A 57,200-nucleotide genomic window follows, 5' to 3' on the forward strand; every position below is an offset into this window, starting at 1 on the left:
TCGGCGGTGAGATCTGGGGTCGGGTAGGGGTCCATGGGCGGGCGAATCACCAGTTCATAGCGATGTGCTTCACTGTTGTACACGCTCAGCACCGGCAGCACTCGAGCTCCGGTCAGTTTCACCAGCTTGGGCAGGGCTGGCAGGGTTGCCTTCATCTCGGCAAAAAAGGGTACAAAAATACTGGCTTCACGGCCGTGATCCTGATCTGGCAGGTAAAAGAAGTGCTTGCCGTCGCGAATGGTCTTGATGATGGCCTTGATACCCGCATCCCGCTCATAAACGATGCCGTTGAAGCGGGTCCGCTGACGGGTCATAAACCAGTCGAATACCTCGTTCTTGGCGCTGTGCATCATGGTGCACATGGGCATGCCAAGGGAGGTCAGGTAGAGGCCGCCGGCGTCGATGGCCCAGGTGTGGGGGATCATAAAGATGATCTGCTTGTTCTCGGCCAGGCAGGCGTCGATATGCTCCCGGCCGTGCACCTTGAAGCGACCCTGCAGGTAATCGCGGCTGCGGGCGGTCCACTCGCCGTAAGCGAAAAAGGCCATCAGCCCGGCGCGAATGGACTGCAGCAACATGGCCTCCACTTCGGCGTCGGACAGGTCGGGAAAACACAGCCGAATATTGGTGCGGGCGATGTAGCACTGTTTTTTGGCGAATGTTACCAGTAGCGGGGCAAAGGCGCTGGCAACGGCATCCCGTGCCCGGGCCGGCATCCAGGCCAACAGCCACAGCAGCGCGATGGCCAGCCAGGTTGGCCAGTAGCGCGGGTGCAGGTAACGGGATTTGAACTGTGTATCGTAAACGGGATCGTGCCCGGACATAATTTCATCCTCTGGGGAATACTGAACATGCTATTGTCGCCGCCGAGGGCGGGTGTTGCGACACCCTAGCCAGTGCAAGGGCGCCAAGTGTATGAAAAAAACCGATTCAAATCACCTTTGCCGGCGCGGGCGAAAGTAGTCGGTGTTGTTATAAAAGGCCGGATCTTCGTTGGCCGGCCACCAGCCGGGAATGCCCAGCAGCGGCAGCGGACGAAGCGGTCTGGGCTGGTCGAACAGCGCGCTAGCCTGCAGCCGTTCGCACAGGTGCCGGTCCAGCACGGGGTACTGTTCGGCACGGGGCAAGCCAAAAAAGCCCTCGGCCATGGGCAGCACCACCGCCTTGGCGGTAAGGCCGATAAAGGGATCCAGCGCCTGCTCATACAGCGCATGGCCAAAAATAAACGGCTGCCAGCAATGACCCCAGCGTGCCCGGTGCTCCAGAAACAGGCGGTGCCAGTCATGGGCCAGCAGCAGATCATCCATGTCGTCGGTGGCGGGCACCGCCAGCACCAGCCCGCACTCGTCGAAATGGGTGACCCTGTCACGGCGGGGGGTGCGCCGGCTCGCGCCGACCTCGGCAATGTGCTCCATGTGCAGCCGGTTCAGCAGCGTCTTGGTTTGTGGGAACAGATGCCAGATAATGGCGCCGAAAAAATCATGCCAGTTAGCCTCTCGCGTGGGCACCAGCCCCCGGGCCACCGCTTCTTCGTAATAACAACCCAGGGTGGCAAAGGCATCATCACCAATAAAGCGCACCGGCAGGTCCGGGGCCAGCCATTGGTTAAGGGTGACGATATCGGGCCAGCCGCTGGCGTCAAGGTCCGGCAGGGTGCCCAGCTGAGCAAGGATGGCATTGCGCGCGGTAAAATCGGGATCCCAGTTCATGCGGTCGTCCAACGGTGAAACCGCCAAGCATACCTGCTGGATGTCGGTGTTCACAAAATTTTGTTTTTCTCCCATTTTCACGGATGTTCGAGCCCGGTTAAAATGGATGACGACAAAAGCCGACGCGTGAGGAGTGCCGATGAAACGGGGCTGTCTGGTAGTATGGTTTACGAGTATGATGTTGTTGCTCCCTGGTTTTTCTGCCCAGGCGGCAAATGGTGAAGACGTGAAAATAGATGAAAAGTGGTTACTTGGCCGTGTGGAATGGCTGTGGTTGCCGGCGCTGGAAGAAAGCGTCAAGGCGCGTATTGACTCTGGAGCCAAGACCTCGTCGCTCTCCGCGACCGAGATTGAGGAGTTCGAGCGGGAAGGTGAGCCCTGGATTCGCTTTAATTTCCATCATGAGCGTCACAGTGCCCGGTTGAAGGTGCCGCTGAGCCGTTATGTGAAAATTCGCCAGGCCAACAGCAAAAAGGCCGATCGTCGCCCTGTGGTGGTGCTGCCGGTGCAGGTCGGCGGGCTGGTGAAAGAGGTGGAATTTACCCTTAAAGATCGCACCCGCATGCTTTATCCGGTATTGCTGGGCCGGGAATTCATGAGCGACGACGTGCTCATCGATCCGTCCCGCCGCTTTGTGCAGCCCAGGTTCGAGCCCGCCGAGCAGTAAGCGTTAATCATATAATGTGCATTAAAAAAGGCAGCCAATCGGCTGCCTTTGTTGGTTTATGGGGGGCTTATTGCCTGGCCTTCATGGCCCGGCGAATGCACAGGGCGGCACCGCCCCAGGTAATGCCCAGCCCTATCAGCATCATGATAATGGCGCCGGTCGTCATGCTTTTACCTCCTGTTTGCTGCTGGCGTTGATGACAATGGCCACCACCAGCATCACCGCAATCATGCCCCAGCCGATAAACAGAATTTCGTTATCGCTGTAGCCACCGTAATTTTCCTTGAAGGCGCCGACAATGTTGTTGAACAGGATCACCGCGAGCATGGCGATGGACAAAAACTTGATGCACAGCTGCCACCAGATGCCAATGCTGAATTCCGACAGCTCATTGGCCCGCTTCTGGTAATCGGACAGCTTGCACAGCCAGCCCACCAGGAACAGTTCAAGCAGACAGGAGCCGAGCAGCGCCATGTTGTTAATAAAATGATCCACCAGATCCAGCAGCAGCAGGCCACCCTGAGTGATGAACAGCAGGCTCACTACAAAGCCGGTGCCACAGAAGAGGGTGGCGGTTTTCTGCCGGCTCCAGCCGGTTTTGCCCATCAGGCCTGTGGTCACCGCCTCGGCAATGGAGATGTGTGAGCTGATGCCGGCAAACACCAGTGCCAGGAAGAACATGGGACCCATGATGCCGGGGGCGGGCAGCAGGTTGATGGCGGTGGGCAGGGTGACAAAGGCCAGTCCCACGCCCGAGCTCACTACCTCGGTCAGCGCCTTGTCCTGAGCCTGGGCCATATAGCCCAGGGCGCCAAAGATCATGATGCCGGCCAGCATGGAGAAGCCGCAGTTCATCAGCACCGTCATAAAGGCGTTGTTGTTGATGTCGGACTTTTCCGGCAGGTAACTGGCGTAAGACAGCATGATCGCGAAGCCCACGCTCAGGGTGAAGAAAATCTGGCCATAGGCGGCGGACCATACCTTGAGATCCCAGATTTTGCTGAAGTCGGGGGCGAACATCCAGTTGATGCCGCTCAAGGCCCCGGGCAGCATGATGATACGGCCGATCAGCACCAGCACCAGCAGGAACAGCAGTGGCATCAGTACCTTATTGATCTTTTCAATGCCACCCTTCACGCCTCGGTAGGTGGCAAAGAAGCTGGCGGTCCAGGCGATGACCAGGGGCAGCAACAGGTGCCATTGCAGGCCGCCCAGGTTGGACGGCGAGTTGTCGCCAAGGCCCAGGAAGTCGCCGAAGAAGAAGGCGTTGCTGTCGTCGCCCCAGCGCTGATCAAGGGCAAACCAGGCGTAGGAAATGGCCCAGGCGATGACCACCACATAGTAAAAGGCGATCACGGCGCAGATCATCACCTGAAACCAGCCCAGCCACTCAAAACGGGCATTCAGCCGGCGCAGGGTGCCGGGAGCACCGGCGCGGTATTTCTGCCCCAGGGTAAACTCCAGGATCATAAAGGGAATGCCGGCGGTCAGCATGGCAAACAGGTAGGGAATAAAGAAGGCGCCACCGCCATTCTCATAGGCCATATAGGGAAAGCGCCAGATATTACCCAGGCCGACGGCAGAGCCGACCGCCGCCAGGATAAAGCCGGTGCGAGAACCCCATTGTTCTCGTTTCATAACCACTCCTTGAATGAAAGTTTACAGCTTGAGGATAGCTGTGCGGCGCGCAGGGTAGGGGCAGGCGAGGGCAAAATCAACGCGGCTATCTGCTGTCTGTTAGGATTTACGCCTTATATCTGCGCGCCTCATTATTCATAAATAGAATTATTTATGAATTTTTGTTGTTAAAGCGGTGTTATCTGCCGTGTATTCATGGTGGCCCCAGCGGAATCTTGTTTTTTGCATTTTGATAAAAATCGATGGCTGGCGCACATTACGGCAGGAGACAGGGTATCTGGGAAATTATGCAGCATGCCGGGCTGCCTTGCCCCTTGCAGGCAGCATATTTTGTCATGGTGCTGCATAATTAATTGTCCGTACTTGCTGCTTATGCAGGTTGGTGAGTTTGGCTTATGGTGATGCCGGATGACTGCCTGGATTGGCTCTGTTAACAAGCTGTTTTTAAGTTGTTTTCTTACTGGTTGTCAGTGATTTGCCATTAGTTTTTGTTATTCGGAAACCCAAGAAAACTCGGTTGAGAGGGGTGTTGAAGGATCATTAAGCTGTGCCCCGAATCATTCTGGAGACGCATCATGACTACCGTACGTTTACCCCTTCGCCGGGCCGGCCAGGCTCAGGCGCACACAGCCGGCCTGCTGGCCACCCTGGAAACCTGGCTGCGTCGCAGCCGCACTCGTCGTGAGCTTGCCGAACTGCCAGCCTATCTGCTGAAGGACATAGGACTGAACGAAGCCGACCGCTACCAGGAGATCAGCAAGCCGTTCTGGCAACGCTAACAGCAAGGGAATGCGCTTCAGTAAAAACGCCGCTGCTCGTCAGCGGCGTTTTTGATCGGGGCGGGCATGGCCGGGGCGGGAGTGTTACTATGCTCGCTCTCACACCGGTGGTTCGGGCGTTGCTGTTGCGCCGGGGCCATGACAGTGTTGTGATGATGACTCATTCGGATCTATTTTTCCCTGCCAGCATGAGGTTGACACACGACATGACGGGGGCCTTCACCCTTGATGCCCGCAAACGGCGCTGGCTGATGCTGCCGGCAATTTTGCTGTTGCTGCTGATTATCAACCACGGTCACCAATTGTTCCGGCAATATCAGGACGGGCGTCAGCTGCTGCGTCACGCCGAGCCCATAGTGGATGAGCTTTATCATATTCATCACCAGGTGATGATGCCCGATGCCGAAGGCGCCGTGCTGCTGGATGACAAGGTGCGCCGCCTGAGCCTGATGCTGGCGCGGTTTCAGTACCATGTGCGCGAGTCCGGACTGACGATGGCGGAAGGGGATCGCCGGCCCGACGCTTACCTGAAAACCCTGCAGGGCCTGCAACAGGCAGAGCTGCATGCCCGCCATAGTCTGGAGTCGTTTGCCAACCAGGCCGAGCTACGACTCAAAGCCGGCGATAATGCCGCGTTAAAGCAATTGCTGCAGCACAGCCGGGTATATCTCTATACCACCAACCCCTTGTTTGTGCGTGAGCTGGAATGGGACGCGCGTGGCCTGGAAATGGCCGGGGACGATCTGTTGCAGGCTCACGGCATTTATACCGCCAACCTGCGGCGGCTTATTGCCATGCGCCACAAGTTTGCCGACACCGACATCGCCGACTTCTATGACTGGATAAGCTGGTGGCATCAGCGTACCGAGCAAAGCCGGGACCGGCTGCTGGCACTGGTCATGCTGCTGCTGCTGGGACTGTTTGGTGCCGGTGTCGGCCTGCTCTACGTCAACAACCGCCGGCTGCGCCAGGCCAGCGACACCGCCCGTGCCCTGGCGCAGGCCAAAACCGATTTTCTGGCCAACATGAGCCATGAAATCCGTACCCCCATGAATGCCATTACCGGCTTTGTTTCCCTGCTGCAGCAAACGCCACTGGATGCGCGGCAGAGCGACTATGTGGCCAAGATCAGAATGTCATCCGACAACCTGTTGCTGTTGATCAACGATATTCTCGATCTGACCCGGGTTGAGGCCGGCAAGCTGCAACTGGAAGACATCGACTTTGATCTCAATGAGCAACTGGAGCGGCTGTCGGGGTTGTTTGCCGACATGTCGGAGCAGAAACAGCTGGAGGTCATTATCGACAAGGCTCCGGATGTGCCGGATCGGTTGCGCGGGGATCCGCTGCGGCTGGGGCAGATATTGGTCAACCTGGTGAACAATGCCCTCAAATTTACCGAGCGGGGCGAAGTGGTCGTGCGAATCGCCTCGGGCAATCAGGGCAATGAACTGCGTTTTGAGGTCAGCGACACCGGCATCGGCATCATGCCCGAGCAACAGCAGCAGTTGTTTCAGTCCTTTACCCAGGTGGATGCCAGCACCACCCGCAAATACGGTGGCAGCGGCCTCGGGCTCAGCATCTGCCGTCATCTGGTGGAGCTGATGCATGGCACCATTACGGTCAGCAGTCAGCCCGGTCGCGGCTCCACCTTTACCGTGGTGCTGCCGCTTCGACCCGCCGGCGAGGCGGTCGCCCTGCCCGAGCCGGCCCTGGCACCGGGCCTGGGGGTGCTGGTGGTGGAAGATAACCCGCTGGCGGCGGAGGTCATGGGCAAGATGTTACGCCGTGCCGGCATGGTGGTGCACCTGGCCCATAACACCGAGATGGCCAGAGAGCTGCTGCAAAAGCGGGGAGGCGATTTGCGTCTGGCCCTGATCGACTGTTGCCTGGGCCGGGACAATGGCCTGGATGTGGCGCGCTTTATTCGCCAGCAACCTCAGCTCGACGACCTTAACATCATAGTGGTCAGCGCCTTTGGCCGGGAGCGGCCCGCTGCCCAGATGAAACAGCTGGGCATCAAGCATTACCTGCCCAAGCCGGTAACCTGGAGCCGGCTGTCGGCCAGCCTGGCCGCCGTGCTTACTCCGCCGCCGTCTTCGGCCCGAGCGGCATCACCGGTAGACAATGATCTGGAATACTACCGACGGCGTCTCGCCGGCTGCCGTGTGCTGCTGGCCGAAGACAACCGGCTGAATCAGCAACTGGTGGTGGAGTTCCTCACTCGGGTCGAGGTGTCGGTCAGCCTGGCCGATAACGGCCGGCAGGCGGTGGAGCAGGCGAGCCGGCATCGCTTTGACGCCATTCTTATGGATCTGCAGATGCCCATACTTGATGGCCTCGAGGCCACTCGGCAGATCCGCAAGCTGCTGCGTCATCATGACGTGCCCATTATTGCCCTTACCGCCAGCGCCATGCGCAGTGACAGGGAAAGCAGCCTGGACTCCGGCATGAACGGCTACCTGTCCAAACCCCTTAACCGCCTTGATCTCTATCTGGCACTGAGTCGTTACTGTGGCGGCCAGCCCGGCTCCGACGACCATGCCGACGCCATGGCGGCCGACAACGACGGCGGCCCGGCTAGGGATGGCATGCTGGCCGAGCGCTGTGGCGATCAGCTGTGGCTGCTGCAGGCGGCCCAGGCCGAAGCCGACTGGGCCGAGGCCACCCGGCTGCTGCAGGAACTGATCCGTTACGCGACTGCAGCCGGGGAATCCAGCTTGGCCGGCCTGGCGGAGGCGGCACTGGTTTGGCCAGAGCGAGGCCAACCTCTGCCCCATGCCGAGCTTAGCCTGTTGCAGCAGCGGCTGAACCGCGCCCTTGAGCAGGATGACGGGCGCTGATTGTCAGCTTTGTGATGTTGGTCACAGCTCGACGGTCTATGGTTTAAAGTTCTGATGATTACGCATAAATGTAGAATTTTGTCCTTCCTCGAAAACCCGATTCAGTTTAACCCTTCACCCCCTTGATAAGCCGGCCTGGCGCCGGCCCTTTGAGCTGCCCCCCATCTTTATTTTTGTTTTTATTGCTCTGGATTTTCGGATTTTTTTGGATGATATTCTTGCCAAAAGCGCATTCGGATAGGGGAGTGTTATGAAAGTTTTGGTATTGGGTAGTGGTGTTGTCGGCGTTACCAGCGCCTGGTATCTGGCCCGTCAGGGGCATGAAGTGGTGGTGCTGGATCGTCAGCCCGATGCGGCCGAAGAGACCAGCTTTGGCAATGCCGGCCAGTTATCCTTTGGCATGACCTCGCCCTGGGCGGCCCCCGGCATCCCGTTTAAGGCGATGAAGTGGATGTTCCAGTCCCATGCACCGCTGAAGGTTCGCCCCGGTACCAACCCGGCGCAGTGGAAGTTTATGCTGTCCATGCTGGCCAACTGCAACGAAAAAGCCTACGGCATCAACAAGTCACGCATGGTACGGGTATCCGAATACAGCCGTCACTGCATCAATGCCCTTCAGGATGAGCTGAACCTGCCCTTTGAGGCCCGCAAGAAGGGTCTGCTGCAGGTATTCCGCACCCAGAAGCAGGTGGACGCCGCCGCCAAGGACATCAAGGTGCTGCAGGAGTTTGGTGTTAACCACGCCATGCTGAGCGTCGAAGATTGTATTGCCCGTGAGCCGGCGCTGGCGCGCGTGAAAGAAAAGCTGGTTGGTGGTCTGCACTTTCCGGACGATCAGACCGGTGACTGCAACCTGTTTACCAAGGCACTGGTGAAGAAGTGTAAGGAGCAGGGCGTGGTGTTCAAATTCAACACCGAGATCAAGGCCCTGGTGCGTGATGGCGATGAAATCCGTGGCGTACAGACCGATCACGGCCTGGAAACCGCCGACCAGGTGCTGGTGTGCATGGGTAGCTACTCGCCCTTCCTGCTGACCCCGCTGGGTATCAGCCTGCCGATCTACCCGGTGAAGGGTTACTCCCTGACCATAGAGGTGAACAAGGACGAGGACGCGCCCCAGTCCACCGTGATGGACGAAACCTACAAGGTGGCCATTACCCGTTTTGACAATCGTATTCGCGCCGCCGGCACCGCGGAGTTGGCCGATTTCAACAAGGATCTGCCCGCTGCTCGCCGTGAAACCATCGCCCATTCGGTAAGCAGCCTGTTCCCGAAAGGCGGCAAGATGGAAGAGGCCCAGTTCTGGACCGGTTTCCGTCCCATGACCCCGGACGGCACCCCCATTATCGGTGGTACCCGTTACAAGAACCTGTGGCTGAACACCGGCCATGGTACCCTTGGCTGGACCATGGGAGCGGGCTCGGCGGCCCTGATTGCCGATCTGATTTCCGGCAAGCAGCCCGATATCGACAGCGACGGTCTGGCCTTCAGCCGCTACGGCTGAGGCAATTAAGACCGCCAAACTCCGGGCATGGCCCGGCGTTTGTGCAGGCTTTCAGCCCCACCGGTCCGGGTGTCGAGCATAGCTCCAACTGGACACCCAACGCCAAAAGACGCACTATGCCGTCTTTTGGCTTTTTCATTTCATGCTGCTTACTCTGCTTAACATAGTGGTGCCGGTGTTTGCCGTGGTGGCGGTAGGCGTTGTCTTTGGCCGGCGTCAGCGCAATCCCGACATGGGCTTTGTCAACCAGGCCAACGTGGCGGTGTTTTGCCCGGCCCTGGTGTTTTCCGCCCTAATCGATAACCCCGTTTCCCTTGGCGACAGCTGGCCGTTGATCCTGGCCGGTGCCCTGTGCATAGTGCTGCCCGGTGTGCTGTTGTGCCTGTTTCGCTTTCAGGGCCTGGAGCGGCGCACCCTGGTGCTGGCGGGCATGTTCCGCAATACCGGCAATATCGGCATTCCGCTGATGATGCTGGCATACGGGGAGGAGCAGCTCGGCGCCATTATCATACTGTTTGTGTTGTCCAACCTGATCCACTTTTCCCTCGGGCTCTTTATTTTATCCAGTGATGCCGGACGCTGGCAGTGGCTGAAAAACCCCATTGTCTGGGCGGCGGTGGCGGGCATCTGGCTGGCGGATCACAAAAGTCTGCTACCCGACTTTGTGTACACCAGTGCGGATCTGCTGGGGCAAATGGCGGTGCCGCTGATGTTGTTTGCCCTGGGTGTGCGACTGTCGTTGGGCGAGGTGGGTAACCTGGGGCTGGCACTGCGGGTCAACCTCGCCTATCTGCTGGTGGGAGCCGCCGCCTTTGCCCTGGTGGCCTGGACACTGCCACTGAGAGCCGAGTGGCTGCAACTGCTTGCGCTGTCGGTGATGTTACCGCCGGCGGTGCTGAATTATCTGCTTTGCGAACAATATCGCTGTCAGCCGGATAAAATGGCCAGCATTGTATTGCTGGGCAATCTGATGTCTGTGATCATTATTCCTGTGGTGGTATACGCCACCCTGCGCATATTTTAACCGTTCGGCGGTGCCAGGCCTGATCCAAATCAAACAAGATAGTGGGCGTGATATTTTTTGAGCGGCTAATCAGGCAAGCCTCTGTTCATTAACTGGTTTTAACTGTTTATACTGATTTTTCCATGTTCCACGCTATTCAGGGTCCGCATGTTCAAATGGTTTAAATCCGCCCGAGGCGGTACTCCCGTGGGCATTTATCTGACACCTTCTGCCCTCTACGCGGTGGAAGAGCAGTACCCACAACAGGTGCTGGAGCGACCGGTGGGCGCCGGAGAAACCATGGCGTCTGCCCTGACCGCCATGATCATCGACCGACAGTGGCAGGGGCGCAGACTACGGCTGGCTTTGGGTCGTCAGGCCTGGCGCCAGGTACAGCTCGACAAACCGGCCATGCCCGATGAAGAACTGGCCCAGGCCCTGCCCTGGTGCATGCGCGAGCTGGTGGATGAGCCGGTAGAACAACTGCTGTTTGACTATATCGATCTGCCGCCGGGGCCCCAGGGGGTGGCACGCATTGCCGTGTACTACAGCCGGCGGGCGCAATTGCAGACCCTGGTGGATGCCGTTACGCCCTTGTGTGAAATCGACACCCTGGGGGTGGACGAGTTGGCCATGGCCAACCTGCTCAACCCCGAGCAACGGGGCCTGATGCTGCATAAAATGCCCGGTCAGGAGTTGACCATGACCTTTATTCACCAGCGCCAATGGCATTTTTCCCGCACCATTCGTGGCTTTCAGGCGCTGGACGACGAGCGCATGGCGGTGGATCAGTTCGTGTTTGACAATCTTCTGCTGGAGCTGCAGCGCAGCATTGACTATGCTACAGGACAGCTCCGTTTGAACCCTCCCGAGCAATGGTTTATGGCCTTGCCGGCCCGGGTTACTCCGGCGGTACAGACGGCCATTCGCCAGGTGTTTGACATTCAGCCAGAGTCGCTCAGCAATGAGCACCTGTCGCCGGTAAGCCTGCCGGCGTTGGGCATGCTGCGGGAGGAATGATCATGAAAACACGCATTGAGTTTTATCAGGCCGCGCTCAAGCCGGTGCGCGAAATTCCCACGGTACGTCATCTCGGGCTGGGTGTACTGGCGGTGGCGCTGTTATGGGCCATGGCTCTGGGCTGGCAGACCTTGCACAACCATCGCCTGAGCAAGAGCAATACGCAGCTGCAATTGGCCCTGGGCAATGCCGAGCAGCATATCACCGGCCTGCAGCAACGGGTGGCCCAGCTGAATCAGCGTCAGGATGACGGCCAGCGCCGTCGGCTGGAGCAGGACATTCGCATTCGCCGTCAATTGTTGGGTGTGCTGGGCCAGGATAACCTGGTTTCCTATGCGGCCACCCTGGATGATTTGGCCCGGTTGTCCTGGCAAGGGGTGGCGCTGACCGGGCTGCAACTTGAAGGCCGTGCCATGACCCTGAGCGGAGAGGCTTCGAATGCCGCCGCCGTTCCCGCCTGGATTCTGGGCTTTGAAGGTCGTGATAGCCTGGTCCGCCGTGATTTTGGCAAGCTCGACATTCATCGCAGAGAGCCCGGTGCCCTGGCCTTTACCCTGCACAGTGACGGAGTAACCCAATGAAGCGCCGGCTGAACGCCCTGAGTGGCTGGTTTATGGCGCGGCCACGGCGGGAGCGCTGGCTGTTGACCGTGGCGGTGTGGGCGGTGACCGGCTGGCTGGGGCTGGTGCTGTTTGAGCAGACCGTCGCGGCCACCGGGCAGCGCCTGGCCGATGAGCGGGCCGGCCTGGAGCAGCGACTGAACGAACAACAAGGGCTGGCGAACGAGTTTGAACGGCGTATTGATGAGCTCACCGCCAGTGATCAGAGCCAGCGCATTGAGCGGCTAAATCGCCAACTCAATCGGCTCAATCAAAATGTGGATCAGCGCATGCGGGCCCTGGTGGGGCCTGAACAAATGGCCGGGTTGCTGGTGTCGGTGCTGGATCAGGGCAGTGGCCTTGACTTGCTTGGCCTGACCAACCTGCCTGCCCAGGTCATTCCCGGTACCGCCGAAGGAGGCCAGGCCCTGTATCGCCATGTATTGGCCATGGAGCTCAGCGGCAGCTATCTGCAACTGCTGGATTATGTCAGGCGGCTGGAGGCCCTCACCGGGCGGATTTTCTGGCAAAGCCTGAGTTTTGAACTGGATACGCATCCGAACGGCCATATTCGGCTGGAGTTTTTTACCCTGAGTCAACATAAGGAGCTGATCCGTGGTTAATGCCAGTGCCCTGGTGCTCGCGCTGCTGAGTACGTCGGCCGGAGTTCAGGATCCCACCCGGCCCCTATCGGGTCCGGCGATGGCGGTGGTACAAGACGAGGCCCAGCCCGCCACGTCGCAGCCCAGCCTGCAGGCCATTTTTACCGGTGGCGGCGTGGCGAGCGCCATTCTTGACGGCCGGCGCTATGTGCAGGGTGATACCGTAGGCGGCTATCGCCTGGTCCGCATTGCCGGCGAACGCGTGATACTGGAAGGGCAGGGCGAGCGCCTGATCCTGAGCCTGTTCCCTTCTTTTGACAATACGGATATACCATGAAACGGAAGATGAGTCCTCTTGCCCTGGCACTGTTGTGCGCCGGCCTGGCCGGGTGCGTGCACGCGCCCGACGGCAGCCTGCCCAAGCGCGCGCTGGATGAGGCGTTACGCACCACGCCGGATCCGGTGCCTGCGGCAGTTGAGCAGGAATTGCTGAGTGTGCCGCGGCCGGTGGCAACTCGCGCGGCCACACCGCAGCGCCGTTTTGACGTTTCTGCCCGGGAGGTGGATGCCCGGGAGTTTTTTGCCGCCCTCGGCAATCAGCACAACGTCAGTATTGCCGTGCATCCTGAGGTGACCGGCACCATTACCCTTAACCTTCGCCGAGTGTCCCTGCCGGAGATCCTCGAGGCCATATCCGGCCTCTATGGTTATGGTATTGAGCGCCGTGGCGGTGTGTATCAGGTGTTTCCCAACGGCGTGCGTACCCGCACCTTTAACGTCAATTACCTGATGCTGGCCCGTAATGGCCAGTCCCAAACTGCCATCAGCGGCAGCAGCCTGGCCACCAGTGAAGAAGGGAGCGATGGTAGCGCAACCCGTATTAATACCGAGTCCAATAATGACTTCTGGCGAGATCTGGAAAGCGCCCTGGGCCGGCTGATTGGCGGTGAGCAGGGGCGGGTGGTGGTGACCAACCCGCAGGCCGGCCTGGTGACGGTGCGGGCGGCCCCCGACGAGCTGGCCCTGGTGCAGGATTTTCTGACGCGTGCCGAGCGTCAACTCAAGCGCCAGGTGATCCTGGAAGCGCGCATCGTGGAAGTGGAGCTGAACGATGGTTATGAGCAGGGCATTGAGTGGAACAACCTGTCGTCCGACGGCGGCCGAGCCACCGGCTCGACCAGCGTGTCTTATCCCGGCTTTTTAAGCCCGCTCTCGGATCTGCTGGGTGGCGGTGCCGTATTTACCTACACCGATGGCAACTTTGATGCCGTGGTCAATCTGCTGCAGACCCAGGGTGAGGTCAACACCCTGTCCAATCCTCGAGTGACCACCAGCAATAACCAGAAGGCGGTGATCAAGGTGGGTACCGATGAATATTTTGTAACCGACTTTTCCCTGACCACCACCACGGGAACCAGCGGCGTGTCGGAGCGGACGCCGGATGTGGAGCTGCGGCCCTTCTTCTCGGGTATTTCACTGGATGTAACGCCACAGATCGCCGACGATAATCGGGTTTTGCTGCATATTCACCCGGCGGTCAGCGAAGTGGAAGATACGAACAAAATCATCGATTTTGGCGATGGTGCCTTTATCCTCCCTCTGGCCAGAAGCACGGTGCGAGAGTCCGATACCGTGGTGGAGGCGGCGTCGGGCGAGGTGATTATTATCGGCGGCCTGATGCAGGAGAAACAAAGCGAGCAGGAAAGCGCCATTCCGCTGATCAGCCAGATTCCAGTATTGGGTAACCTGTTTAAAAACCGCAACCTGTCCACGCAGAAAAGCGAGCTGGTCATCATGCTGCGCCCCGTGGTGGTGGCGGCCAATACCTGGGAGCAGGAGTTGCAGCGTAGCCGGGATTTGCTGGAGAAATGGTATCCGCCTTCCCCTCTTGATGAACTGCACAGTGGAGTGAGGTAATGCACAAGGTCATCGGGACTGTGGTGATGCTGCTGCTCGGCGCCCCGCTGCAAGCGGAAGAGTTTCAGCCCGACTGGCAGGATCCGGTTTGGGCCGAGCTGATGGCGGCGCCACCGGCGGCCAGCGAACTGCATATTGCCGAGATCAAGCCCAGCCGGGAAGATGAACTGCGGGAAAGCCGCCATGCCGCCGAGCTGGCCCTGGTCGCCGGTGACTGGTCTGGTGCCGAGCGAATCCTGATGAGCACCCTCGCCAGTCACCCTGATGCCCATGCCCTGCGGCTGAAACTGGCATCCTTACTCTATGGGCGCGGTGCCCTCGACAGTGCCCGCACATTGTTGCAGCAAGGGCTTAAAGCCGCCCCCGAGCATCCCTCGTTGCGCTTGACCCTGGCCCGCATACTGGCCGGAGAGCAACGTCATGCCGCCGCCTGGAAGGTACTTGACGGTGCCGCCCCCGTGCTTGCCGAACACCTCGACTACTATGCGCTCAAGGCCGAGGCCGGGCGGCGCAGCAATCGGTGTGATGCCGCCATTCCCCTGTACCGACAACTGCTGACCCGGCAGGACAGCGGACCCTGGTGGCTGGGACTGGGGCTGTGCCAGCGCAGCCTGGGTCAGGATTATACCCATGCCTTTGAGCAGGCCAGGGCCAGCGTGGATCTGGGCGTGGCTTCCCTTCAATTCGTAGAGCAGCAACTGGAGCACCATGCCACAACGCAAACTCACTAAGCGCCTGGGTGAGCTGCTGATCGATCACGGCGTTATCACCCCGGCTCAGCTCGACACCGTGCTGCAAAAGCAGCATCAGCAAGGCGGCCGCATGGGTACCCTGCTGGTGCAGATGGGCATACTCAGCGAGCGTGAGCTGCTGGGGTTTGTGGCCGAGCAGCTGGGCATTCCGCTGCTTGATCTCAACAAGGCCAACATTGATCTGCAGGCGGTGAAATTGCTGTCTGAGGTGTACGCCCGCCGCTACCGGGCGCTGGTGATCGATGCCAACGACACCGAGGTTACCGTGGTACTGGCCGACCCGGCGGATCTGGATACGCAGGACGCCATTGGCAACTTGCTGGCGCCACGGGAAGTCCACCTGGCGGTGGCGCCCCACAGCCAGATGCTGGAGTTTTACGACCAGCTTTATCGGCGTACCGACGACATTGCCCACCTGGCCGGTCAGCTGTCGGAAGAGCACGCGCCCAGCCGTAATGTGATAGACACCGCCGGTCTTGAAGACAACGACGCCACCGTGGCGCGGCTGCTGAACTCGCTGTTTGAAGATGCCCTGCAGGTGGGGGCGTCCGATATTCATATCGAACCCGATCACAAGGTGATTCGCCTGCGCATGCGGGTAGACGGCATGTTGCAGGAAACCGAACTCAAGGAAGTGGCCATAGCCCCCGCATTGGTGTCGCGGCTCAAGCTGATGGCCGGACTGGATATTTCCGAGCGGCGCCTGCCTCAGGACGGACGCTTTGAACTCACCGTCAAGGCCAACCCGGTGGATGTGCGCATGGCCACCATGCCGGTGCAGCACGGTGAGGCGGTGGTGTTGCGGCTGCTTGATCAGTCCGGCGGCATTCGCAGTCTGGAGCAGGCGGGCATGCCGTCGTCCCTGCTCAGTGCCTTTCGCCGCAAACTGGCCAGCCCCAACGGCATTATTCTGGTCACCGGCCCTACCGGCAGCGGCAAGACCACCACCCTGTACGGGGCCCTGGCCGAGCTCAATACCCCGGACCGTAAAATCATTACCGCCGAAGATCCGGTGGAATACCGGCTGCCCCGAGTTAACCAGGTGCAGGTGAACGGCAAGGTGGGGCTGACCTTTGCCCGCATTTTGCGCACCAGCCTGCGGCAGGATCCCGACGTGCTGCTGATTGGCGAAATGCGGGATCAGGAAACCGCGGAAATCGCCATGCGCGGCGCCCTGACCGGCCACCTGGTGCTGTCCACCCTGCATACCAACGATGCTCCCAGCTCGGCAATACGGCTGATGGACATGGGGGTGCCCGGCTATCTGGTGGCCAGCACCCTGAAGGCGGTGTTGGCTCAGCGTCTGGTTCGCAAAATTTGCAGTTACTGCAAGGTGGAGCATCGGCTTGATGCGGGCGAGCGCCAGTTTCTGATGCACCTGGATGCCCGCTCAGAAAGCGGCCGGTTTTATCGGGGCCAGGGCTGCGCCAGCTGCAACCACACCGGACATAAGGGCCGGGTGGGGGTGTTTGAATGGCTGGAGATCAACCAGGCCATGGCCGATGCCCTGCGCAAACAGCATATCGAAGGCTTTGAGGCGGAAGTGGCACGCTCGCCGGGCTTTGTGACCCTGGCCCAGGCCGCCCTTGAGCTGGCGCTGCAGGGCGAGATTGCGGTGTCGGAAGTGCTGCGCCTGTCGGAGTGGGTGGACTGATGGCGTTTTATCAGTATCGCGCGCGCGATAGCCAGGGCAAGCTGCACGAGGGTCGCATGGAGGCAACGTCTCTGCGGGCCCTGGCTAGCAACCTGGCTCAGGCCGGGTTGATTCCGGTGGAAATGAAGGAAGCCCGCTCCGGCAGCAAGTCCTGGCTGGCCCTGCGCCAGTTTTTCAAGGGCGGCATCAAGCCCGAGGCACTGCTGATCCTGAGTCGCCAGTTTGCGTCGCTCACGCGGGCCGGCATTCCCATTTTGCGCATTGTGGAAGGCTTGCGCGATACTTCGGACGTGCGCGTGCTGAAAGAGGCGCTGAACGAGGTGGCCCAGGCCCTGAATCAGGGCCAGACCCTGGCCAATGCCCTGGCCAATCATCCCCATCTGTTTAACAGCCTGTTTGTGTCTCTGGTGGAGGTGGGCGAAAGCACCGGCCAGCTGGAGCAGGCGTTTTTGCAGCTGTCCCATTACTATCAGCTTGAGCTGGACACACGGCGACGCATCAAGGCCGCCATTCGCTATCCGCTGTTTGTGACCATTGCCATGGTGGCGGCCATGACGGTGATTAACCTCTATGTTATTCCGGCCTTTAGCGGTATTTTTGCCCGGCTGGGGGCCGAGTTGCCCTGGACCACCCGCTTTCTGATTGGCAGCTCCTACTTCTTTACCCATTACCTGGGGCTGTTGTTGGCGATTCTGGCCGGGGCGGTGGCCGCGGCGCTCTGGTATGTCAGCACGCCGGCGGGCAAACTGCGCTGGCACAAGACTCTGCTGCGCATTCCCATTGTCGGGCCCCTGATAAAGCGTATTTTGCTGGCCCGCTTTTGCCGCAGCTTTGCCATGATGCTGGCCGCCGGGGTACCCATCACCCGTGTGCTGCGCCTGGCCGGCAGCGCCACCGATAATGCCTTTCTGACCCGGGCCATTCATCGTATGGAAGAAGGGCTATCGTCGGGCGAGAGCCTGTCGTCGGTGGCCGCCGGCAGCGGAGTATTTACGCCACTTATTATGCAGATGTTTCGCGTGGGTGAAGAGACCGGCCGGGTCGACGAAATGGTGATGGAGGCGGGCCGCTTCTACGAAGAAGAGGTGGACTACGACATTGCCAACCTCACCGCCCGCATTGAGCCCATTCTTATCACCGCCATTGCCGCCATGGTGCTGGTGCTGGCGCTGGGGATTTTTACCCCCATGTGGGACATGGTAAATGTGGTCAAGGGGGGCTGAGGGGCTCTCCCTTCTTTTCGTATTGAAAAGCATAAATTCTCACATTATTGGGCTGGATTGACCGTGAAAGCCCCGCTATCATAGCCGTCAATGTTTTGATTTCCAGAATAAAAACATTAACTTTGGTGAAAAATCTACAACACGAACAAGCAAGGATACAACATGAAAAGAGCAGCGGGTTTTACCCTGATAGAACTGGTTATAGTGATTGTTATTCTCGGCATACTGGGTGCCGTGGCGGCCCCGCGGTTTTTGAATCTGCAAGATGAGGCATACGAATCGAATATAAAATCATTAAGATCTAACATACAATCAGCAATGACATTGGCAAATACTAAAGCCGTATTGGAAGGTAAGGACAATGCCGGGACCTGGACTGGCACTGGTGAATTCGCTGATGTTGCGTTTGTTTATGGCTATCCTAAAGCTAGTGCTGACGGTATTCTTGATAGTCTGCAGGGATTGGATGCAGGCGCTGAAGGGGCTGATAGTGCAGTATCTGAAAATGCGTTGACATACGCCATTGCTACTGCAGATGGGGACACAACTCTTACATTAAAACCTTCTCAGCGTTACGCTGCCAGCTGTCAAGTTGTTTATACCCAAGCGAAAGACGGAATTCCGGCCAAGGTAGATATGGATACCAGCGGTTGCTGAGTACCCAAGGCGGCTTTGGCCGCCTTTTTTAACACTCTTACTTTATGATTCGCCAACTCGCTTTCACCTTAATAGAAATGGTCGCCGTGCTGGTGCTGGTGGGCATATTGGCGGCGGTAGCGATTCCGCGCCTGCCGGTGAACAGCGACTTTGACGGTTCGCTGCAGGCTCGCAATCTGGCAGGACTGCTGCGCCTGGCCCAGCTTAGGGCCATGAACGACCCACTGGCCCTGCAAAGCGGCACTGAAATGGGCCGCTGTGGTGTGGTGGCCGTAACGACAGATGGTGTTTCATTGTCGTCGGATTGCAACTCAGCCTCTCTGTTAAGCACGAATCAACTCCGTGATCCCGGTCAGTCAATTTGGGTGGGGGCGCAGGAGTTGCCGATAACCGTCAATATTACCTTACCTTTTACACTGCAATTTGGCGACGTGGCATCCGAGCCTGATTACCTCAGCGAAGCCAGCCGTTTGGGGCGGCCTTTTGTGAATGCTGGAGCCGGGTATCAGCCGCTGGCCAACACTCTGCAAATTACCCTTGCCGGGAAAACCGTACTGATAGAACCCGAGGGCTATATTCATGTTGCGCCGTAATGCCGGGCTCAGCCTGCTGGAATATGTGGTGGGGCTGGCGGTGCTGGCCATTATATTGGTCGGCACGGGCCTGTTTATTTCAAGCCAGCCCCGGCAACTGGACCCGGTGTTTCAGTTTCGCGCCGTGGCCCTGGCTGAAGTCCTGTCCGAGCAGGTGCTGGCAGTAAAGTACGATGGCCAAAATGACCCTTATGCCGATGAGCATAAGCGATGTGGCATTGGCTCGGCTCCTGCCTGCCGGAATGCCTCCACTGCCGGTGCTGGTGCCGGGATTGAAGATTTTTCCCATGTGGATGATTTTCGTCTGTGGTGTGGCGATGACAATGCCATTACTGGCAATGTGCTGGCAGACCAGCTCAAGCTCACCAGAGCGCCCCTTTACGCCCGTTACACAGTGCAAACCTGTGTAACCCTAAATACCGATGATCCTAGCGCAACATTTAAGGAAGTCATTATTTCCATAGCGGATCAAAACGGCAGTGATCTTTCCTTTACCCTGCACAGGTACAATATTCGATGAAGGCGCGCGGCTTTACCCTGCTGGAGCTGGTAATTGTGATGGTGCTGATTGGTATCAGTGCCGTATTTGGCACTCGCTTTATCGCGTACATGGCCGAGGGCTACATGGGGAATACGGAGCGTGCCCAGGCTCTGGCCGGCGCCCGTTTTACCCTGGAACGCCTGCGCCGTGAACTGGCACTGGCTTACGGCCCCAGTGTGTATTTCAGTGATAGCAAGCGCTGTATTTCCTTTGTGCCCACCCTGGCTGCCGGCACCTATCAGGGCTCGGTCAAATCTGCCACTGCCAGCTTTGTGGTGCCTCTCAGCCTGCAGAAGCAGGTGCCTCAAGGCAGTTTTATGGCCATTCGGGCCGCCAGCGGCGAGGCTTTGTGGAGCGACTTTCCGGCCGCCGCGCCCGACGACAATGTTCATCTGGTGCAGAAGGCATACAGTGGCAGCAGTTTCGGCTTTGATGATGTGTTTAATGATCCCACGCTGATCTCCTTTGATCGCGAAGGCTTTGACCTGCGTTATACCCTGATCAGGGCCGAGCAGGTGCGTTATTGTGCAACCGGCGGCAGCCTGTTTCGTCAGGTTAAAACCGGTGCCGATTGGGGGGATGGCGTGCTTATGTTGACCGGACTCACATCAGAGAGACCGTTTTTAGACTACGATGAGTCCAATCAATTGGTTCAGTTGCAACTGATCCTGAGCACGCGGGATGGCGAACTGGTACTGCCAGGACAATTACAGGTGACCTATGCACCCTGACCACAATCAAAAAGGCAGCATGTTGCTTAGTGTGCTGTTTATTCTGCTTATTCTGTCTGCGCTGATGGCTGCCATGGTCACCCTGTCGGGTCAGAGCAGCCGTCAACTTGCCTACGAAACACTGGCTCTCAAGGCGAGGCTCGCCGCCGAGTCAGTGCTGGAGCAAAAAGTATTCGTGTTGCTGGATAAAATCACTGAAAACGAAACCATCACGTCAGACGTCGCCGGTTGTGAAGGAAATGCGAGTGTTCCGAATACCGATACAGTTGCCGGCGTTACCCAGGTTAATGTGATTGCCACCGGTACCTGCATCGGCGGCGGCATTGCCGTGATCCGTAATATTGAAGTTGAGGTGATAGAGTGAAAAAAAATGACTGGCTATGCCTGGCAGCCCTGATATTACCTCTGCCTACTCTGGCGGACGAAGACAGCATTGCCGCGTTGTTTCCCTATGCCGCACAAAGCCATAGCAATAACGGCAAAATTGAGATGCATGCAAGCGCCCGAATTGATGGAACCAAAGACAAGCTCGGCTATCTGGACTTCAAAAACTCGGGGAAAAACAGTCATGACGATGACGATGACGATGACGATGACGATGATGGATATAAAAAGGCGAGCCTGGGTATATGCGATTATGATGATCAGGCTTGTAAACTGAGTTACCGTATTTTCAATCAGGAACTGCCATCTACGGCCGACTTTCGTCGTCAAGAGGTACGCTTTCCTGACTCGGGCGCGTTTAATAAAACCAACTCTTCTCACAAGGTTGATTGTGAAAACGGCAATAGAAAAGACTCAAGGACCCATTTTAAGGAAATAAAGGTTAAAGACAGTTGCAAATTGACTCTGACTAATAATGCCGGGGAATTTCGCATCAAGGCGATGCAGATCGAGGATGGAGGGCAAGTAACGCTGCCTGCTGGTGATTACTGGATTGAAACGCTGGAAATGGATGGCGGGCGCCTGGTGGTTTCCGAAGGGCAGGCCAATGTCTACATTAACGAAAAAATCAGCATAAAAAATGCGGGTAGTCTCGATCGCCTTCATATTTCTGCGCCTTATGATGAAATCAAACTTGATAACTCAACTTTCAACGGTAGTCTACTTACGAATAAAAAACTGACAATTGATGGCTTCGGCTCAACAGTAACAGGAAGGGTTGTGGCGGAAGAGCTCGAACTCGAAGGAACACTGATCCTGAGCAGCGGAGACTATTACTTTAAAAAGGTAAAACTTGAGGATGAGGATAATAAGGTCATCTCAAGACTGACATCTTCAGGAGACGTTCAACTACACATTGAAGAAGAATTGAAGCTGGAAGACAAAGCCCAGCTTGGTGAAGAAAATCAGCCAATCAGTGTGTATGTATATGGTGAACTGGATGCATATCGTAACGACGACGACGACGACGATGACGATGACGATGACGATGACGACGACGATGACGACGACGATGACGACGACGACGACGACGACGACGACGACGACGATGATGATGATGACGGCAGCGACAATGGCCAGAAAGGTAAAGTTCAGCTTTATGACAACGCCAGGCTCTATGGCTTTGTTTATGTGAATGGCAAGCTTGAGTTAAAGAAAAATGCAGGAATTTTCGGTGCAGTTAATGTTGTCGATTTGAAAATGAGTAAGGGCAGTTTCATCAATTATGCCCCTCGTGGCGATTCCGCGGCGTCGGTACATCACTACGAATTACACCTTAATGGCTGTGCCGAGCAACTGACTGTCTATGCCTGTGCCGACGAAAGTTGTAACGAACTCTATGACGGCAAGGCCAAGCTACATGTCAAGGCCAATGGTTCCAACCTGGCGAACTTCAACAATTTCTATGGCAGTGAATCTCAGTCGTTGAAGAAAACGCCGAGCTATCCCTTTACCATGGTGGTACAGAGCGATGGCAAGGGCGGCAATATGGATCCCGACGCTGCTCACCCCCTGGTTTGTTATGTGAACGGTGAAAAAACCTGTACCGTGACCTCAGCCAGTGGTGGGGGGGATGCCGGTACCTTTTCCTTTGATGTGGACACCGCCTACGCTGGTGATGGGGCACCCATTTCCTTTAGCGGTGGCTGTCTCGACACCGAGGGCGAAGTCGAGGTGAAGTTTGGCTTTGACCGCAACGACAGTGGCGATAACAAGAACATTACCGTGTACGGGGCCGATGGAAAGTCGATCGCGACCCTCAGTGCGGGCGAAGCACGCACCATGACCCTGCCGGTGAGTGGCGCTAGGCTGAGCTACCCTCATGCCGACTTGCTGACCTTGAGCGTACAGCAGGTATTGCCGCAGGGTGGTCTGGGTTCTCAGCTCACCGACAAGGCCGCCTTTGTCCCCTTGGCCTGGCAGGTGCAGCGGGATGCAAACTGTGGTGACAGCAGCGGTTTTGTCTATTCTAACCATGCTGGCAGTTGTGTCGTGTTGGGCGCGGCGGGTGAACCACTCGGGTTCTCGGTGGCGGCCCTCGACGCGAACGAGCAACTGCTACCACTGGATTGGCTGGCGGACCGAATGTCGACCGACCTCATTCATGCCAGTCTGGAAAATGGTGCGCTGAAACCGTCCAAGGATTATGCCCTGAATGATAACGGTGCCGAAGCGATCTTCTCCACCCATCGGTTTGCCAGTGATATTGTGGGCCGACTGCAGGTGAAGGTAGACGACTGGCAAGCGGCTTATATTGCAGGTGACGACACCAGACTTGTCACTCAAGGCGACAGTGCCTATGTCGGCCGCACCGTGCCCGCGTCGCTTAAGGTCACTGCCATCTCCGGTGATATTGAAGGTGATGTGATTTATGCAGGTGCCGAAGAGCCCAACTTCAGCACCAAGCCTGCATTTACCGTGGTCGGGCTGGACGCTGATGGTAATACCCTTGCCAGTTATAGCGGTGAGTTTGCCGGCGGGCTTGAAGAGAATGTACTTATTAACCTGAATTCCTCACTGGATTACAACCTGCTTGAATGGGATTTTAGTGAACTCAGCCATGGGCAACACAGCATTACCATAAATACCGACAGCCTGGTATTTCTGAAGAACGTTCCTTTTCAGGAGATGTCACTGGATTTGCCGCTTGAGCTGACCATCAGTGCGCATGACTGCGATAAAAATAATGAGTGTATTGAGATAGAGGAACAACAAACCACCCTTGCTGACGAGGCCGATAAACTGCGCTATGGCTTTATCACTCTCATGGACACTGAGGTGAAAGTGGGCGAGGCGGGCACCATGGCCAGCAAGTTGCATTATTTTGGTGACAACCTCAATACAATAAGGGAAGACACGCAGACTCCCTTTTATCTCAACACAGGTGGTATGGCTCATCACGATCAACCGGATATGGATCCTGCGCTGCAGCTGAGCCTTGCCGAAAAGCTGGTGAGGGTTGACCCCTATGAAAAGCCGTACCGGGATATCGAAGTGACCATTACAAACCTGCCCGACTGGCTTAAGCCTGCGGAAAAAATAGGCAGCGGTCAACTGATCGATCCGTTTGCCATGCTGGATATTCTCGAAGAAACCAGGCTGCGGGCCAGTGACCGAACCTATAACCGGCGCGAGGTCATTCGCTAGGCAGAAGGAAGCTGTACAAATTGTGACATGGATGTCTTCAATGTTGTTCACAACTGTTTATCATGGAGTCTCATAAAAAATAACAAAACACGGTAAGGATACCTAAAGTGCGCGAGGACAATCACACCACGCTGGCGTCTGTCGGATCGGACGCCTTCACCCTGGAGCACAGTCTCAAGTTCAAACGGCAGTTGTTACAGCACGTGTTCGATAATGCCCTGGAGTCGATCATCGTCACCAATGCCGACGGCGTTATCGAACGGGTCAATGCCGCCTTTACACAGATTACCGGCTACCGGGCCGAGGAAGTGTTGGGTAAAACGCCTCGGCTGGTGCAGTCGGCCCGCCACGAGCCCGACTTTTACAAACGCATGTGGCATCAGCTGCTGCTCACCGGCAGCTGGAGCGGTCAGGTCTGGAACCGGCGCAAGTCGGGTGAGGTGTATCCGCAGTGGCTGAATATCAATACCCTCACCAATGAGTTGGGCGAAGTCACCCACAGGGTGGCCATCGGTCACGATCTCAGCGGCCAGCGCAGTGTTGAGCAGGACCGCACCCCCTTTACCTTTAAGGATCCGTTAACCCAGCTGGGCAATCGCCAGTTGCTGACATCGCGGCTTGAGCAGGCGCTGGCCGAGGCGCAACGCAACCGAATTCGAGTTGGGCTCATGGTGGTTGATCTTGGCCGTTTCAAGGCGCTGAACGAGCAGCTGGGCATGACCTGGGGTGACGATGTGCTGCGCCAGCAGGCCCGTACCCTGCAAGCGGCGGTCGACGAGGCCGACACCCTGGTACGGCTGCAGGGCGACATCTTCGCCGTGTTGCGTCACAGCCGTGCGGAAGACACCGCCATGGCCCAGCTGGCCGACAAACTGCTTGGTTTGTTGGCCCGGCCCCTGGTACTGGCCGACAACAATGTCGTGTCCATGCAGCCCAGCATTGGCATTGCGGTGTATCCGCGGGATGCCCGCGAGCCGGAAAATCTGCTGCAGGCGGCGGAGCACGCCCATGCCATGGCCAGGCGCAACGGGCGTAACCGGTTTCAGTTTGTGGATCAGCGCCAGCATGAGTTGCATCACCGGGAGCTGGTGATTGAGCACAGCCTCAGCCATGTGCTCAATACCGGTGAAGCGGACGGGATCAGCCTGCATTACCAACCGCAGATATGCCCGGTCTCGGGAGCCATCACGGGACTTGAAGCCTTGTTACGCTGGACTCATCGCAGCCTGGGCCAGTTGTCGCCCGCCGAATTTATTCCGGTGGCGGAGCAAAACGGGCTGTCGGTGCGGCTCGATCGTTGGGTGATAGAGCAGGTGTGCACTCAGATGGAAGCCTGGCAACGGCAGGGAAGGTGGCCCCCGGTGGTGTCGGTCAACCTCTGCGCCGACCAGTTTAGCCAGCCCGACTTCTGTGACTGGATTAGCGCCACCGTGGCCCGCTTTGGCCTTGCCCCGGCGGCGTTCAAGCTGGAGGTGACCGAGTCCACCATGGTGGAGCAGATGGGCGCCGGGGTCGGCATGCTGCGCCGGCTGCGGGAGCAGGGTTTTTTGCTGTCGCTGGACGACTTTGGCACCGGCTATTCGGCGCTGTCCTGCCTGCACCGCCTGCCCCTGGATGAGCTCAAGATTGACCGCAGCTTTATGGTAGAAGCCTGTGAAAGCCCGCGGGCCCTGACGTTGCTGCACACCATAGCGCAACTGGCCCGGCAAATGTCATTAAGCCTGGTGGTGGAAGGGGTAGAGCTACCCGAACAGCTGGCCCTGCTGAAGGAGTTTGGCCCGCTCACGGTACAGGGATATTACTATTTCAGGCCCATGCCCGCGCATGATGTGTGTGCCTTGCTGCCGGCGGCCCCCTGACGCGGCTTTCAGCGATATTGCACAACCCGACACCTACCCCCCCACCTTGGCGGGGGGGGAGGTGTCTCGCGTCTCATGCTGCTCCATATATGCCGCCAGTCGCGCCTGTTGCTCGGGGGTAAGGCGCAGTCCCAGCTTGCTGCGTCGCCACAGCACATCGTCGGCGCCGTGGGCCCATTCCTGCCGCATCAGGTAATCCAGCTCCCGTTGATACAGGCCGGCACCAAAATGCTCGCCCAGATCTGCGGTGTCTGCGCAGCCCTGTAAAAAGGTCCGGCACAGGGTGCCATAGCTGCGCACATAGCGGTGTATCAGGGCGTCAGCCAGCCAGGGGTATTCCGTGGTCAACTCGGCGGCCAGGCTGTCATGGCTGCTAAAGTCGCCGCCCGGCAGCACCAGTCGCTGGGTCCAGGGTGCGGTGGCCTGGGGGAGGTGCTCGGCCAGTTGATTGACCGCGTCTTCCGCCAGGGCGCGAAAGGTGGTTATCTTGCCGCCAAACACCGACAGCAGCGGGGCATCGTCTTCGGGGGCGTCCAGTAACAGCTTGTAGTCCCGCGAGGCTTTCTGGGCACGGCCATCACCATTGGCCATCAGTGGCCGCACGCCGGCGTAGCGGTAAATCACATCGGTCGGAGCAGTTTGCCGGCGAAAATGGGCGTTGGCCACGGCACACAGATAGTCGATTTCCTTATCACTGGCGGTGGCGTCGGCCGGCTCGCCGTCATGATCCACATCCGTGGTGCCAATCAGGGAATAATCCCGCTCATAGGGCAGTACAAACACGATGCGGCCGTCCTCGTTCTGCAGAATATAGGCTTCATTCCCCTCATGCAGCCGAGGCACCACCATGTGGCTGCCCTTGACCAGTCGCAGGGTGGCCGGTGGCGGGCTGGATAATACGCTGCCAAACAACCGGCTGGCCCAGGGGCCGGCGGCATTAACCAGAGTCCTGGCGTGGAGTATTCGCCGTTGGCCACTGGTGTGTTCAAGTTCTACTCGCCACAGGCCGTTTTTCCGCTCGGCCTTTGCACAACGGGTACGGGGTAAAATGCTGGCGCCGTGCTGCGCGGCGGCCATGGCGCACAGCACCACCAGACGGGCGTCGTCCACCCAGGCATCGGCATATTCAAAGGCCAGCTGAAGATGCGGCTGCAGCGGACTGTGCTCCCCTAAACGCAGGGTACGCGACGCCGGCAGTCGATTCCGCCGAGCCAGGTGATCATAGAGCCATAGCCCCAGGCGAATCATCCAGGCGGGTCGCAGGTGGGGGCGGTGGGGCAGGCGAAAGCGCATGGGCCAGATAATGTGCGGAGCGGCCTGCAGCAAAATCTCCCGCTCGGTCAGGGCTTCGCGCACCAAGCGGAATTCGAACTGCTCCAGGTAACGCAGGCCGCCGTGAATGAGTTTGCTGCTGGCCGACGAGGTGGCCGAGGCCAGATCGTTCATTTCGCACAGGGTCACGGAAAGCCCCCGTCCGGCGGCGTCTAGGGCAATGCCGACACCGTTGACGCCGCCACCGATCACCAGCACATCCACCGGTTCCGTCATGAGGGCTCTGCCCAGTGTTGAGCGCGGGTCACCGCCTTTTGCCAGCCCCGGTAATGCCGTTCGCGGTGCTGGCTGTCCATGTTAGGGCCGAACTCGCGGTCTACCGCCACACACTGCGCCAGCTCGTCGGTGTCTTTCCACAGGCCGGTGGCCAGCCCCGCCAGAAAGGCCGCCCCCAGGGCGGTGGTTTCCAGCAGTTTGGGCCGGACCACTCGGCTGTGGGTGATGTCGGCCTGAAACTGCATTAAAAAGTCATTGGCGGCGGCACCGCCGTCCACCTTGAGAGCCGCCAGCCGCAACCCGGCGTCCTGTTGCATGGCGTCGAGCAGATCCCGGCTCTGAAAGGCGATGGCTTCCAGTGCGGCACGTACAATGTGATGGCGGTTGGCACCCCGGGTCAGCCCCACCAGGGTACCGCGGGCGTAGGGATCCCAGTAAGGCGCGCCCAGGCCAGTAAAGGCCGGCACCAGATAGACGCCGTTGGTGTCGTTCACCTGCCGGGCACAGGCCTCGCTGTCGGCGGAGTGGCCGATCAGCCCCAGCTCGTCCCGCAGCCACTGGATTACCGCACCGCCCATAAACACCGAGCCTTCCAGCGCATAGTTCACGCCGCCATCGGCGCCCACCGCCAGGGTGCTGAGCAGGCCGTGGCGGGACTCCACCTTTTTCTGGCCGGTGTTCATCAGCATAAAGCAGCCGGTGCCGTAAGTGTTTTTGACCATGCCCTTGTGAAAGCACAACTGACCGAACAGCGCCGCCTGCTGATCCCCGGCGATGCCCGCAATGGGCACCTCCACCCCCAGGTTCGCCTGGCCATACACGGCGCAGGATGATTTCACTTCGGGCAACAGGCTGGCGGGAATATTCAGTGCTTTCAGCAGCAGCGGATCCCACTCCAGGGTATTGATATTAAAAAGCATTGTGCGCGAGGCATTGGTGTAGTCGGTCACATGCACCCGGCCTTCGGTCAGCTTCCACACCAGCCAGGTGTCCATGGTGCCAAACAGCAGGTCCCCGGCCTCGGCCTGCTCCCTGGCGCCGGGCACGTTATCCAGCAGCCAGCGAATCTTGGTGGCGGAAAAATAGGCGTCTGGCACCAGGCCGGTGCGGGTTTTTATCTCCTGCTCCAGGCCCTGTGCCTTCAGCTGCTCGCACAGGGGGGCGGTGCGTCGGCACTGCCACACAATGGCGTGATGAATGGGCTGGCCGGTGCGTTTGTTCCACACCACGGTGGTTTCCCGCTGGTTGGTGATGCCAATGCCGCTGATCTGCTCGGGGCGTACGCCGGTCTTGGCCAGCACCTCGGTCAGGGTGGCCCGCTGGGTGGCCCAGATTTCGGTGGCATCGTGCTCCACCCAGCCGGCCCGAGGATAATGCTGGGTAAATTCCCGCTGGGCCATGGTCACCACTCGGGCCTGGTGGTCGAACAAAATGCTGCGGGAAGACGTTGTGCCCTGATCCAGGGCCAGCACATAGGGTTGGTCGCTCATTATCGACGCTCCTTGTGATCAAAGAGGGGGCGGCAGGCGGCGGGCAGCTCGGGCCGCCAGGGCTTGCGCGGTCCGGCCGTCAGGGCGCCGCTTTTATCATTAATCCAGCCTGCCAACTCTCGGCCGCAACCGGTGCCAGGGGGCACCGCCTGCTGAGACACACAGTTTGGGGACTGGGTCGGGCAGTGCAGGCGCACGTGAAAATGGCTGGAATGGCCGAACCAGGGTCGAAGCCGGCCAAGCCAGGGGGCGTCGCCATAGGTTTTGCACATGGCCTGTTTGATCAGCGGGTGCACAAAAATGCGACTGACACGTGCGTCCTGGGCGGCCAAGGCAATCAGCTGGCGCTGATTATCACCAAAATGGCGGTTAAGAATATACAGCTTGTGATCCACCATATCCCGAGCGCGTGATGGCAGGGGCCCGTTTCCGGGGCGCAGCCAGATGTCCGCATCCAGTCCGGTCTGGTGGCTGCGGTGACCGTAGGCAAAGGGCCCGCCGTGGCGCCTGGCGATGTCGGCCACCAGCATGGGTGGCAGGCCGGCCTGTTGCGCCCTTTTACCCAGGGCCTGCAGATAGTCGATGAGCTGCGCCTGGCCGTAATAACGCTGTCGCTCGGCGCGCACCACCCGGTAGCCGGCGCCGGCTACCGGCAGCGCTCGCGCGTTGGTCTGACAGCCGGCGGCATAGCCGCCAATGGCCTCGCCCCATGCCGCAAGGGGCAGGATCAGCAGGGTTGTCAGGCAGACGGCTTTGATCATGAGGTAATGCAGTCCTTTGGCCATATGACTCCATTATTTATGGGGTTGCGGTTTTTTGCTAGGGTAGCGGCTTTTGACCCGTTCGGAATTCCATCATGACCATGCAGCGCCTGACCGTGCAACAGTTATTACAGCAGCCCCTTGAATATGTGCTGCAGCCGCCCGCCTTTCGCTTTTACGCCACTCAGGTGTCCGTGCTGCTGGCCAGCCTGATGGCGGTGGCGTGGTCGTTGCTGGATGGGCAAGGCGGCTTTGAGCTGATGCACTATGTGGGGCTGGTGTTTGGCGGCGTGCTGCTGCTGGTGAGCCTGTGGCCCGCCAGTTGGAGCCGTCAGCGGCTGATTAACCTGGCGTTCGATGCCGAGCGGCTGTATCTGGTGAATGGTAATAGCAAACAGGTGGTGAGCCTGCCCAGGACGCGGGTGCGGGCGGTGAACAAGGGCAAGCTGCCGGGCCACGACGGCGCCATTATCGCCTTTACCCTGGATTTGCAGCTCGATGAGCAAGAGCTGGACCAGGTGCATCAGACCCTGGAGACTCAGGCCGAGGAGCGTTTTGCCCTGGGTGAAGGCCGTTATCGCTTTGGTTTTGTCGCCAACTGGCAGCCTCGGCGCAAGCTGCTGGCCGCCATCGCCCCCCTTGCCCCCATCGTGGTGGTGGAGGAGCCGGCAAAGGGCGATGACGACGACGAGTGGGACGACTGACAAAAGATAAAACCGGTTGCCTCAGGTGCGAAATACCGCCACCACCTGCTGCAAGCCTTGGGCCTGTTCGGCAATGTCCTGACTGGCGTGGGCGTTGTTGCGCACCGACTGCACCGTGTTGTCGGTAATGTCCCGAATCACGACCACGTTTCTGCTAATTTCGTTGGCCACGCTGCTCTGCTGTTCAATGGCGGCGGCAATCTGAGTGGCCATGTCGGAGATCTCGGTGACTTCCCGCGTGATGTCGTCAAGCACGATCTCGGCCTGTTGCGCCTGCTGACTGCTTTCCTGGCCGTGTTCGCGGCTTTGGTAGATGATGTGTACCATGGCCTCGGTTTTGCCCTGCAGTGAGCCGATGATGGTGGCAATTTCCTGCGTGGCATCCTGAGTCCGGGCGGCCAGGGCCCTTACCTCATCGGCCACCACGGCAAAGCCACGGCCCTGGGGTCCAGCCCGGGCGGCTTCAATGGCGGCATTGAGCGCCAGCAGGTTGGTCTGATCGGCGATCTCGCGAATCACCTGCAGCACATTGCCGATGGTTTCACTCTGGCGCGACAGCTCCTCAATGCTGCCTACCGACGCCTCCAGCTGGTCCGCCAGGCGGCGAATGTGCGCTATGGTGCCCTGCACCTGTTGTTGCCCCCTGGCGGCGTTGTCGTTTGCTTCACCCGCCTTGATGGCGGTGTTGTCGGTGTTGCGGGCTATGTCGTCTATGGTAGTGACCATTTCGGTGACGGCGGTGGCCACCTGCTCGGTTTCCTGCTGCTGCCGCTCAATGTCGGCGGCGGTGGTGGCGGCATTGGTCGACAGTTGGGAGGTGGTCTGGTTCATGGTGTTTACGGCCTGGTTGACCTGCATGATCACCTCGCGAAATCCCTTGAGCATGATATTGAGGGCATCGGCCATTTCCGCCATCTCATCCCGGCTGTGGGTGTCGATGTGCAGGCCCAGATCGCGGTTGCGGTGAATGCGCAGCACGGCATCGCGTATTTGCCGAATCGGGCGAAACATGGAACGGCCGATAAGCGCGGCCACCAGGGCGGTGAGCAGCAGCATGGCCACAAATACCAGGCTGGCGGTGCGGCTGGCCCGATCAAGGTAGGCCTGCAGCTCCTGCTCAATGGCGGTAACGGTGTCGTCCAACAGGGTTTCCGTGCTTTCAATGGTCTGGTGCATGGCCAGTTGCAGGCCCTGCTCACTGTTCAGGCCGATGCGTTGCAGCCCGTCGGCATAGGCCATAAAGCGCGCCCGGTAATGGTTGGCCTGAGTGTGGGGCAGGCCCAGGGTGTCGAGTTGTGCCAGCAGGCGCTGGTGCAGCGCGCTAAAACGTTCGACGTAGCGCAGTTCGTGGCGCAGCATAAAGTCCTTTTCGGCCCGGCGCAGCTGCAGCAAGGTAACCAGAATGGGGTCGGCGCCGTATTGATTGAGCTCGTCCTCCACCTGATGCACGGCCCGGCGCAGCTCGCCCTCCAGGCCGGATTCGTGATCCAGCCCCAGGGTCTGATAGCCGGCGACCACGGCTTCAAAATCCTTGCCGTACTGGGCGAAACGCCGATCCAGGCTGGTTAGGGCATCCAGGGGCAGTTGCTGCCGTTCCAGCAGGCCGCGCAATTCCGCCAAATGGCCGTGTGTCTGGGTCAGTTGCCGGTTGAAATCGTGCTGATAAGCCAGGTCCAGGCGCGCCATAAAATCCTTCTCACTCCGGCGCAGGCCGAGCACGTCGTTGGTCAGAGTCATGGCCAGTGCCTTGCCATGGTTCAGGGTGTTGATGGTATTCAGGGTATGGGTGAACAGCACGAATAACATGCCCATGGCGGCGACCACCACCAGGGTATTGAGTACCAGTTTGTGTTTTATTTTCATCCGTTTGTTTTTCTCGTTATCGGAACAGCGAAAAGCAGGGGGGAGAAGGCGCCCGCCAGGGGGCGCCCGGGATTAACGCAAGAACGGGTTATGCTGGCGCTCGTGGCCAAAGGTGCTTTCCGGACCGTGGCCGGGCACAAAGGTAATGTCGTCCCCCAGCGGCAGCAGGGTTTCCCTGATGCTGTCGAGTAACTGCTGGTGATTGCCGCCGGGAAAGTCGGTGCGGCCAATGCTGCCCTGAAACAGCACATCGCCCACAAAGGCCAGTCGTTGCCCCTTGTGCACCAGCACCATATGTCCCGGGGTGTGGCCGGGGCAGTGGTACACCTCAAGGGTTTCTTCGCCCACGGTGACGGTGTCACCAGCGCCCAGCCAGCGGTCCGGCGTAAAGCCCGGCACCGGGTCAAAGCCAAACATTTGCACCTGCTGGGGCAGGCCGTCTATCCAGTAGGCGTCGGCTTCGCCGGGGCCCTCTACCGGCACACCGGTGCGGGCCTGAAGCTCGCCGGTGGCGCCCACATGGTCCAGGTGGCCATGGGTGAGAATAATGCGCTCAAGGGTGAGATTGCGCTCAGCAAGGGCCGCCAGCAGGCGTTCGGTTTCCCCGCCAGGATCAATCAGTGCCGCCCTGTTGGTGGTCGAGCACCACACCAGGCTGCAGTTTTGCATAAAGGGGGTCACCGGCAGGGTGATACGGTTCAGCATGGTAATTCCTTTAACATAACATTCAGGGCTGGGAAATCTGCGCCTCGGGCCGTTGCGCCAGCCAGTGGGCCAGCTCCTCGGCCTCGCCCCGTTTGACGATACGATCTTCCTTGGCGGCCTGGTGACGGGAATAAATCGGGTCGTAATAGCTGCCCAGCAGGGTGGCGATCCACTCGTCGTGGCCACCACAGCCATGGCCGGCCCGCTGCTGGCGCACGGCTTCGCTTACAATTTCCGATAGCCGGCGCCACTCCCGGTCGCCCAGGCGCTTATACAGTCGCTTGAGGCTGTCCTGCAGGTAGTGCTCCAGCCGGTCAAAGTCGTGGTTGAAGTGGTGTTGCATGGTCTCCACGTAATCGTGGCGAATTTGCCGCACCCGCTGCTCAAAGGGTACTTCCAGCAGCAGCAGCGGCACTTGCTGCATGCGCTCATAGAGGGGCAGGGGCACCGGGCAGCGGCCGATCATGGCGCTTTCGTCTTCCACCAGCCAGCCCTGAATGCCGGCCTTGCGTTGTTTCATGCGGGCAATGGCGAGGCGGTTTTCAAAGTTGATGGGGGTGGGTTGAGGCTCGCCCCAGTGACCAAAGCTGGAACCCCGGTGGTGGGCATAGCCTTCCAGATCCAGCGACAACGGGCTGCGCGCCAGCCAGTCGGTCTTGCCGCTGCCGGTCAGGCCGGTGAGCACATAGCCGGGCCCGGCAAAGCCCTGTTCAATTTCTTCAAGCAAGCGGCGGCGCAGCGCCTTGTAGCCGCCCTTTACTCTGGCCACCGGGCGGCCGGCATCATGCAGCCATTGCTGTACCGTCTGGCTGCGCAGGCCGCCGCGAAAACAGTAAATCACGCCGTTGGGGTGTTCGCTAAACCAGTCCAGCCAGCCCTGTAGCCGCGCTTCACGCACCTCGCCCGCCACCAGCCGGTGACCCAGTTCAATGGCCGCCTGCTGGCCCTGTTGCTTGTAGCAGGTACCCACCTGCGCACGCTCGTCGTCAGTCATCAGCGGCAGGTTGGTGGCAGCGGGAAAAGCGCCCTGAATAAATTCTACCGGGGCGCGCAGGTCCAGCATGGGCACATCGCCGGTCAGCAGCCGGTCGAGATCGGTTTCCAGCTCAGGCATCCACAACCTCAATGCGGTGTTCACCGGCAGGGATCAGCTCGCCGATGGGGGACAACTCGAGATCATGGCGGGCCGCCACGCGCAGGAAGTCGTCAATGGCCCCGGGGCGCACCGCCACCAGCAGGCCGCCGCTGGTTTGCGGATCGCACAGAATGTGCTGCTGGCGCTGAGTGAGCGGGGCCAGCTTGTGGCCGTAAGCGTCAAAGTTGCGCAGGGTGCCGCCGGGCACGGCGCCGGCCTGCAGGTAGTGGTCCAGGTTGGGCAGCAGCGGAATATCCTCCATGTGCAAAATGGCGCTGACATCGGCGCCTTCGCACACTTCCACCAGGTGTCCGAGCAGGCCAAAACCGGTGACGTCGGTCATGGCGCTGACCCCTTCCAGGGCGGCAAAGTCCTGGCCGGGCTTATTAAGCCGGCACATCACTTGCGGTGCAAGCTGGCTGTCTTCGTCCCGCAGCACGCCCTTTTTCTGGGCGGTGGAAAGCACGCCAATGCCCAGGGGCTTGGTCAGAAACAGCACATCGCCGGCGGCGGCGGTGTCGTTGCGCTTGACCTGACTGAGCGGTATCTGCCCGGTCACCGCCAGGCCAAAAATGGGCTCGGGCGCGTCTATGCTGTGGCCACCGGCCAGGGAGATGCCGGCATCAAAGCAGGCCTGACGGCCGCCGTCGATCACCTGTTGCGCCACTTCCGGCGCCAGGGTGTTGACCGGCCAGCCGAGAATGGCAATGGCGACCACGGGTGTGCCACCCATGGCGTAGATGTCACTGATGGCGTTGGTGGCGGCAATGCGGCCAAAGGTAAAGGGATCGTCGACGATGGGCATAAAGAAGTCGGTGGTGGAGATAATGCCCATGCCATTGCCAATGTCGACCACGGCGGCGTCATCGCGACTGGCGTTGCCCACCACCAGGCGCGGATCGTTAAAGCCGGGCAGCTGGCTGTGCAGTATGGTGTCGAGAATTTTGGGGGAAATTTTGCAGCCGCAGCCGGCGCCGTGGCTGTATTGGGTCAGGCGAATGGGTTCCACTCGAGCTTCCTTGGTGACTAACGGAAAGCGCCCATTCTACTCTTTCTCGCCGTTATTCGCACCCGCTTCCCCCCGGCGGCAACCGGCCGAAGGGAAACGGCTTGAGCGGAGAACTGTGTTACCAGGCCCGCACCACCAGGCCCTTGAGGTAGTGGCCTTCGGGATAGGCGGTGCCGATGGGGTGATCGGCGGCCTGGTTCAGGCGTTCCAGGATCTGGGCATCGCGGCCGGCATCCAGGGCGGCGTCGGCCACGATTTTCTGAAACAGATCCGAGGTCATCAGCCCGGAGCAGGAGAAGGTGAGCAGCACACCGCCCGGATTGAGCAGCTGAAAGGCCAGCATATTGATGTCTTTATAGCCCCGGCAGGCGCCGTTGAGCTGGGCCTTGCTTTCGGCGAACTTGGGCGGGTCCAGCACGATAACGTCAAAGCTTTCACCCTGCTCCCGGTAGTCCCGCAGCAGCTTGAACACATCGGCCTGCTCAAAGCGGGCTCGGCTTAGGTCAAGCTGGTTCAGCTCGGCATTTTGCCTGGCCAGGGCCAGCGCCGACTCGGACACATCGGCGTTGACCACTTCGCTGGCACCGCCCTTGAGCGCATAGACGCCAAAGGTGCCGGTGTAGCTGAAGCAGTTCAGCACTCGCTTGCCTTGGCAGTAACGGCCGGCAATGCGGCGGTTGTCGCGCTGATCCAGGTAAAACCCGGTCTTGTGGCCGGTTTCCACGTCCACCAGAATGCGCACGCCGTTGTTTTCCTCGATCACCACCGGCTGGTTGGGCAGGGTGCCGGCCAGCAGGCCCTTGCGCTCTTTCAGGCCTTCCTTTTTGCGCACCGCCACGTCGGAGCGTTCATAGATGCAGGCGTCCGGATACAGGTGCGTGAGGGCGGCCACAATGGCCTTGCGCCAGCGCTCGGCGCCGGTGCTGAGCAGCTGGCACACCACCACATTGGCGTACACGTCGATGGTCACCCCAGGCAGGCCGTCGGACTCGGCGGCGCACAGCCGGTAACCGGTCAGGCCCTGTTCGGCAATCAGCGCCTCGCGGCCGGCTTTGGCCCGCTTCAGGCGGCGTAGAAAGAAGGCATCGTCGATGGTCTCATGACGGTCAAAGGTCCAGATGCGGGCGCGGATCTGGGACTGGGGCGAGTAGAAACCCCGGCCCAGCCATTGGCCGTTGTGGCTCAGAATATCGACGGTATCACCGGCGTTGGGCTGTCCCTGTACCTTGTCGACGGCACGGGAAAAGACCCAGGGATGGCGGCGCAGAAGGGATTTTTCCCGTCCTGCAACTAGGGTTATAGAGGAGGTCATAGGCTGGGGCTGCTTGCTTGCAAAAAGGGGCACAATTCTAGAAGTGACGAGAGTAAAACACAAAGGGGGGCGTACAAAAATGACCATTATCGCCAAAAAGATCTGGGTCAGCGGCCGAGTGCAGGGGGTGAGCTTTCGTTATTACACCCAGTGCGAGGCGGAACGACTGGGGGTGCATGGCTACGCCCGCAACCTGCCCGATGGCCGGGTTGAGGTACTGGCGGAAGGGCAGGCCGCCGCGGTGCGCCAGCTGGTGGCCTGGTTACGCCACGGACCGGATACGGCGCGAGTGAATGGGCTGGAAGAGGACGAGATCGCGCCCAGGGGCGTGCACGGGTTTGAAACCGGGTGAAGGGGGCGCGGGCTGCCAGTAAGCAGTAGGTTGGCGATGAGCGAAGCGAATCCCAACATGCAGGCGCCTGCGGAATGTTGGAATTCGCTTCGCTCATTCACAACCTACGACTGCGCCAAAGAAAATGCCGGCTTATGAGCCGGCATTGGTACTGGGTTAGCCTTTCAGGGCGGTATCCAGCTCTTCGATTTTGGCTTTCCAGATGGCGGGGCCGGCCACGTGGGCGTTCTGACCCTCACTGTCTACGGCCACGGTCACCGGCATGTTTTCCACCTCGAATTCGTAGATGGCTTCCATACCCAGATCTTCAAACGCCAGCACGCGGGCTTTTTTCACCGCCTTGGCCACCAGGTAGGCGGCACCACCCACGGCCATCAGGTACACGGCCTTGTGATCCTTGATGGAGTCCACGGTGGCCGGACCACGCTCGGCCTTGCCCACCATGCCCATCAGGCCGGTCTGCTCCAGCATCATGTCGGTGAACTTGTCCATGCGGGTGGAGGTAGTGGGGCCGGCGGGACCCACGGCTTCGTCGCCAATGGCGTCAACCGGACCCACGTAGTAGATAAAGCGATCCTTGAAGTCCACCGGCAGCGGCTCGCCCTTGCCGATCATGTCCTGAATGCGCTTGTGGGCCGCATCCCGGCCGGTGAGCAGCTTGCCGGAGAGCAGCAGGGTCTCGCCCATTTTCCATTCCTTGACGTCGTCACGGGTGACGGTGTCGAGGTTCACCCGGCGCACGTTTTCGCCCACCTCCCAGGTGACTTCCGGCCAGTCTTCCAGCTTCGGCGGCGTCAGCTCGGCGGGGCCGGTGCCGTCCAGGTGAAAGTGCACATGGCGGGTGGCGGCGCAGTTGGGAATCATCACCACCGGCTTTGACGCGGCGTGGGTGGGGGCGGTTTTGATCTTGATGTCCACCACGGTAGTGAGGCCGCCCAGGCCCTGAGCGCCAATGCCCAGCTTGTTGGCCTTGTCAAAAATTTCCAGGCGCAGCTTTTCTTCGGTGGTTTCGGCACCACGTTCAATCAGGTCGTGAATATCGACCGGATCCATCAGGGATTCCTTGGCCAGCACCGCGGCCTTTTCGGCGGTGCCGCCGATACCAATGCCCAGCATGCCCGGGGGGCACCAGCCGGCGCCCATGGTCGGCAGGGTCTTCAGCACCCATTCCACCACGTCGTCGGACGGGTTCAGCATTACCATCTTGGACTTGTTTTCTGAGCCGCCACCCTTGGCGGCAATGGCCACTTCAACGTGATCACCGGGCACCATGTCGATATGCACCACGGCGGGGGCATTGTCTTTGGTGTTTTTACGGGCACCGGCCGGATCGGCCACAATGCTGGCGCGCAGCGGGTTGTCGGGATTGGTGTAGGCACGGCGAACGCCTTCGTCCACCATTTCCTGCACGGTGAGATCCGAGTCCCACTGTACCTGCATGCCGATTTTCACAAAGCAGGTCACAATGCCGGTGTCCTGGCACAGGGGGCGGTGACCTTCGGCGGACATGCGGGAGTTGATGAGTATCTGTGCAATGGCGTCTTTGGCGGCCTGGCTCTGCTCTTTTTCGTAGGCTTTTTCCAGCGCTTTGACGAAATCCAGCGGGTGGTAGTAGGAGATATATTGAAGGGCGTCAGCAACGGAGTCGATAAAGTCCTGCTTTTTGATAATGCTCATGGCTTCCTCATGGGTTATCGGCTGGCTCTGTATTGTTATAATCGGCGCCATGATACGCTTTGCCGCCCCCGGCTGACCAGTCTGGCCCGGGGCGGAATGCCAAAACTGTCGAGTGGATTACATAAATGGGACTGCCTTTGCACATACACAGCGAGCCCTTTGCCGGGCCGGTGCGCGACTTTTTTTCACCCCTGGCCAACAGCCCCTGGGCGGTGCTGCTGGAGTCGGCCTCGCCGCTGGCCGCAGACAGCCGTTTTCACATACTGAGCGCCAGCCCGGTCGCCACCCTGGTGACCAGTGGCGATGCGACCACCATTACCCATGCCGACGGCACCGATAGCAGCCGAGACTGCCCCTTTGCCCTGCTTAAAACCTGGCAACAGCGGTTGCTGGGTGACGTTGTCCTGCCCGAGGAATATGCTCACCTGCCCTTTGCCGGTGGGGCCCTTGGGCTGTTTGGCTACGATCTGGGCCGGCGGCTGGAGCGTGTTCCCGAGCTGGCCGCCAATGAGCTGGCCACCCCGGACATGGCGGTGGGCCTGTACGACTGGACCTGGGTGATAGACCGTGAATGTGAGCAGGCCCATCTGCTGGTGCTGGGTGACGAGGACGCACTCACACAAAAGCTGGCCTGGTGGCGCAGGCTCACCGCCGCGCCCGGCATGCCGTTTCACCTGACCGGGCCCTGGCAGGCCAATCAAAGCCGTGAAATATACGGTGACCACTTTAATCGAGTGCAGGACTACCTGGCCGCCGGCGATTGTTATCAAATAAACCTTACGGTGCGCTTTAACGCTCCCTTTGAGGGGGAGCCCTGGCAGGCCTATTGCGGACTGAGCGAGCACAACCGGGCCCCCTTTTCCGCCTTTATGCAACTGCCGAAGAGCACGGTTCTGAGCCTGTCGCCAGAGCGCTTTATCGCCCTGGAAGGGCGCCGGGTGGAAACCAAGCCCATCAAGGGCACGCGGCCTCGTGGCGACAATGAACAGCAGGACCAGCAACTGGCCGAGGAGCTGGCGGCGGCGCCCAAGGACAGATCCGAGAACCTGATGATAGTGGATCTGTTGCGCAACGACATCGGCCGGGTGTGTGTGCCGGGCTCGGTCAGGGTGCCATCGCTGTTTGCCATTGAGTCGTTTCCGGCGGTGCACCACCTGGTGTCGACCATCACCGGCGAGTTGCAGCCAGGCTTGAATGGAACCGATCTGCTGGCGGCTACCTTTCCTGGTGGCTCCATTACCGGTGCCCCCAAGGTACGGGCCATGGAAATCATCGAGGAGCTGGAGCCCCACCGCCGCCACGGTTACTGCGGCAGCATGGGTTACCTCAGCGCCCACGGCCGCATGGACACCAGCATCACCATTCGCACCCTGCTGGCGGAGCAAGGCCGGCTTTACTGCTGGGCGGGGGGCGGCGTGGTGGCCGACTCGAAGCAGGCGGATGAATACCAGGAGTTGTTCGACAAGCTGGGCCGCATATTGCCGGTACTGGAACGCCTATGACCCTGGACGAGCTGATCACCCGCATCAACCTGTTGCCGCCCCAGCCCGACGACGGCTGGCCGCAACACGCCCGGCCGGCGGCGGTGCTGATGCCGGTGCTGGAAGGCGAGGCCGGACTTGAACTGGTGCTGACCCGGCGCAGCAGGCATCTGCGCCAGCATCCGGGGCAGATCAGCTTTCCCGGGGGGCGCGTGGACGACACCGACCCCAGCCTGTGGCACACGGCCCTTCGGGAAAGCGAGGAAGAAATCGGCCTGCCGCCGGAACGCTGCCGGCTGCTGGCGCGACTCAGGGCGCAGTACACCATTTCCGGTTTTGCGCTCACGCCCTTTGTCGGGCTGGTGGAAGGTCAGCCCGAGTTTGTGCTCAACCCCGATGAAGTGGATGAGCTTTACCGGGTCCCCCTCGATTACCTGCTGGATCTGCGCCATCACCATGTGTTGAGCCAGCATCGTCGGGGCAAGCTGCACCGGGTGGTGTTCATTCGCTGGCAGGGATTGTGGGTGTGGGGCATTACCGCCGCCGTGATCCATCAGTTCGCTCGCCAGGTGGCACGCTGAGCGGCGATCCCCATCACAAATCCCGCTGATTTTTTTTTGCTTGTTAAAATGTTGTTGGGGTTAAGCTCAAATAAACCTACAATCGTTCAATAATAGTTGAGCGACCGCATTCGGCGTCGCTGTTCCTAAGCGAGTAGTGTTTGGAGTTTGCCATGATCAGCGTGTTTGACATGTTCAGTATCGGTATCGGCCCGTCTTCTTCTCATACCGTTGGCCCCATGCGGGCAGCCCACGCCTTTGTTCAGGCCATGGCCGAGCAGGGCACACTCAACCGCACCACCCGCGTGGAAGTTGAGCTGTTTGGCTCTCTGGGCCAGACCGGCATCGGCCACGGCACCGGCAAGGCGGTGATCCTCGGGTTGGGCGGCTATGATCCGGAGTCGGTGGATGTGGACATCATTCCCGGTTTTCTGGAAAAGGTGGAAAGCAGCCAGGAAATCGTGCTCAACCAGACCCACCCGGCGGCGTTTCCGCGCAGCGGCGCCGTCGTGTTTCACCGTCGCAAGACCCTGCCGCTGCACAGCAACGGCATGACCTGCCGCGCCTTTGAGGGCGATGCGGTGCTGGCCGAGCAGTCTTACTATTCCATTGGTGGCGGCTTTATCGTCAAGGCCGAGGAATTTGCCGACACCAAGGCCGCCGCCGTGGCCGAGTCCAGCGCCCGGCCGGTGCCCTATCCGTTCAAGAGCGGCAACGAGCTGCTACGCCTGTGCCGGGAAAACGGCATGTCCATCAGCGGCCTGATGATGGCCAATGAAAAGATCAATCGCAGCGAGGAAGAGATCATTGCCGGCTTGCGCGAGATCTGGGACGTGATGAAGGCCTGTGTCAAGCGTGGTTGCAAGACCGAGGGCATTCTGCCCGGCGGTCTCAAGGTCAAGCGCCGCGCGCCGTCGCTGTATCGCCGCCTGGTAAGCGAATCCCAGTACAACAAGGACCCTTTAAGCGTGATGGAATGGGTGGACCTGTTTGCCCTGGCGGTGAATGAGGAAAACGCCGCCGGTGGCCGAGTAGTGACCGCGCCCACCAACGGCGCCGCCGGCATCATTCCCGCCGTGTTGCACTACTACGACAAGTTCGTGCAGCCGGTGGATGATGACGCCCTGGTGCAGTATTTCCTGACCGCCGCTGCCATCGGCATTCTGTACAAGGAAAACGCCTCCATCTCCGGTGCCGAAGTGGGCTGCCAGGGTGAAGTGGGCGTGGCCTGCTCCATGGCTGCCGGCGCGCTCACCGCCGTGGTGGGGGGCACCATAGATCACGTGGAAAACGCCGCCGAAATCGGCATGGAGCACAACCTGGGCCTGACCTGTGATCCGGTGGGTGGCCTGGTGCAGGTGCCCTGCATTGAGCGTAACGCCATGGGCTCGGTCAAGGCCATTAATGCCAGTCGTCTGGCCCTGCGTGGCACCGGTGAGCACAAGGTGTCCCTCGACAAGGTGATCAAGACCATGCGTGACACCGGCATGGACATGAAAACCAAATACAAGGAAACCGCCCGCGGCGGCCTGGCAGTGAACATTATCGAATGCTGATGCCGTCCCGCGAGGGGTGAGGCATGAAATGAAAAGCCCGGCGATGCCGGGCTTTTTGTATTTGGATAGGAGTAGGTTGTGATGAGCGAAGCGAACCACAACGTATTACGGGCGCCTGCGGAATGTTGGAATTCGCGGGGCTCATTCCAACATACGGTCCCAACGGCTTCCAGCTATTATTTTATGCGCATACCCGGCTGGGCGCCGTCGTGGGGCTCAAGGATCCACAGATCCTTACCGCCGGGGCCGGCGGCCAGCACCATGCCCTCACTCATGCCAAAGCGCATCTTGCGTGGGGCCAGGTTGGCCACCATCACGGTGAGCTTGCCTTCCAGATCTTCCGGGTTGTAGGCAGACTTGATGCCGGCGAACACCTGGCGGGTTTCACCGCCCAGATCCAGTTGCAGGCGCAGCAGCTTGTCGGCCTTGGGCACGGCTTCCGCCTTCTTGATCAGCGCCACCCGGAGATCCACCTTGGCGAAGTCGTCAAAGGAAATGGTGTCGCCGATGGGATCATCCGCCAGCGGACCGGTGGGGGCGACCTTGGCCTGTTCGGCGGCCAGGTCTTCCTTGGAGGCTTCCACCATGGCGGTGACCTTGTCGGCCTCGATACGGCTGAACAGCGCCTTGAACTTGTTGACGCTGTGGCCGGTCAGCGGTGTGGCAACGGCGTTCCAGGCCAGATCGGCGTTGAGGAAGGCCTCGGCCCGCTCGGCCAGTTGCGGCATGACCGGCTTGAGGTAGGTCATCAGCACCCGGAACAGGTTAATGCCCACGGAGCAGATGGCCTGCAGCTCCGCGTCTTTGCCTTCTTCCTTGGCGATAACCCAGGGGGCCTTGTCGTCCACATAGCGGTTGGCCTTGTCGGCCAGGGCCATGATCTCGCGAATGGCGCGGCCGAATTCCCGCTGCTCGTAAAACTCGCCGATGCGCCCGGCGGCCTCGGCAAACTCGGCGTAAAGCTCGGGCTCGGCGCACTCGGCGGCCAGCACGCCGTCAAAGCGCTTGGCAATAAAGCCGGCGTTGCGCGAGGCCAGGTTGACCAGCTTGTTGACCACGTCGGCATTGACCCGGGCCACGAAGTCGTCCAGGTTCAGATCGAGATCGTCGATGCGGTTGGACAGCTTGGCGGCGTAGTAGTAACGCAGGCACTCGGGATCCAGGTGGTTGAGGTAAGTGTCGGCCTTGATAAAGGTGCCCTTGGACTTGGACATCTTGGCGCCGTTCACGGTGACATAGCCGTGCACAAAAATGTTGTTGGGCTTGCGGAAGTTGCTGCCTTCCAGCATGGCCGGCCAGAACAGGCTGTGGAAGTAGACGATGTCCTTGCCAATAAAGTGATACAGCTCGGCATCGCTGCCGGCCTGCCAGTAATCGTCAAAGTTCAGATCGTCGCGCTGGTCACAATAGTTCTTGAACGAGCCCATGTAGCCGATGGGGGCGTCCAGCCACACATAGAAATACTTGCCCGGGGCATCGGGGATTTCAAAGCCGAAATAGGGGGCGTCGCGGGTGATATCCCACTGCTGCAGGCCGGATTCAAACCACTCCTCCAGCTTGTTGGCCATTTCTTCCTGCAGGGCGCCGGAACGGGTCCAGGCCTTGAGCATGCCGTCGAACTGGGGCAGATCAAAGAAGAAGTGCTCGGTGTCTTTCATGACCGGGGTGGCGCCAGACACCGCAGATTTCGGATTGATCAGCTCCGCCGGGGTGTAGGTGGCACCACAGACTTCACAGTTGTCGCCGTATTGATCTTCGGCCTTGCAGCTCGGGCAGGTACCTTTGACGAAGCGATCCGGCAGGAACATGCTCTGCTCGGGGTCAAACAGCTGGGAAATGGTACGGCTTTGAATAAAGCCGTTCTGCTTGAGCCGGCCGTAAATCAATTCCGCCAGCTCCCGGTTTTCATCGCTGTGCGTGCTGTGGTAGTTGTCGAAGCCGATGTTGAAGCGATCAAAGTCGTGCTGGTGTTCCTTCTGCACCGCGGCAATCATTTCCTCCGGGCTGACACCCAGCTGCTGGGCCTTGAGCATGATGGGGGTGCCGTGGGCGTCGTCGGCGCAGATAAAATGGACCTGATGGCCACGCATTCGCTGGTAACGAACCCAGATGTCGGCCTGAATGTGCTCCAGCATATGACCAAGGTGAATTGAACCGTTGGCATAGGGGAGGGCGCAGGTAACGAGAATCTTACGTGGATCGGTAGCCATAATTTCCATTTCTAGTTGAATCGGTTTGCAGGACCCCGCATGTTACCCGAGTTTTTTCTTATATACACTCATCAAGGACGTTTTCCCCCCATTGCGCTTTTTGTTACAGTGCAGGCATTCCCCTCACCGGACGCAAGTGAATGAATATTGAACCAATTCGGCAACGGCTGAGCCGTTTCAGGCCCGCTCACTGGGCCCAGGATCCGGTGACCGCCGGCATGGTGCGGCACATTGAGCTGCAAGAGAGCGTGCTGGCCATTTCCCTGGCTCTGCCCTTTGCCCATCACAACCTGCTGGATGAGCTGAACACCCTCAATGACGAGCTGTGTGCCCTGACCGGTGCGCGGGCGGTGAACTGGCAGCTGCAACTGGAAGTGGCCACCCTGGCCCATGCCAATGCGGCCCCCGCCGTGGCCGGAGTGCGCAACATCATTGCGGTGTCGTCGGGCAAGGGCGGGGTGGGCAAGTCCACCACGGCGGTCAATTTGGCGCTGGCCCTCAGCCGCCTCGGTGCCCGAGTCGGTATTCTCGACGCCGATATATACGGTCCGTCCATTCCCGTTATGCTGGGCGTGGCCGGCGCACGGCCGGCCAGCGACGATGGCAAGACCATGCAGCCGGTTGCGGCCCACGGCATTCGTGCCAACAGCATTGGGTTTCTGGTGGGGGACGACGACGCCACCGTGTGGCGCGGTCCCATGGCCAGCAAGGCGCTGTCGCAGATATTGCGGGAAACCCGCTGGGGCGAGCTCGACTACCTGGTGGTGGACCTGCCCCCGGGCACCGGCGACATTCAGCTCACCATTGCCCAGCAGGTGCCGACCACGGCGGCGGTGGTGGTGACCACGCCCCAGAACGTGGCCCTGGCCGATGCGGTCAAAGGCATCAGCATGTTCAACAAGGTCAATATTCCGGTGCTCGGGGTGATCGAAAACATGAGTTATCACCAGTGCAGCCAGTGCGGCCATCAAGAAAGCCTGTTTGGCGAAGGTGGCGGCGAACACCTGTGCAGCGAGCATGGCGTGCCCCTGCTGGGGCAGATGCCGCTTAATGCCACCCTGTGCCGGCAAATGGACGCCGGCACCCCGGCGGTGGTGGCTGAGCCCGATGGCGACGTGGCCCGGCGCTACCTGGCCATGGCCGGGCGCCTGGCCGCCAGCCTGTATTTTGCCGGCAAGGCGGTGCCCACCACGCTGTATACTCGACAGGTATAACCACTGACAGTTTTTTCAGGTGCCGGCCCATCCGGCATCGTTTTCTATGCTGGCCCTGATATTGACGTGGCAGGGCCTGGTTGGTTTAAGGAGTTCTCATGCGTCTTTGTGATCGGGACATCAAGCAATATCTGGCCGACGGCCGCATTCAAATCGTGCCCGAGCCGCCGGCAGATCGGATCAGCGGCGTGACCGTCGATGTGCTGCTCGGCAATGAGTTCCGCGTGTTTCAGGATCATACCGCCCCCTATATCGATCTGAGCGGCCCCAAGGCTCAGGTGCAGGAGCAGATCAACCGGGTGATGAGCGATGAAATCGTGATTGAAGACGGTGAGGCGTTTTTCCTGCATCCGGGGGAGCTGGCCCTGGCGGTAACGCACGAGTCGGTCACCCTGCCCGACGATATCGTCGGCTGGCTCGACGGTCGCTCCTCCCTGGCGCGGCTGGGGTTGATGGTGCATGTAACCGCCCACCGTATCGATCCGGGCTGGAGTGGCCGCATCGTGCTGGAGTTCTACAACAGCGGCAAGCTGCCCCTGGCGTTGCGGCCTCAAATGGTGATCGGTGCGCTCAACTTTGAAACCATGTCCGGTCCGGCGGAGCGGCCCTACATGAGCCGGGCCAATGCCAAATACAAGTCCCAGAAGGGCGCCGACGCCAGCCGCATTAATCAGGACTGAACCCCCTTCGGGGGAGCTGAAAGCTATAAGCCGTCAGCTTTAAGTGGGGATGATTGTTGCGCGTAGGTTGGTTGACATGGGTTTTATCCAACAGGAATAAAAACGGGACAAAAATAATGAAAAAATGGCTATATGCGCTAGCGATACTCGTGCTGGTGTTGTTGCTGGGGGCCTTTGCGTTGACCCGGCTGGTAGACACCGACAGGATCAAGCGTCTGCTGGTGGAGCAGACACGGGAAAAAACCGGCCGCACCCTGGTGATAGAAGGGGATCTGAGCTGGCGCTTCTTTCCGTCCGTGGGTTTCACCCTTGGGAAGACCGCACTGCTGAACCCGGCCGGTTTCGAACAAGGCGCTACCCTGTCGGTGGGCGAGGTAAGCCTGGATGTGGCGCTGCAACCCCTGCTCGACAATCGGCTGGAAGTGGGGCAGGCGGTGCTGCGCAACGCCCGCCTGCATCTGATCACCCGCAAGGACGGCTCCACCAACCTCGACGATCTGCAGCGGCTGAACAAGCGTGAAGCCGCGGCTCCGGACGCCGAAACGACCGAACCCGACGTAAACGAGTCTGCCCCTGAGCAAGCTCGCAGGCTGGAGTTTGTCAGCCTGGCCGGGGTGAAGGTGGTCGACGCCGAAGTATTGCTGCAGGACGAACGTAATGCCGGCCTGACCCGGCTTAACCGGGTTAATTTGACCCTGGATCGTTTCGCCCCGGGTGAAGAAGTCCCCTTCGGTTTCTCCAGCAACCTGTTTTCCGATGCGGTGCAGGGCAATGTGAACGCCGAAGGCCGGCTGTGGCTGTCCCCGGAATATGACCGGCTGCGGCTGGACGACCTCTTGGTCAGTCTGGGGGCGACCGGCCGTGCCGTGCCCGGCAACAAGGAGCTGACACTGAGCGGCGATCTGGCCTATCACATTGCCAACAAGCAGGCCGCCTTTACCGGTGTGAACATGACGGTGGGCTCGCTGGCGCTGGATGGTGAGCTGAACGTCAACCATGCCCCCGATGTACCGCAGATTCGTTTTGATCTGCATACCCCGCTGCTGGATCTGGAGCAGCTGAGCGCCGAATGGAGCAGTGAGCAGGGCGGCGCAGTCAGTGGTGCCGCGGCCACCGACAATAATGCCGAGGTGCCCGCCGAGGGAGCCAGCCTGCCGCCGTCCGTGGCTTCCAGTGAGCCGGATCTGTCCATACTGAAAACCCTGGATGTGCAGGGCCGTCTGAGTGCCGACCAGCTGAAGGTGCAGGGCATGGAAATGGAAAACCTCGAGCTGAACATCAAGGTGCGCCAGGGCAAGGCCTCGGCCGAGCAGATCAGCGCCCGGCTGTATGATGGCACCCTGAACGGCACCGTCAGCCTGAACGCCAATCCTACGCCGGCCCGTTTTGCCCTGCAAACCGAGCTGAAGGGGGTGGACGGCTATCAATTGCTGAACGATGCCGCCGGCATGGACTCCCTCGAAGGGCGTGCCAGCGTGGATCTGAATGTCACCGGACGGGGGCTGTCGTCCCAGGCCATCAAGGAAAGCCTGGCCGGTACCAGCCGGGTGGAATTTGCCGATGGTGCCCTGCGAGGCATCAATATTGCGGCCATGATCCGCCGGGCCTATGCCCAGGTAAAGGGTCAGCCGGTGATGGAAGAGCAGGAAGCCCAGAAAACCGATTTCAGTGCCCTGACCGCCGATTTTGCCATTGGCGAAGGCAAGGTGAGTACCGATAACCTGCGTCTGGCATCTCCGCTGCTGCGGGTGCGGGGCGAGGGGGAAACCAGCCTGCTGAATGACTCCCTTGACGTGTTGCTGAACACTTCCATTGTTGGCACCCTCAAGGGCCAGGATGGCGAAACCCTGGATGAGCTGAAAAATATTACCGTGCCGGTGCGCATCAGCGGCAGCTACAAGGAGCCCCGTTACAGCCTGGACATGCAACGGGTGTTTGACCTCTACCTGAAGGAAAAGGCCGGCAAGGAAGCGGAACGTCTGCAACGCAAGCTGGATGAAAAACTGAATGGCGAGCTGGGCGACAAGATCAATGAAAAGCTGCCCGGCCTGCTGGACAAGCTGGGGCTGTAAACCGGCCGCCATCGGCATCGGTATTAAAAAGAACAGGGTGGCGTGAGCCGCCCTTTTTATTGTCCTCGAGCGTTATCCTGCTGAGGCTATTACCACAAGGTCATGGTGTTGTTTCAACTTTTACTTACAACAATTCCAAAGCGGGAGCGGGTACACAGCACCATGGCAGCTCAAATATCATAGCGGGGTAGCAAAAAATCCCGCTAACCAAATTTTGAGTAGAGACATTATTATGCGTAAACAAATTCTGCCCGCCATTGCCCTGTTCTCCCTGTTTGCCGTAGGCACAGCATCTGCCGATGGGATCGATCGTCACGAGCAGCGTATGAAAGAGCTGCGTGACTCCCATGGTCAATATTCACAAAGTGTAGAAGTGTTGCCGAGCCAGGATCCTTCCCATCTGGCCCGGCAAAATGGCAGTGATGGTATTGACCGTCATGAGGCCCGTTTGGCCGAGCTGCGCGAGGCGCGTGGCTGATACCCGTCATCAATCCAGATTCAGGGGGGCGCCAGCCCCCTTTTTTATTGTTCTTCGGCTATTGCCCTGTGATGAACCCGGCTGCAAGCCACGATCTGAACCTGTTGAGCATCGAGCAATGATTCGACTATTATTTGAAATCGTTTAAACAATAAGTTGTAAGTAACTGCATTGATCGCCTGAGCATTCAATAATAATGTTCGATTTGCACTGTTTTGGTGCTTTTTAATGTTCCGGACCATCGAACATCAAGTGCGACAGGTCAAATCTACGTCAAGGTGTGGGCATGATGCAGGCAGGTTTTGATTCAACTTTTACTCACAATGATTCCAAAGCCTGATTGGGTACACAGCATCACCTCGACTCGAATATCATGGCCGGGTAGCAACAAATCCCGCTAACCAAATTCTGAGTAGAGACATCATTATGCGTAAACACATTCTGCCCGCGATTGCCCTTTTTTCCTTGTTTGTCACAGGCGCTGCGTCTGCCGACGGTATCGACCGTCACGAGAAGCGTATGAAAGAGCTGCGTGACTCTCATGGTAAATATGCACAGAGTGTAGAAGTACTGCCGAATACGGCCTCATCCCATCTGGCCATGAAAAATGGCAGCGATGGCGTCGACCGCCATGATGCACGCATGGCCAAGCTGCGAGAGGCCCGTGGCTGATTGCCAACGCCATGTATTTCAATCGCTGCGTCAACGCATGCGAAATACAAACGCCAGCTGCGTAACTAATGATTGATTCCAACGCACCGAAGTTTTCTTTGGTGCTTCTTGTGTTGCTTTTTGATTTCTAACAGGGAGATAAACATGGCAGCGTTATTTGAGCCGTTTACGCTGAAAGACGTAACACTTCGTAACCGTATTGCTGTGCCACCTATGTGTCAGTATGTGGCAGAAGACGGTTTCACCAATCAATGGCACGAAGCACACTACCAATCACTTGCTCGCGGTGGTGCCGGCTTGGTGATTGTTGAAGCAACCGCCGTTTCTCCTGAAGGGCGCATTTCACCAAACTGTCTGGGTATTTGGAGTGAAGAGCACGTAAGCGGCCTTCGGAGTGTTGCACAGCGCATTAAAGATCAAGGCGCCGTTGCAGGTATTCAAATCGCTCACGCTGGCAGAAAGGCAAGTGCAAACCGCCCCTGGGAAGGGGATGATCATATCCTGCCGACAGATGAAAAGGGCTGGCAACCCATTGGTCCCTCTGCCGTGGCATTTGGTGAACACCTGCCGGTAACCCCGACCGAAGTAACCAAGGCCGATATTGAGCGCGTGAAAGGCGACTTTGTCAACGGTGCCAAGCGTGCACGTGAGGCCGGTTTTGAATGGCTTGAACTTCACTTTGCGCATGGTTATCTGGCACAAAGTTTCTTCTCCAGGCACGCCAACAAGCGAACCGATGAATACGGCGGTGACGCAAAAGGCCGTGCTCGCTTCCTGCTTGAAACACTGAGTGCCGTGCGTGAAGAATGGCCGCAGAACTTGCCATTAACGGTCCGCTTCGGTGTGATTGAATATGACGGTGAAGACGAGCAGACACTGAATGAGTCTATTGAGCTGATCAAACAGTTTAAAGAAATTGGTGCCGACTTTGTAAATGTCAGCGTCAACTTCAATATTCCGAAAGCCAGCATTCCATGGGGTCCTGCATTCCTTGCGCCTATCGCTGAACGCGTACGCAATGAAGCTGCTATTCCTGTGGCCACGGCATGGGGTGTTGATACACCTGAGCTTGCCAACGAGACTGTTGAAAAGCAGCAGCTGGATCTTGTCATGGTGGGAAGAATGCACCTGACTAACCCTCATTGGACTTACTATGCCGCGAAAAAGCTGGGCGTAGAGAAACCTTCGTGGGTGCTCCCTGCACCTTATGCCCACTGGCTCGAGCGCTATGCGCCGTCTGATGAAAGATAAGTCATGTGAATTCACGGCGCTTGATCAAGCGCCGTTTTGTTTTTCTGAGCATCTCAACGGCAGCACCCACTAATTCGGGGCGGCCCACGCCGCCCTTATTTTATTCAGTCATGATGTCTTCCTAGTGTTGGGCATTGGCACCGAGCCTGTTGATCAAGGCTTGTTGTGCCGCTGCGCGGGCAGTGACGTCGGGGGCCTGGGCCGCCTGTTGCAAATACGTTACCGCCTCGGCCAGTGGCAGCACACCCAGATCGTCACCATTGCGAGTGCGAATGGCCACGGTGCCAGCGTCGCGCTCCTTGCCGCCGGCCACCAGCAGGAAGGGCACGCGCTGCTGTGTTTGCTCACGGATCTTGTAGCCGATTTTCTCGTTTCTTACGTCACAGCTCGCACGCAGGCCCGCCCCAAGCAGCAGTTGCGTTACATCCTGCACATAGGCGGCATGCTCCTCCGTGATCGAAAGCACCACCGCCTGCACCGGCGCCAGCCAGGCTGGCAGCTTGCCCGCATGATGCTCGATCAGAATGCCGGTGAAACGTTCCAGCGAACCAAACAGCGCACGATGCAACATGACCGGGCGTTTGCGCTGGCCGTCTTCGTCGACGTATTCAATGCCAAAGCGTTCGGGCAGGTTCATGTCTACCTGCAGGGTGCCGCATTGCCAGTCGCGGCCGATGGCATCGCGCAGTACAAACTCAAGCTTGGGGCCGTAGAAGGCGCCTTCACCCGGGTTGAGCTGGTAGTCCAGCCCCATGCCCTCCAGCGCCTGCACCAGTGCACCTTCCAGCAGATCCCAGTTGGCGTCGTCGCCCATGCGGTTTTCGGGGCGGGTGGAGAGCTTGATGCTCACGTCTTCAAAGCCAAACTGCTGGTAGATGTCCAGCACCAGTGCCACCACGTCACGGCATTCGGCACCCATCTGCTGCGGTGTGCAGTACACGTGGGCATCGTCCTGGGTGAAATGGCGTACGCGCAGCAGGCCGTGCAGTGCGCCCGAAGGCTCGTAGCGATGCACCTTGCCGAATTCGCCCATGCGAATGGGCAGATCGCGATAGCTCTTCAGTCCGTGCCGATACAGCAGCACGCTGCCGGGGCAGTTCATCGGCTTGAGCGCCAGCGCGCGGCCGTCTTCGGTCTCGGTGGTAAACATGTGGTCGCGGTAGTTTTGCCAGTGACCGGATATCTCCCACAGGCTGCGGTCCATCACGTCGGGCGAGTTCACTTCCACGTAGCCGGCGTCTTGCTGGCGGCGGCGCATATAGGCGATCAGCTCCTGAAACACGGACCAGCCACGGGGGTGCCAGAACACCGCGCCTGGCGCGTCTTCCTGAAAGTGGAACAGGTCCAGCTCGCGGCCCAGTTTGCGATGATCCCGCTTCTCGGCTTCTTCAATGCGCTGCAGGTAGGCGGCAAGTTGCTTCTTGTCGGCCCAGGCGGTTCCGTAGATGCGTTGAAGCTGCTCGTTCCTGGCATCGCCACGCCAATATGCACCGGAGATGCGAGTAAGCTTGAAGTGCTTCAGAAAGCGTGAGTTGGGCACATGAGGTCCGCGGCACATGTCGATGTATTCTTCATGGAAATACATGCCCATAGCCTGCTCGTTCGGCATGTCGTCGATCAGGCGCAGTTTGTAGTCTTCCTCACGTTCCTGAAAAAGGCGAATCACCTCGTCGCGCGGCAGCACGCGTTTGACTATCTCGTAGTGCTTGGCAATCAGCTCGCGCATGCGCCGCTCGATGGCGGCCAAATCCTCGGGCGTAAAGGGGCGTTCATAGGCGATGTCGTAGTAGAAACCATTGTCGATGACGGGGCCGATGGCCATCTTGGCACTGGGATAGAGCTGTTTGATGGCATGACCAATCAGGTGAGCGCAGGAATGACGAATGATCTCCAGCCCTGCTTCGTCGTTGGGCGTAATAATCTGTACGTTTGCATCCTGGTCGATCAGGTCACAGGCATCGACCAGGCGACCGTTTACCCTGCCGGCTATCGCCTGCTTGGCAAGGCCCGGGCCTATTTCAGCCGCAAGTGTTGCCACCGAGACGGGGTGTTCGAAACGGCGCTGGCTGCCGTCAGGCAGGGTGAGGGTAATGGCTTCTTGTTCGCTGTAAGCAATCGTCATGTTCAGAACTCGTTCTGGATGTGTTTGTAACCCAGCACCAGTTCATTGTTGGTGCGGGCCACGTCTTCGGAAAATTCACTGGCGGCAACGGGAACCTGGGGCAGCGCGGCCAGATCGGTTTCCGGGCCAATACGTTCGGTTGACGTTACATAGAACCCCGCCGGCAAATGCACACCGTCCACAACGGCATTGTGTCGCACCACACAGCGGTCTTCGACCGTGCAGTTGAACAGCACACTGTTAAAGCCGATGAACACATTGCTGCCAACGGTGCAGGGGCCATGAACGATGGCGCGGTGCGCAACGGAGGTGCGCTGGCCAATGCTGACCCTGGCACCGGATTTGGAGTGAATGACCACGCCGTCCTGAATATTGGAATGCGCACCGATCACAATGGGATCGATGTGGCCGTTGGCGTCCATTTCGTCGGCACGGATCACCGCGTAGGGCCCGATGAAGACATTTTCTTCCACGATCACCAACCCGCACAGAATGGCGGTGGGATCGACAAAGGCACTGGGGTGGATTTGCGGCAGATCGCCCCGAGGATTTTTTCGAATCATAGAAGTCCTTCCATTATTGCAGCCAGACGTTGACTGCACTTTGACTTGTTCAACACTCTCTCGGCTGCACCGCGGGCTTGTGAGCGAATACCGATCATTTTTCTTGTCGGGGTGGCACCGGATCTGAGCCGCCCGAATGCAACGGATGGCAGCGACCCAGGCGCCGCAGCGTCAGCCATGACCCCTTGAGCGCTCCATGAGTCTGCAGCGACTCAATGGCGTATTGGGAGCAGGTGGGGTGAAAGCGGCACCGTGGGCCGAGTAGGGGGCTGATAAACAACTGATAACCGCGTACCAGCAGCACCAGCAGCAGACTGGGCCAGCGGGTCATGCCAGCTCCTTCTCGACAGGCCGCAGCACGGGGCCTGATTGTGTGTCTTCTACCAGGAAACCCTCGGCTTTCAATGCCGCGCGCAGTGCATCCGATCTGGCAAAGTCGCGGTCACGGCGTGCCTGCTCACGTTCGGCCAGCAGGTCTTGGACGCGATCGTTATCGCTTGGTTGCTCCACGGCCGCCGGTCTTAGCTCGGCCAGGGCCGTTTGTGGCGGTTGCTGCAACAGCCCAATGAGGGCGGCGGACGCCAGCAGCACGGATTTGGCATGCGCACGCCGGTCATCCGAGTCCGCTTCATCCAGCCGGGTCAGCAGTACTCGCAGCCGGGCCAGGACACCAGAGACATTGAGATCGTTGCGCAACGCCTCCAGCACCCGAAGGTCGGGCGGGGTGTGCGGCAGAACGTCAACATGCTCAACCTGAAGCAGGCTGCTGTAGAACTTGATCAGGGTTTCTCGCGCGTTCAGCAGGCGTTGTGTATTCCAGTCCAGCGGTTTGCGGTAGTGGGTGGACAGCAGTGCCAGGCGAATAGCTTCACCTGGCGCCTGGTCCAGCAGCTCGCGCGCCAGCAGTACATTGCCCAGAGACTTGGACATTTTCTGCCCATTTACGGTGACGAAGCTGTTGTGTACCCAGGTACGGCAGTAAAGCTCACCGTGCGCACAGGTGCCTTGGGCGATCTCATTTTCGTGGTGCGGAAAGATCAGATCCTGGCCGCCACCGTGAATGTCGATGGTGTGACCCAGGTGCTTGTCGATCATGGCCGTGCATTCCACATGCCAACCCGGACGGCCTCTACCCCAGGGACTGTCCCACCCCGGCAGCGCCGGTGTAGAAGGCTTCCAGAGCACAAAGTCCATGGGATCGCGCTTGTAAGGGGCCACTTCCACCCGCGCGCCGGCCAGCATGTCTTCAACGCGCCGGCCCGAGAGCTGGCCATAAGCCGGGTAGGATGGCACATGGAACAGCACGTGCCCTTGTTCTACATAGGCATGGCTACGGGCTATCAGGGTGTCAATCAGTGCGATGATGTCCGCGATATGCGCGGTGACACGGGGCTCCAGATCGGGGGGCAATACCCCGAGCGACCGCATGTCTTGATGGTAGGCATCGATATATCGATTGGTGATGGCACTGATGGGCAGGCCGGCGGCAGCGGCGGCCTGATTAATTTTGTCATCCACGTCGGTGAAATTGCGTACATAGACCACTTCCGGGTAGTCATGTCTGAGCAACCGGGCCAGCACATCGAACACTACGGCGGGCCGCGCGTTGCCAATGTGGGCGTAGTTGTAAACGGTGGGTCCGCATACATACATTGTCACGCGATCGGGGCGGCCGGTACGCAAAGGCGCTTTCTGCCGCTTGAGCGTGTTGTAAAGAGTGATGGGATAGGTCATGTTATGGACTCCTTGGCCTGTGGCAACGCCTGCCGAAAGGCATGAAAGGTGTTTTCGATCACGTCCCGGTTTACATCCTGGGTGATGAACACCAGGCACGAACGGCGATAGCCCATTGATGGGCGCGTGGCCCCGGTGCGGCCTTGGTCGAGAAGGCATCGGACAGTGCGGTCTTCATTGCTTCGGGTATACGTGTTCTTCATTCACTGGCGATACTCATCAGGCAATTCAGTGCCGGCGCTGGTGTTTCTCGAGCAGCTCCTGTCGCTCCTTGGCCTCGATGCTGAGTGTGGCGGTTGGCCGCAACAGCAGCCTGGGCAGCCCGATGGGCTCGCCGGTTTCCTGGCACCAGCCATATTCGCCACGGGCCAATCGCTGAAGTGCATGCTCTATCTTGTTGAGTAGCTTTTTTTCACGCTCCAGCAAGCGCAGGTGTGCCTGGCGCTGTTCTTCCGTACTGCCGATATCGGCGAGGTCACTGCCGATTTCGTATTTGCGCAGTCCATCGAATTCCTCCTCAATGCGCTCTTGCAATTCACGACGCTGCTTCAGCAGCAACTCGTGAAAAAACTCCTGCTGTTGAGCATTCATGTAGGCGTCTTCGGGCTGCTGGAGAAGTTCTTCTTTGGTCATGGGGGACACCTCATGTTGTTGCACATTCCCATTCGGAAAAGGGAGCCGGATTTCCTACCTTGCCCCTTGTCGTGTAATGGTTCGTTAACGCACTGACACCGAGGCGCCGCATCGCCTGCTGAGAAGAGGTGAGTGCACTCCCTTGATTTTTCTCAGTGGCATTAAATTCCTTGGCAGACATCGGGTTGGTTATCTTAAGATATGTTATAACGTAACAATTTTGGCATCAATGACTCTGTCCTGTCCATCTGCAATACAGGCGGGTTGGCAGAAGCTGCTGACCGCATTTGGGGCTATGGTACCGATGAGATCTGCGTGCAGGGGCTCTTATCGGAAGGCGAATGGCTGTGGCCATTATGCTCATTCGTTGACGGCTAGGCGTTTGGGTGAAGCTGGGGAGCATGCCCTACTGGCGTCGGTTTGGGCGAGGCTGGGAGGTTAGGATGGACATGAACTCAGTCCGGTGGATGTCGAGTCGACCATGTTTGGCGATTGATCAGCGCTCGCAGTCCGAACCGAGCTCCTTGCCTTTGGTGCGTCAGCATTCGGAGCAGCTATTTAGCCATCGACTATACCTTAAGCCAGCCAATGTGAATTATGCCAACTGCTCCTTTGTAAAGGGCGACTTAAGTCGTCGCCAGTTTCAGAGGCAAGGTGTATAAACGCTGTCCGGTTGCAGCGGCAACGGCATTTGCAACCGCCGGCGCAATAGGCGGAACACCCGGCTCACCCACCCCGGTAGGCGCTTCTGCCGAAGGCACGATATGCACTTCAACTTCTGGCATTTGATCCAGGCGCAGCACCTGATAGTTGTGGAAGTTGGATTGCTCCACCATGCCACCTTCCCCCAGGGTAATGGCACTCATCAGGGTAGGTGACAGACCAAAACCAATCCCCCCTTCCATCTGCGCGGCAATCACGTCCGGATTCACTGGTACGCCACAATCAACGGCACAAACCACCTTGTCCACCGAAATGTGGCCATCCTTGACCGTTACCTGAGCCACTTGGGCAACAAAGGTGCTGAAGGACTCATGAACGGCCACCCCCAAGCCCGTACCGGCGGGAAGCGTTTTACCCCATTCGGCTTTTTCCGCTGCCAGTTTGAGCACGCCCTGCCAACGAGGATGTTTCGCCAGTAACCGCATGCGCATTGCCACCGGATCCTGGTTGGTTTTCACGGCCAGCTCATCAATCATGGTCTCAATCGCGAAGGCGGTGTGCGTGCTGCCTACAGAGCGCCACCACTGAACGGTTGGGCCTTCTTTAACGGTGGTCAGTTCGATAGACAAGTTCGGAATTGCGTAAGGAATGTTTGACGCTCCCTCTACCGAGGTATGGTCAATGCCTTCTTTCACCAATGAGGGTTCAAAGGCCGTGTTGGTGACAATGGATTGGCCCACAATGTGCTGCTTCCAGCTTGAAATATTGCCGTCGGCATCAAGGCCCGCCTGGATGCGATGCACATAGGCCGGACGATAGTAACCCACCTGAGTGTCGTCTTCCCGGCTCCATACCAATTTGACCGGCGTTCCC

At 59.1% G+C, this 57,200-nt stretch carries 51 protein-coding genes (2 of these 51 running past the window's edge); 31 read left to right on the forward strand and 20 right to left on the reverse strand.

All coding sequences use genetic code 11. The features are described 5' to 3' along the window. On the reverse strand, nucleotides 1–824 hold the 5' portion of the coding sequence (lpxM, locus tag OJHNALOF_RS08855) for a lauroyl-Kdo(2)-lipid IV(A) myristoyltransferase (RefSeq protein WP_094199458.1). The gene continues 145 nt to the left of window position 1, outside the view; 824 of the gene's 969 nt are visible here — the first part of the coding sequence; its start codon is at nucleotides 822–824; the stop codon falls past the left edge of the window. Between the two features lie 111 nt (nucleotides 825–935). Next, on the reverse strand, nucleotides 936–1,709 hold the full coding sequence (locus OJHNALOF_RS08860; protein ID WP_165661774.1) for a DUF3025 domain-containing protein: 774 nt from the start codon (nucleotides 1,707–1,709) through the stop codon (nucleotides 936–938). Between the two features lie 175 nt (nucleotides 1,710–1,884). On the opposite strand from OJHNALOF_RS08860, the gene OJHNALOF_RS08865 reads away from it, so the two are divergent. Then, the gene (locus OJHNALOF_RS08865) at nucleotides 1,885–2,376 is read left to right on the forward strand and encodes an ATP-dependent zinc protease (protein WP_165661775.1); all 492 of its coding nucleotides are present in this window, start codon (nucleotides 1,885–1,887) and stop codon (nucleotides 2,374–2,376) included. Nucleotides 2,377–2,443: 67 nt separating this feature from the next. On the opposite strand, the gene OJHNALOF_RS08870 is transcribed toward OJHNALOF_RS08865, so the two are convergent. Together OJHNALOF_RS08870 and OJHNALOF_RS08875 are read right to left on the reverse strand one after the other, a co-directional pair. Further along, entirely contained in the window at nucleotides 2,444–2,542 is a 99-nt protein-coding gene (locus tag OJHNALOF_RS08870; protein ID WP_094199457.1) for a MetS family NSS transporter small subunit, read from the reverse strand. Beyond that, nucleotides 2,539–4,014, reverse strand: coding sequence for a sodium-dependent transporter (locus tag OJHNALOF_RS08875; protein WP_094199456.1), 1,476 nt, complete (start codon nucleotides 4,012–4,014; stop codon nucleotides 2,539–2,541). The genes OJHNALOF_RS08870 and OJHNALOF_RS08875 overlap by 4 nt, the downstream gene beginning before the upstream one ends. Before the next feature lie 575 nt (nucleotides 4,015–4,589). On the opposite strand from OJHNALOF_RS08875, the gene OJHNALOF_RS08880 reads away from it, so the two are divergent. From OJHNALOF_RS08880 to OJHNALOF_RS08970, 19 genes are all read left to right on the forward strand, one after another. Then, complete coding sequence (locus tag OJHNALOF_RS08880) at nucleotides 4,590–4,793, forward strand: DUF1127 domain-containing protein (RefSeq protein ID WP_094199455.1); 204 nt, start codon at nucleotides 4,590–4,592, stop codon at nucleotides 4,791–4,793. A gap of 206 nt (nucleotides 4,794–4,999) precedes the next feature. Next, nucleotides 5,000–7,636: a response regulator gene (locus tag OJHNALOF_RS08885; RefSeq protein ID WP_165661776.1), complete on the forward strand. Its 2,637-nt coding sequence runs from the start codon at nucleotides 5,000–5,002 to the stop codon at nucleotides 7,634–7,636. Nucleotides 7,637–7,886: 250 nt separating this feature from the next. Then, entirely contained in the window at nucleotides 7,887–9,140 is a 1,254-nt protein-coding gene (locus OJHNALOF_RS08890) for a D-amino acid dehydrogenase (RefSeq protein WP_094199454.1), read from the forward strand. A 142-nt stretch (nucleotides 9,141–9,282) separates the two neighbouring features. Next, nucleotides 9,283–10,164 carry an AEC family transporter gene (locus OJHNALOF_RS08895; RefSeq protein WP_165661777.1) on the forward strand — a complete coding sequence of 294 codons (882 nt, stop codon included), beginning with the start codon at nucleotides 9,283–9,285 and terminating at the stop codon, nucleotides 10,162–10,164. A gap of 147 nt (nucleotides 10,165–10,311) precedes the next feature. Continuing rightward, nucleotides 10,312–11,163: an MSHA biogenesis protein MshI gene (locus tag OJHNALOF_RS08900; protein WP_094199452.1), complete on the forward strand. Its 852-nt coding sequence runs from the start codon at nucleotides 10,312–10,314 to the stop codon at nucleotides 11,161–11,163. Nucleotides 11,164–11,165: 2 nt separating this feature from the next. Continuing rightward, nucleotides 11,166–11,744 carry a PilN domain-containing protein gene (locus OJHNALOF_RS08905; RefSeq protein WP_165661778.1) on the forward strand — a complete coding sequence of 193 codons (579 nt, stop codon included), beginning with the start codon at nucleotides 11,166–11,168 and terminating at the stop codon, nucleotides 11,742–11,744. Next, complete coding sequence (locus tag OJHNALOF_RS08910) at nucleotides 11,741–12,385, forward strand: type 4a pilus biogenesis protein PilO (protein ID WP_165661779.1); 645 nt, start codon at nucleotides 11,741–11,743, stop codon at nucleotides 12,383–12,385. The genes OJHNALOF_RS08905 and OJHNALOF_RS08910 overlap by 4 nt, the downstream gene beginning before the upstream one ends. Next, complete coding sequence (locus tag OJHNALOF_RS08915; protein ID WP_165661780.1) at nucleotides 12,378–12,701, forward strand: general secretion pathway protein GspB; 324 nt, start codon at nucleotides 12,378–12,380, stop codon at nucleotides 12,699–12,701. The genes OJHNALOF_RS08910 and OJHNALOF_RS08915 overlap by 8 nt, the downstream gene beginning before the upstream one ends. After that, a complete protein-coding gene (gene mshL, locus OJHNALOF_RS08920; protein ID WP_165661781.1) occupies nucleotides 12,698–14,281 on the forward strand; it encodes a pilus (MSHA type) biogenesis protein MshL in 1,584 nt (527 codons plus the stop codon). The genes OJHNALOF_RS08915 and mshL overlap by 4 nt, the downstream gene beginning before the upstream one ends. After that, the gene (locus tag OJHNALOF_RS08925) at nucleotides 14,281–15,012 is read left to right on the forward strand and encodes a M48 family metallopeptidase (RefSeq protein WP_165661782.1); all 732 of its coding nucleotides are present in this window, start codon (nucleotides 14,281–14,283) and stop codon (nucleotides 15,010–15,012) included. The genes mshL and OJHNALOF_RS08925 overlap by 1 nt, the downstream gene beginning before the upstream one ends. Further along, nucleotides 14,990–16,687 carry a GspE/PulE family protein gene (locus OJHNALOF_RS08930; RefSeq protein WP_165661783.1) on the forward strand — a complete coding sequence of 566 codons (1,698 nt, stop codon included), beginning with the start codon at nucleotides 14,990–14,992 and terminating at the stop codon, nucleotides 16,685–16,687. Before OJHNALOF_RS08925 ends, OJHNALOF_RS08930 begins: the two co-directional genes overlap by 23 nt. Continuing rightward, nucleotides 16,687–17,910: a type II secretion system F family protein gene (locus OJHNALOF_RS08935; RefSeq protein ID WP_165661784.1), complete on the forward strand. Its 1,224-nt coding sequence runs from the start codon at nucleotides 16,687–16,689 to the stop codon at nucleotides 17,908–17,910. The genes OJHNALOF_RS08930 and OJHNALOF_RS08935 overlap by 1 nt, the downstream gene beginning before the upstream one ends. A gap of 162 nt (nucleotides 17,911–18,072) precedes the next feature. Then, the gene (locus OJHNALOF_RS17110; RefSeq protein ID WP_165661785.1) at nucleotides 18,073–18,567 is read left to right on the forward strand and encodes a type II secretion system protein; all 495 of its coding nucleotides are present in this window, start codon (nucleotides 18,073–18,075) and stop codon (nucleotides 18,565–18,567) included. Nucleotides 18,568–18,611: 44 nt separating this feature from the next. Further along, entirely contained in the window at nucleotides 18,612–19,160 is a 549-nt protein-coding gene (locus OJHNALOF_RS08945; RefSeq protein WP_165661786.1) for a Tfp pilus assembly protein FimT/FimU, read from the forward strand. 28 nt (nucleotides 19,161–19,188) lie between these two features. Beyond that, nucleotides 19,189–19,680, forward strand: coding sequence for a prepilin-type cleavage/methylation-like protein (locus OJHNALOF_RS08950; protein ID WP_370462305.1), 492 nt, complete (start codon nucleotides 19,189–19,191; stop codon nucleotides 19,678–19,680). Further along, nucleotides 19,677–20,432, forward strand: a complete 756-nt coding sequence (locus OJHNALOF_RS08955; protein WP_165661788.1) for a type II secretion system protein J — start codon at nucleotides 19,677–19,679, stop codon at nucleotides 20,430–20,432. The genes OJHNALOF_RS08950 and OJHNALOF_RS08955 overlap by 4 nt, the downstream gene beginning before the upstream one ends. Further along, nucleotides 20,422–20,796 (forward strand): hypothetical protein, encoded by a 375-nt coding sequence (locus OJHNALOF_RS08960; RefSeq protein WP_240919657.1) that lies wholly within the window; start codon nucleotides 20,422–20,424, stop codon nucleotides 20,794–20,796. The genes OJHNALOF_RS08955 and OJHNALOF_RS08960 overlap by 11 nt, the downstream gene beginning before the upstream one ends. Beyond that, nucleotides 20,793–24,023, forward strand: coding sequence for a hypothetical protein (locus OJHNALOF_RS16925; RefSeq protein WP_206063594.1), 3,231 nt, complete (start codon nucleotides 20,793–20,795; stop codon nucleotides 24,021–24,023). Before OJHNALOF_RS08960 ends, OJHNALOF_RS16925 begins: the two co-directional genes overlap by 4 nt. 107 nt (nucleotides 24,024–24,130) lie before the next feature. Further along, on the forward strand, nucleotides 24,131–25,882 hold the full coding sequence (locus OJHNALOF_RS08970) for a GGDEF domain-containing phosphodiesterase (RefSeq protein WP_165661789.1): 1,752 nt from the start codon (nucleotides 24,131–24,133) through the stop codon (nucleotides 25,880–25,882). 33 nt (nucleotides 25,883–25,915) lie between these two features. Here OJHNALOF_RS08970 and glpD read toward each other — a convergent pair whose 3' ends face one another. The 3 genes from glpD to OJHNALOF_RS08985 are packed head-to-tail and all read right to left on the reverse strand — an operon-like array spanning nucleotide 25,916 to nucleotide 29,681. Further along, the gene (gene glpD, locus OJHNALOF_RS08975) at nucleotides 25,916–27,430 is read right to left on the reverse strand and encodes a glycerol-3-phosphate dehydrogenase (protein ID WP_165661790.1); all 1,515 of its coding nucleotides are present in this window, start codon (nucleotides 27,428–27,430) and stop codon (nucleotides 25,916–25,918) included. Then, entirely contained in the window at nucleotides 27,427–28,920 is a 1,494-nt protein-coding gene (glpK, locus tag OJHNALOF_RS08980) for a glycerol kinase GlpK (RefSeq protein ID WP_206063595.1), read from the reverse strand. Before glpK ends, glpD begins: the two co-directional genes overlap by 4 nt. Then, a complete protein-coding gene (locus OJHNALOF_RS08985; RefSeq protein WP_165661791.1) occupies nucleotides 28,920–29,681 on the reverse strand; it encodes a penicillin-insensitive murein endopeptidase in 762 nt (253 codons plus the stop codon). Before OJHNALOF_RS08985 ends, glpK begins: the two co-directional genes overlap by 1 nt. Before the next feature lie 95 nt (nucleotides 29,682–29,776). Between OJHNALOF_RS08985 and OJHNALOF_RS08990 the strand changes: the two genes are divergently transcribed. Then, nucleotides 29,777–30,385 (forward strand): hypothetical protein, encoded by a 609-nt coding sequence (locus OJHNALOF_RS08990; RefSeq protein ID WP_094199434.1) that lies wholly within the window; start codon nucleotides 29,777–29,779, stop codon nucleotides 30,383–30,385. Between the two features lie 21 nt (nucleotides 30,386–30,406). Here the strand turns inward: OJHNALOF_RS08990 and OJHNALOF_RS08995 are convergent, their stop codons facing one another. The 5 genes from OJHNALOF_RS08995 to OJHNALOF_RS09015 all read right to left on the reverse strand — a co-directional run bounded on the left by OJHNALOF_RS08995 (nucleotide 30,407) and on the right by OJHNALOF_RS09015 (nucleotide 36,409). Next, a complete protein-coding gene (locus OJHNALOF_RS08995; protein WP_165661792.1) occupies nucleotides 30,407–32,248 on the reverse strand; it encodes a methyl-accepting chemotaxis protein in 1,842 nt (613 codons plus the stop codon). A gap of 72 nt (nucleotides 32,249–32,320) precedes the next feature. Then, on the reverse strand, nucleotides 32,321–32,953 hold the full coding sequence (locus OJHNALOF_RS09000) for an MBL fold metallo-hydrolase (RefSeq protein ID WP_165661793.1): 633 nt from the start codon (nucleotides 32,951–32,953) through the stop codon (nucleotides 32,321–32,323). Between the two features lie 22 nt (nucleotides 32,954–32,975). Further along, complete coding sequence (gene mnmH / locus OJHNALOF_RS09005) at nucleotides 32,976–34,067, reverse strand: tRNA 2-selenouridine(34) synthase MnmH (RefSeq protein WP_165661794.1); 1,092 nt, start codon at nucleotides 34,065–34,067, stop codon at nucleotides 32,976–32,978. Then, nucleotides 34,060–35,097, reverse strand: coding sequence for a selenide, water dikinase SelD (gene selD, locus OJHNALOF_RS09010; RefSeq protein WP_165661795.1), 1,038 nt, complete (start codon nucleotides 35,095–35,097; stop codon nucleotides 34,060–34,062). Before selD ends, mnmH begins: the two co-directional genes overlap by 8 nt. Nucleotides 35,098–35,215: 118 nt before the next feature. Further along, a complete protein-coding gene (locus OJHNALOF_RS09015) occupies nucleotides 35,216–36,409 on the reverse strand; it encodes a class I SAM-dependent methyltransferase (protein WP_165661796.1) in 1,194 nt (397 codons plus the stop codon). 79 nt (nucleotides 36,410–36,488) lie between these two features. Between OJHNALOF_RS09015 and yccX the strand changes: the two genes are divergently transcribed. Continuing rightward, nucleotides 36,489–36,761 (forward strand): acylphosphatase, encoded by a 273-nt coding sequence (yccX, locus tag OJHNALOF_RS09020; protein WP_094199428.1) that lies wholly within the window; start codon nucleotides 36,489–36,491, stop codon nucleotides 36,759–36,761. Nucleotides 36,762–36,917: 156 nt separating this feature from the next. On the opposite strand, the gene OJHNALOF_RS09025 is transcribed toward yccX, so the two are convergent. Continuing rightward, a complete protein-coding gene (locus OJHNALOF_RS09025) occupies nucleotides 36,918–38,438 on the reverse strand; it encodes a fumarate hydratase (protein WP_165661797.1) in 1,521 nt (506 codons plus the stop codon). Nucleotides 38,439–38,563: 125 nt separating this feature from the next. Here OJHNALOF_RS09025 and pabB point away from each other — a divergent pair, with 125 nt between their 5' ends. The 3 genes from pabB (at nucleotide 38,564) to OJHNALOF_RS09040 (ending at nucleotide 42,035) form a co-directional block, all read left to right on the forward strand. Continuing rightward, nucleotides 38,564–39,940, forward strand: coding sequence for an aminodeoxychorismate synthase component I (pabB, locus tag OJHNALOF_RS09030; RefSeq protein WP_094199426.1), 1,377 nt, complete (start codon nucleotides 38,564–38,566; stop codon nucleotides 39,938–39,940). After that, complete coding sequence (locus tag OJHNALOF_RS09035) at nucleotides 39,937–40,500, forward strand: CoA pyrophosphatase (protein ID WP_094199425.1); 564 nt, start codon at nucleotides 39,937–39,939, stop codon at nucleotides 40,498–40,500. Before pabB ends, OJHNALOF_RS09035 begins: the two co-directional genes overlap by 4 nt. A gap of 152 nt (nucleotides 40,501–40,652) precedes the next feature. Continuing rightward, a complete protein-coding gene (locus OJHNALOF_RS09040) occupies nucleotides 40,653–42,035 on the forward strand; it encodes an L-serine ammonia-lyase (protein WP_094200534.1) in 1,383 nt (460 codons plus the stop codon). 176 nt (nucleotides 42,036–42,211) lie between these two features. On the opposite strand, the gene metG is transcribed toward OJHNALOF_RS09040, so the two are convergent. Then, nucleotides 42,212–44,245: a methionine--tRNA ligase gene (metG, locus tag OJHNALOF_RS09045; RefSeq protein WP_165661798.1), complete on the reverse strand. Its 2,034-nt coding sequence runs from the start codon at nucleotides 44,243–44,245 to the stop codon at nucleotides 42,212–42,214. Nucleotides 44,246–44,385: 140 nt separating this feature from the next. Here metG and apbC point away from each other — a divergent pair, with 140 nt between their 5' ends. The 6 genes from apbC to OJHNALOF_RS09075 all read left to right on the forward strand — a co-directional run bounded on the left by apbC (nucleotide 44,386) and on the right by OJHNALOF_RS09075 (nucleotide 50,612). Then, a complete protein-coding gene (gene apbC / locus OJHNALOF_RS09050; protein WP_165661799.1) occupies nucleotides 44,386–45,459 on the forward strand; it encodes an iron-sulfur cluster carrier protein ApbC in 1,074 nt (357 codons plus the stop codon). Between the two features lie 98 nt (nucleotides 45,460–45,557). Continuing rightward, entirely contained in the window at nucleotides 45,558–46,139 is a 582-nt protein-coding gene (dcd, locus tag OJHNALOF_RS09055; protein ID WP_094199423.1) for a dCTP deaminase, read from the forward strand. 116 nt (nucleotides 46,140–46,255) lie between these two features. Continuing rightward, the gene (locus OJHNALOF_RS09060; RefSeq protein ID WP_165661800.1) at nucleotides 46,256–48,211 is read left to right on the forward strand and encodes an AsmA family protein; all 1,956 of its coding nucleotides are present in this window, start codon (nucleotides 46,256–46,258) and stop codon (nucleotides 48,209–48,211) included. 232 nt (nucleotides 48,212–48,443) lie between these two features. Next, nucleotides 48,444–48,689: a hypothetical protein gene (locus OJHNALOF_RS09065; RefSeq protein WP_094199421.1), complete on the forward strand. Its 246-nt coding sequence runs from the start codon at nucleotides 48,444–48,446 to the stop codon at nucleotides 48,687–48,689. A gap of 426 nt (nucleotides 48,690–49,115) precedes the next feature. After that, nucleotides 49,116–49,361 (forward strand): hypothetical protein, encoded by a 246-nt coding sequence (locus OJHNALOF_RS09070; protein ID WP_165661801.1) that lies wholly within the window; start codon nucleotides 49,116–49,118, stop codon nucleotides 49,359–49,361. A 144-nt stretch (nucleotides 49,362–49,505) separates the two neighbouring features. Continuing rightward, nucleotides 49,506–50,612, forward strand: coding sequence for an NADH:flavin oxidoreductase/NADH oxidase (locus tag OJHNALOF_RS09075; protein ID WP_165661802.1), 1,107 nt, complete (start codon nucleotides 49,506–49,508; stop codon nucleotides 50,610–50,612). A 121-nt stretch (nucleotides 50,613–50,733) separates the two neighbouring features. Here OJHNALOF_RS09075 and thrS read toward each other — a convergent pair whose 3' ends face one another. The 6 genes from thrS to OJHNALOF_RS09105 form a co-directional block, all read right to left on the reverse strand. Beyond that, a complete protein-coding gene (gene thrS / locus OJHNALOF_RS09080; protein ID WP_165661803.1) occupies nucleotides 50,734–52,734 on the reverse strand; it encodes a threonine--tRNA ligase in 2,001 nt (666 codons plus the stop codon). A 2-nt stretch (nucleotides 52,735–52,736) separates the two neighbouring features. Continuing rightward, nucleotides 52,737–53,297, reverse strand: a complete 561-nt coding sequence (locus OJHNALOF_RS09085) for a carbonate dehydratase (RefSeq protein ID WP_094199418.1) — start codon at nucleotides 53,295–53,297, stop codon at nucleotides 52,737–52,739. A gap of 94 nt (nucleotides 53,298–53,391) precedes the next feature. Next, nucleotides 53,392–53,628 (reverse strand): membrane protein insertion efficiency factor YidD, encoded by a 237-nt coding sequence (gene yidD / locus OJHNALOF_RS09090; protein ID WP_165661804.1) that lies wholly within the window; start codon nucleotides 53,626–53,628, stop codon nucleotides 53,392–53,394. Further along, nucleotides 53,625–55,031 (reverse strand): cysteine--tRNA ligase, encoded by a 1,407-nt coding sequence (gene cysS, locus OJHNALOF_RS09095; protein ID WP_165661805.1) that lies wholly within the window; start codon nucleotides 55,029–55,031, stop codon nucleotides 53,625–53,627. Before cysS ends, yidD begins: the two co-directional genes overlap by 4 nt. A 228-nt stretch (nucleotides 55,032–55,259) precedes the next feature. Next, nucleotides 55,260–55,664, reverse strand: coding sequence for an RNA polymerase-binding protein DksA (gene dksA, locus OJHNALOF_RS09100; protein WP_094199416.1), 405 nt, complete (start codon nucleotides 55,662–55,664; stop codon nucleotides 55,260–55,262). A gap of 626 nt (nucleotides 55,665–56,290) precedes the next feature. Then, nucleotides 56,291–57,200, reverse strand: the end of a protein-coding gene (locus tag OJHNALOF_RS09105) for a xanthine dehydrogenase family protein molybdopterin-binding subunit (RefSeq protein ID WP_165661806.1). It continues 1,286 nt past the right edge of the window; 910 of the gene's 2,196 nt are visible here — the last part of the coding sequence; its start codon lies off the right edge, out of view — the gene reads right to left on this strand; its stop codon occupies nucleotides 56,291–56,293.

The organism is Oceanimonas sp. MB9 (assembly GCF_011319775.1).
Lineage (GTDB): Bacteria > Pseudomonadota > Gammaproteobacteria > Enterobacterales > Aeromonadaceae > Oceanimonas > Oceanimonas doudoroffii.

Bases quoted from the DNA above. Each gene is read 5' to 3' on its own strand.
- mnmH (WP_165661794.1), bottom strand. From the start codon at position 34,067: ATGCCTGAGCTGGAAACCGATCTCGACCGGCTGCTGACCGGCGATGTG.
- OJHNALOF_RS08895 (WP_165661777.1), top strand. From the start codon at position 9,283: ATGCTGCTTACTCTGCTTAACATAGTGGTGCCGGTGTTTGCCGTGGTG.
- OJHNALOF_RS08960 (WP_240919657.1), top strand. From the start codon at position 20,422: ATGCACCCTGACCACAATCAAAAAGGCAGCATGTTGCTTAGTGTGCTG.
- OJHNALOF_RS08955 (WP_165661788.1), top strand. From the start codon at position 19,677: ATGAAGGCGCGCGGCTTTACCCTGCTGGAGCTGGTAATTGTGATGGTG.
- OJHNALOF_RS17110 (WP_165661785.1), top strand. From the start codon at position 18,073: ATGAAAAGAGCAGCGGGTTTTACCCTGATAGAACTGGTTATAGTGATT.
- OJHNALOF_RS08885 (WP_165661776.1), top strand. From the start codon at position 5,000: ATGACGGGGGCCTTCACCCTTGATGCCCGCAAACGGCGCTGGCTGATG.
- apbC (WP_165661799.1), top strand. From the start codon at position 44,386: ATGAATATTGAACCAATTCGGCAACGGCTGAGCCGTTTCAGGCCCGCT.
- OJHNALOF_RS08900 (WP_094199452.1), top strand. From the start codon at position 10,312: ATGTTCAAATGGTTTAAATCCGCCCGAGGCGGTACTCCCGTGGGCATT.
- thrS (WP_165661803.1), bottom strand. From the start codon at position 52,734: ATGACGATTGCTTACAGCGAACAAGAAGCCATTACCCTCACCCTGCCT.
- OJHNALOF_RS08945 (WP_165661786.1), top strand. From the start codon at position 18,612: ATGATTCGCCAACTCGCTTTCACCTTAATAGAAATGGTCGCCGTGCTG.
- OJHNALOF_RS08995 (WP_165661792.1), bottom strand. From the start codon at position 32,248: ATGAAAATAAAACACAAACTGGTACTCAATACCCTGGTGGTGGTCGCC.
- OJHNALOF_RS09070 (WP_165661801.1), top strand. From the start codon at position 49,116: ATGCGTAAACACATTCTGCCCGCGATTGCCCTTTTTTCCTTGTTTGTC.
- cysS (WP_165661805.1), bottom strand. From the start codon at position 55,031: ATGACCTATCCCATCACTCTTTACAACACGCTCAAGCGGCAGAAAGCG.
- glpD (WP_165661790.1), bottom strand. From the start codon at position 27,430: ATGACGGAACCGGTGGATGTGCTGGTGATCGGTGGCGGCGTCAACGGT.
- dksA (WP_094199416.1), bottom strand. From the start codon at position 55,664: ATGACCAAAGAAGAACTTCTCCAGCAGCCCGAAGACGCCTACATGAAT.
- dcd (WP_094199423.1), top strand. From the start codon at position 45,558: ATGCGTCTTTGTGATCGGGACATCAAGCAATATCTGGCCGACGGCCGC.
- yccX (WP_094199428.1), top strand. From the start codon at position 36,489: ATGACCATTATCGCCAAAAAGATCTGGGTCAGCGGCCGAGTGCAGGGG.
- OJHNALOF_RS08880 (WP_094199455.1), top strand. From the start codon at position 4,590: ATGACTACCGTACGTTTACCCCTTCGCCGGGCCGGCCAGGCTCAGGCG.
- OJHNALOF_RS08905 (WP_165661778.1), top strand. From the start codon at position 11,166: ATGAAAACACGCATTGAGTTTTATCAGGCCGCGCTCAAGCCGGTGCGC.
- OJHNALOF_RS09035 (WP_094199425.1), top strand. From the start codon at position 39,937: ATGACCCTGGACGAGCTGATCACCCGCATCAACCTGTTGCCGCCCCAG.
- mshL (WP_165661781.1), top strand. From the start codon at position 12,698: ATGAAACGGAAGATGAGTCCTCTTGCCCTGGCACTGTTGTGCGCCGGC.
- metG (WP_165661798.1), bottom strand. From the start codon at position 44,245: ATGGCTACCGATCCACGTAAGATTCTCGTTACCTGCGCCCTCCCCTAT.
- OJHNALOF_RS09040 (WP_094200534.1), top strand. From the start codon at position 40,653: ATGATCAGCGTGTTTGACATGTTCAGTATCGGTATCGGCCCGTCTTCT.
- OJHNALOF_RS08935 (WP_165661784.1), top strand. From the start codon at position 16,687: ATGGCGTTTTATCAGTATCGCGCGCGCGATAGCCAGGGCAAGCTGCAC.
- OJHNALOF_RS09085 (WP_094199418.1), bottom strand. From the start codon at position 53,297: ATGATTCGAAAAAATCCTCGGGGCGATCTGCCGCAAATCCACCCCAGT.
- OJHNALOF_RS08990 (WP_094199434.1), top strand. From the start codon at position 29,777: ATGACCATGCAGCGCCTGACCGTGCAACAGTTATTACAGCAGCCCCTT.
- OJHNALOF_RS08930 (WP_165661783.1), top strand. From the start codon at position 14,990: ATGCCACAACGCAAACTCACTAAGCGCCTGGGTGAGCTGCTGATCGAT.
- OJHNALOF_RS08875 (WP_094199456.1), bottom strand. From the start codon at position 4,014: ATGAAACGAGAACAATGGGGTTCTCGCACCGGCTTTATCCTGGCGGCG.
- OJHNALOF_RS08870 (WP_094199457.1), bottom strand. From the start codon at position 2,542: ATGACGACCGGCGCCATTATCATGATGCTGATAGGGCTGGGCATTACC.
- OJHNALOF_RS09060 (WP_165661800.1), top strand. From the start codon at position 46,256: ATGAAAAAATGGCTATATGCGCTAGCGATACTCGTGCTGGTGTTGTTG.
- pabB (WP_094199426.1), top strand. From the start codon at position 38,564: ATGGGACTGCCTTTGCACATACACAGCGAGCCCTTTGCCGGGCCGGTG.
- OJHNALOF_RS08890 (WP_094199454.1), top strand. From the start codon at position 7,887: ATGAAAGTTTTGGTATTGGGTAGTGGTGTTGTCGGCGTTACCAGCGCC.
- yidD (WP_165661804.1), bottom strand. From the start codon at position 53,628: ATGACCCGCTGGCCCAGTCTGCTGCTGGTGCTGCTGGTACGCGGTTAT.
- OJHNALOF_RS08925 (WP_165661782.1), top strand. From the start codon at position 14,281: ATGCACAAGGTCATCGGGACTGTGGTGATGCTGCTGCTCGGCGCCCCG.
- OJHNALOF_RS08865 (WP_165661775.1), top strand. From the start codon at position 1,885: ATGATGTTGTTGCTCCCTGGTTTTTCTGCCCAGGCGGCAAATGGTGAA.
- glpK (WP_206063595.1), bottom strand. From the start codon at position 28,920: ATGAGCGACCAACCCTATGTGCTGGCCCTGGATCAGGGCACAACGTCT.
- OJHNALOF_RS09065 (WP_094199421.1), top strand. From the start codon at position 48,444: ATGCGTAAACAAATTCTGCCCGCCATTGCCCTGTTCTCCCTGTTTGCC.
- OJHNALOF_RS09015 (WP_165661796.1), bottom strand. From the start codon at position 36,409: ATGACCTCCTCTATAACCCTAGTTGCAGGACGGGAAAAATCCCTTCTG.
- OJHNALOF_RS09000 (WP_165661793.1), bottom strand. From the start codon at position 32,953: ATGCTGAACCGTATCACCCTGCCGGTGACCCCCTTTATGCAAAACTGC.
- OJHNALOF_RS08860 (WP_165661774.1), bottom strand. From the start codon at position 1,709: ATGAACTGGGATCCCGATTTTACCGCGCGCAATGCCATCCTTGCTCAG.
- OJHNALOF_RS08985 (WP_165661791.1), bottom strand. From the start codon at position 29,681: ATGATCAAAGCCGTCTGCCTGACAACCCTGCTGATCCTGCCCCTTGCG.
- OJHNALOF_RS09025 (WP_165661797.1), bottom strand. From the start codon at position 38,438: ATGAGCATTATCAAAAAGCAGGACTTTATCGACTCCGTTGCTGACGCC.
- OJHNALOF_RS09075 (WP_165661802.1), top strand. From the start codon at position 49,506: ATGGCAGCGTTATTTGAGCCGTTTACGCTGAAAGACGTAACACTTCGT.
- OJHNALOF_RS08910 (WP_165661779.1), top strand. From the start codon at position 11,741: ATGAAGCGCCGGCTGAACGCCCTGAGTGGCTGGTTTATGGCGCGGCCA.